The organism is Streptomyces sp. NPDC001157 (genome assembly GCF_053598255.1).
Genome location: NZ_JBSFJW010000009.1, coordinates 1 through 57,671, shown reverse-complemented (window position 1 = coordinate 57,671; position 57,671 = coordinate 1). Strand labels below are relative to the sequence as shown.

The 57,671-nt window shown below is 71.3% G+C and carries 43 protein-coding genes and 3 pseudogenes (1 of these 46 running past the window's edge); 16 read left to right on the top strand and 30 right to left on the bottom strand.

What is annotated here, in order from left to right; genetic code table 11:
* Positions 1-1,286, top strand: partial view of a beta-N-acetylhexosaminidase gene (gene nagZ, locus ACWDAG_RS18565; protein WP_450696659.1) — the 3' portion only. 214 nt of this gene lie to the left of the window's left edge; only the last 1,286 of its 1,500 coding nucleotides appear in the window; its start codon lies off the left edge, out of view; it ends in the stop codon at positions 1,284-1,286.
* A 64-nt stretch (positions 1,287-1,350) separates the two neighbouring features.
* On the opposite strand, the gene ACWDAG_RS18560 is transcribed toward nagZ, so the two are convergent.
* Positions 1,351-2,634, bottom strand: coding sequence for a glycoside hydrolase 5 family protein (locus tag ACWDAG_RS18560; RefSeq protein WP_450696658.1), 1,284 nt, complete (start codon positions 2,632-2,634; stop codon positions 1,351-1,353).
* A gap of 15 nt (positions 2,635-2,649) precedes the next feature.
* On the opposite strand from ACWDAG_RS18560, the gene ACWDAG_RS18555 reads away from it, so the two are divergent.
* Together ACWDAG_RS18555 and ACWDAG_RS18550 are read left to right on the top strand one after the other, a co-directional pair.
* Complete coding sequence (locus ACWDAG_RS18555) at positions 2,650-4,014, top strand: BadF/BadG/BcrA/BcrD ATPase family protein (RefSeq protein ID WP_450696657.1); 1,365 nt, start codon at positions 2,650-2,652, stop codon at positions 4,012-4,014.
* A 412-nt stretch (positions 4,015-4,426) separates the two neighbouring features.
* Positions 4,427-6,700 (top strand): glycoside hydrolase family 3 N-terminal domain-containing protein, encoded by a 2,274-nt coding sequence (locus ACWDAG_RS18550; RefSeq protein ID WP_450696656.1) that lies wholly within the window; start codon positions 4,427-4,429, stop codon positions 6,698-6,700.
* Here the strand turns inward: ACWDAG_RS18550 and ACWDAG_RS18545 are convergent.
* The 6 genes from ACWDAG_RS18545 to ACWDAG_RS18520 all read right to left on the bottom strand — a co-directional run bounded on the left by ACWDAG_RS18545 (position 6,690) and on the right by ACWDAG_RS18520 (position 15,990).
* Positions 6,690-7,568 carry a carbohydrate ABC transporter permease gene (locus tag ACWDAG_RS18545; protein ID WP_450696655.1) on the bottom strand — a complete coding sequence of 293 codons (879 nt, stop codon included), beginning with the start codon at positions 7,566-7,568 and terminating at the stop codon, positions 6,690-6,692. The two genes, ACWDAG_RS18550 and ACWDAG_RS18545, sit on opposite strands and share 11 nt — an antisense overlap.
* On the bottom strand, positions 7,565-8,584 hold the full coding sequence (locus ACWDAG_RS18540) for a carbohydrate ABC transporter permease (protein ID WP_450696654.1): 1,020 nt from the start codon (positions 8,582-8,584) through the stop codon (positions 7,565-7,567). Before ACWDAG_RS18540 ends, ACWDAG_RS18545 begins: the two co-directional genes overlap by 4 nt.
* 2 nt (positions 8,585-8,586) lie before the next feature.
* A complete protein-coding gene (locus ACWDAG_RS18535; protein ID WP_450696653.1) occupies positions 8,587-9,960 on the bottom strand; it encodes an extracellular solute-binding protein in 1,374 nt (457 codons plus the stop codon).
* A 130-nt stretch (positions 9,961-10,090) separates the two neighbouring features.
* Positions 10,091-10,774 carry a peptidyl-prolyl cis-trans isomerase gene (locus ACWDAG_RS18530; protein ID WP_450696652.1) on the bottom strand — a complete coding sequence of 228 codons (684 nt, stop codon included), beginning with the start codon at positions 10,772-10,774 and terminating at the stop codon, positions 10,091-10,093.
* Positions 10,771-14,994, bottom strand: coding sequence for a glycoside hydrolase family 38 N-terminal domain-containing protein (locus ACWDAG_RS18525; RefSeq protein WP_450696651.1), 4,224 nt, complete (start codon positions 14,992-14,994; stop codon positions 10,771-10,773). The genes ACWDAG_RS18530 and ACWDAG_RS18525 overlap by 4 nt, the downstream gene beginning before the upstream one ends.
* A gap of 111 nt (positions 14,995-15,105) precedes the next feature.
* Complete coding sequence (locus ACWDAG_RS18520) at positions 15,106-15,990, bottom strand: MurR/RpiR family transcriptional regulator (protein WP_450696650.1); 885 nt, start codon at positions 15,988-15,990, stop codon at positions 15,106-15,108.
* Positions 15,991-16,173: 183 nt separating this feature from the next.
* Between ACWDAG_RS18520 and ACWDAG_RS18515 the strand changes: the two genes are divergently transcribed.
* A complete protein-coding gene (locus tag ACWDAG_RS18515) occupies positions 16,174-16,938 on the top strand; it encodes a sugar isomerase domain-containing protein (RefSeq protein ID WP_450696649.1) in 765 nt (254 codons plus the stop codon).
* Positions 16,939-17,008: 70 nt separating this feature from the next.
* Here ACWDAG_RS18515 and ACWDAG_RS18510 read toward each other — a convergent pair whose 3' ends face one another.
* Positions 17,009-20,095 (bottom strand): beta-N-acetylglucosaminidase domain-containing protein, encoded by a 3,087-nt coding sequence (locus ACWDAG_RS18510; protein ID WP_450696648.1) that lies wholly within the window; start codon positions 20,093-20,095, stop codon positions 17,009-17,011.
* Positions 20,096-20,489: 394 nt separating this feature from the next.
* Here ACWDAG_RS18510 and ACWDAG_RS18505 point away from each other — a divergent pair, with 394 nt between their 5' ends.
* A complete protein-coding gene (locus tag ACWDAG_RS18505) occupies positions 20,490-23,354 on the top strand; it encodes a SpoIIE family protein phosphatase (protein ID WP_450696647.1) in 2,865 nt (954 codons plus the stop codon).
* A 111-nt stretch (positions 23,355-23,465) separates the two neighbouring features.
* Here the strand turns inward: ACWDAG_RS18505 and ACWDAG_RS18500 are convergent, their stop codons facing one another.
* The 3 genes and pseudogenes from ACWDAG_RS18500 to ACWDAG_RS18490 form a co-directional block, all read right to left on the bottom strand.
* Positions 23,466-23,609 (bottom strand): hypothetical protein, encoded by a 144-nt coding sequence (locus ACWDAG_RS18500; RefSeq protein WP_450696646.1) that lies wholly within the window; start codon positions 23,607-23,609, stop codon positions 23,466-23,468.
* A 74-nt stretch (positions 23,610-23,683) separates the two neighbouring features.
* Positions 23,684-23,845: pseudogene (locus ACWDAG_RS18495) on the bottom strand (glycosyltransferase); the annotation flags it as partial.
* Positions 23,823-24,599 (bottom strand): glycosyltransferase family 2 protein, encoded by a 777-nt coding sequence (locus tag ACWDAG_RS18490; RefSeq protein ID WP_450696645.1) that lies wholly within the window; start codon positions 24,597-24,599, stop codon positions 23,823-23,825. The pseudogene ACWDAG_RS18495 and the gene ACWDAG_RS18490, both read right to left, overlap by 23 nt.
* 112 nt (positions 24,600-24,711) lie before the next feature.
* On the opposite strand from ACWDAG_RS18490, the gene ACWDAG_RS18485 reads away from it, so the two are divergent.
* Both ACWDAG_RS18485 and ACWDAG_RS18480 read left to right on the top strand, forming a co-directional pair.
* The gene (locus ACWDAG_RS18485; RefSeq protein ID WP_450696644.1) at positions 24,712-25,449 is read left to right on the top strand and encodes a response regulator transcription factor; all 738 of its coding nucleotides are present in this window, start codon (positions 24,712-24,714) and stop codon (positions 25,447-25,449) included.
* A 2-nt stretch (positions 25,450-25,451) separates the two neighbouring features.
* Positions 25,452-26,564: a sensor histidine kinase gene (locus ACWDAG_RS18480; protein WP_450696643.1), complete on the top strand. Its 1,113-nt coding sequence runs from the start codon at positions 25,452-25,454 to the stop codon at positions 26,562-26,564.
* Between the two features lie 186 nt (positions 26,565-26,750).
* Here ACWDAG_RS18480 and ACWDAG_RS18475 read toward each other — a convergent pair whose 3' ends face one another.
* The 4 genes from ACWDAG_RS18475 to ACWDAG_RS18460 all read right to left on the bottom strand — a co-directional run bounded on the left by ACWDAG_RS18475 (position 26,751) and on the right by ACWDAG_RS18460 (position 30,463).
* The gene (locus ACWDAG_RS18475; RefSeq protein WP_450696642.1) at positions 26,751-27,056 is read right to left on the bottom strand and encodes a hypothetical protein; all 306 of its coding nucleotides are present in this window, start codon (positions 27,054-27,056) and stop codon (positions 26,751-26,753) included.
* A 200-nt stretch (positions 27,057-27,256) separates the two neighbouring features.
* Positions 27,257-28,258 carry an NAD-dependent epimerase/dehydratase family protein gene (locus ACWDAG_RS18470; RefSeq protein ID WP_450696641.1) on the bottom strand — a complete coding sequence of 334 codons (1,002 nt, stop codon included), beginning with the start codon at positions 28,256-28,258 and terminating at the stop codon, positions 27,257-27,259.
* A gap of 79 nt (positions 28,259-28,337) precedes the next feature.
* A complete protein-coding gene (locus ACWDAG_RS18465) occupies positions 28,338-29,777 on the bottom strand; it encodes a sensor histidine kinase (RefSeq protein ID WP_450696640.1) in 1,440 nt (479 codons plus the stop codon).
* Positions 29,774-30,463 (bottom strand): response regulator transcription factor, encoded by a 690-nt coding sequence (locus ACWDAG_RS18460; protein WP_450696639.1) that lies wholly within the window; start codon positions 30,461-30,463, stop codon positions 29,774-29,776. Before ACWDAG_RS18460 ends, ACWDAG_RS18465 begins: the two co-directional genes overlap by 4 nt.
* Positions 30,464-30,616: 153 nt before the next feature.
* On the opposite strand from ACWDAG_RS18460, the gene ACWDAG_RS18455 reads away from it, so the two are divergent.
* From ACWDAG_RS18455 to ACWDAG_RS18440, 4 genes are all read left to right on the top strand, one after another.
* Entirely contained in the window at positions 30,617-31,954 is a 1,338-nt protein-coding gene (locus ACWDAG_RS18455; protein WP_450696638.1) for a ferredoxin reductase family protein, read from the top strand.
* A gap of 19 nt (positions 31,955-31,973) precedes the next feature.
* A complete protein-coding gene (locus ACWDAG_RS18450; RefSeq protein WP_450696637.1) occupies positions 31,974-32,681 on the top strand; it encodes an FMN-binding protein in 708 nt (235 codons plus the stop codon).
* A gap of 4 nt (positions 32,682-32,685) precedes the next feature.
* Positions 32,686-33,426 (top strand): FAD:protein FMN transferase, encoded by a 741-nt coding sequence (locus ACWDAG_RS18445; protein WP_450696636.1) that lies wholly within the window; start codon positions 32,686-32,688, stop codon positions 33,424-33,426.
* Between the two features lie 188 nt (positions 33,427-33,614).
* Positions 33,615-36,722: an ATP-binding protein gene (locus ACWDAG_RS18440; protein ID WP_450696635.1), complete on the top strand. Its 3,108-nt coding sequence runs from the start codon at positions 33,615-33,617 to the stop codon at positions 36,720-36,722.
* Here the strand turns inward: ACWDAG_RS18440 and ACWDAG_RS18435 are convergent.
* From ACWDAG_RS18435 to ACWDAG_RS18420, 4 genes and pseudogenes are all read right to left on the bottom strand, one after another.
* Positions 36,712-37,941, bottom strand: a complete 1,230-nt coding sequence (locus ACWDAG_RS18435) for a cytochrome P450 (protein WP_450696634.1) — start codon at positions 37,939-37,941, stop codon at positions 36,712-36,714. The genes ACWDAG_RS18440 and ACWDAG_RS18435 overlap by 11 nt on opposite strands.
* Positions 37,942-37,976: 35 nt before the next feature.
* Entirely contained in the window at positions 37,977-38,774 is a 798-nt protein-coding gene (locus ACWDAG_RS18430) for an ABC transporter permease (protein WP_450696633.1), read from the bottom strand.
* Complete coding sequence (locus ACWDAG_RS18425; protein WP_450696632.1) at positions 38,771-39,727, bottom strand: ATP-binding cassette domain-containing protein; 957 nt, start codon at positions 39,725-39,727, stop codon at positions 38,771-38,773. The genes ACWDAG_RS18430 and ACWDAG_RS18425 overlap by 4 nt, the downstream gene beginning before the upstream one ends.
* Positions 39,728-39,823: 96 nt before the next feature.
* Positions 39,824-40,202, bottom strand: a pseudogene (locus ACWDAG_RS18420) (ArnT family glycosyltransferase); the annotation flags it as partial.
* 174 nt (positions 40,203-40,376) lie between these two features.
* Here ACWDAG_RS18420 and ACWDAG_RS18415 point away from each other — a divergent pair.
* Genes ACWDAG_RS18415 through ACWDAG_RS18405 form a run of 3 tightly spaced genes read left to right on the top strand, consistent with a single transcriptional unit; the run spans position 40,377 to position 42,879 of the window.
* The gene (locus ACWDAG_RS18415; protein WP_450696631.1) at positions 40,377-41,504 is read left to right on the top strand and encodes an ABC transporter ATP-binding protein; all 1,128 of its coding nucleotides are present in this window, start codon (positions 40,377-40,379) and stop codon (positions 41,502-41,504) included.
* Positions 41,501-42,211: an ABC transporter permease gene (locus ACWDAG_RS18410; RefSeq protein ID WP_450696630.1), complete on the top strand. Its 711-nt coding sequence runs from the start codon at positions 41,501-41,503 to the stop codon at positions 42,209-42,211. Before ACWDAG_RS18415 ends, ACWDAG_RS18410 begins: the two co-directional genes overlap by 4 nt.
* On the top strand, positions 42,208-42,879 hold the full coding sequence (locus ACWDAG_RS18405; protein ID WP_450696629.1) for an ABC transporter permease: 672 nt from the start codon (positions 42,208-42,210) through the stop codon (positions 42,877-42,879). The genes ACWDAG_RS18410 and ACWDAG_RS18405 overlap by 4 nt, the downstream gene beginning before the upstream one ends.
* Positions 42,880-42,968: 89 nt before the next feature.
* Here the strand turns inward: ACWDAG_RS18405 and ACWDAG_RS18400 are convergent, their stop codons facing one another.
* Genes ACWDAG_RS18400 through ACWDAG_RS18385 form a run of 4 tightly spaced genes read right to left on the bottom strand, consistent with a single transcriptional unit; the run spans position 42,969 to position 47,353 of the window.
* The gene (locus tag ACWDAG_RS18400; protein ID WP_450696628.1) at positions 42,969-43,571 is read right to left on the bottom strand and encodes a GTP-binding protein; all 603 of its coding nucleotides are present in this window, start codon (positions 43,569-43,571) and stop codon (positions 42,969-42,971) included.
* On the bottom strand, positions 43,558-43,974 hold the full coding sequence (locus tag ACWDAG_RS18395) for a DUF742 domain-containing protein (protein WP_450696627.1): 417 nt from the start codon (positions 43,972-43,974) through the stop codon (positions 43,558-43,560). Before ACWDAG_RS18395 ends, ACWDAG_RS18400 begins: the two co-directional genes overlap by 14 nt.
* Positions 43,975-43,991: 17 nt before the next feature.
* A complete protein-coding gene (locus ACWDAG_RS18390; protein ID WP_450696626.1) occupies positions 43,992-44,450 on the bottom strand; it encodes a roadblock/LC7 domain-containing protein in 459 nt (152 codons plus the stop codon).
* A complete protein-coding gene (locus ACWDAG_RS18385; RefSeq protein ID WP_450696625.1) occupies positions 44,447-47,353 on the bottom strand; it encodes an ATP-binding protein in 2,907 nt (968 codons plus the stop codon). The genes ACWDAG_RS18390 and ACWDAG_RS18385 overlap by 4 nt, the downstream gene beginning before the upstream one ends.
* 255 nt (positions 47,354-47,608) lie before the next feature.
* On the opposite strand from ACWDAG_RS18385, the gene ACWDAG_RS18380 reads away from it, so the two are divergent.
* On the top strand, positions 47,609-48,571 hold the full coding sequence (locus tag ACWDAG_RS18380; RefSeq protein ID WP_450696624.1) for an ABC transporter substrate-binding protein: 963 nt from the start codon (positions 47,609-47,611) through the stop codon (positions 48,569-48,571).
* Positions 48,572-48,638: 67 nt separating this feature from the next.
* Here ACWDAG_RS18380 and ACWDAG_RS18375 read toward each other — a convergent pair whose 3' ends face one another.
* The 7 genes and pseudogenes from ACWDAG_RS18375 to ACWDAG_RS18345 form a co-directional block, all read right to left on the bottom strand.
* Positions 48,639-50,045, bottom strand: coding sequence for a glycoside hydrolase family 43 protein (locus ACWDAG_RS18375; RefSeq protein WP_450696623.1), 1,407 nt, complete (start codon positions 50,043-50,045; stop codon positions 48,639-48,641).
* A 108-nt stretch (positions 50,046-50,153) separates the two neighbouring features.
* Positions 50,154-50,756 (bottom strand): GTP-binding protein, encoded by a 603-nt coding sequence (locus ACWDAG_RS18370; RefSeq protein ID WP_450696622.1) that lies wholly within the window; start codon positions 50,754-50,756, stop codon positions 50,154-50,156.
* Entirely contained in the window at positions 50,743-51,102 is a 360-nt protein-coding gene (locus ACWDAG_RS18365) for a DUF742 domain-containing protein (RefSeq protein WP_099931996.1), read from the bottom strand. The genes ACWDAG_RS18370 and ACWDAG_RS18365 overlap by 14 nt, the downstream gene beginning before the upstream one ends.
* Before the next feature lies 1 nt (position 51,103).
* The gene (locus tag ACWDAG_RS18360) at positions 51,104-51,535 is read right to left on the bottom strand and encodes a roadblock/LC7 domain-containing protein (protein WP_232647052.1); all 432 of its coding nucleotides are present in this window, start codon (positions 51,533-51,535) and stop codon (positions 51,104-51,106) included.
* A gap of 15 nt (positions 51,536-51,550) precedes the next feature.
* Entirely contained in the window at positions 51,551-53,893 is a 2,343-nt protein-coding gene (locus ACWDAG_RS18355) for a nitrate- and nitrite sensing domain-containing protein (protein WP_450696621.1), read from the bottom strand.
* Positions 53,894-54,076: 183 nt separating this feature from the next.
* Entirely contained in the window at positions 54,077-55,087 is a 1,011-nt protein-coding gene (locus ACWDAG_RS18350; protein ID WP_450696620.1) for a substrate-binding domain-containing protein, read from the bottom strand.
* Between the two features lie 234 nt (positions 55,088-55,321).
* Positions 55,322-55,591, bottom strand: a pseudogene (locus tag ACWDAG_RS18345) (SAM-dependent methyltransferase); the annotation flags it as partial.
* Positions 55,592-56,046: 455 nt separating this feature from the next.
* On the opposite strand from ACWDAG_RS18345, the gene ACWDAG_RS18340 reads away from it, so the two are divergent.
* Complete coding sequence (locus ACWDAG_RS18340) at positions 56,047-57,498, top strand: MFS transporter (protein WP_450696619.1); 1,452 nt, start codon at positions 56,047-56,049, stop codon at positions 57,496-57,498.
* The last annotated feature ends 173 nt before the right edge of the window (positions 57,499-57,671 follow it).

The window sequence follows — 57,671 nt, the reverse complement described above, 5'->3', positions numbered from 1 at the left end:
TGCGGGCGATCCGCCCCGATCTGCTGGTGGCCATCGACAACGAGGGCGGCGGCATCGGTCACCTGGTCGGCGCGGCCGCCCCCGAGGTCCCCGGCTCCTACGCCCTCGGCGTCGCCGACGACCCGAACCTGACCGCCCGCTGCGCCGACGCCCTCGCCGGCCACCTCGCCACCCTCGGCATCACCGCCTCGTACGCCCCCGTCGCCGACCTCCAGCGCCGGCCGGACAACCCGATCGTGCGGACCCGGTCCTTCGGCGCCGACCCCGAGCTCGCCGCCCGCCATCTGCACGCCTGGATCACCGCCACCGAGGCCCGTGGCATCGCCTCCTGCGCCAAGCACTTCCCCGGGCACGGCGGCACCGAGACCGACAGCCACCACGACCTCGCCGTCGACCCCCGCCCGGCCGACGAACTCCGTGCCGACCTGGAACCGTTCCGCGCGGCGGTCGCCGCGGGCGTGCCCATGCTGATGAGCGCCCACGTCGTCTACCCGGCGCTGGACGCCAACCGCCCCGCCACCCTCAGCCGCCGCATCCTCGGCGACCTGCTCCGCCACGACCTCGGCTTCGACGGGGTGCTGGTCAGCGACGCCCTGGAGATGAAGGCCATCGCCGACCGCTACGGCGAGGCGGCCGGCGCGCGCATAGCCCTCGCCGCGGGCGCCGACCAGATGATCGTCGCGGTGCCGGACCTGGAGGTCACCCTGGCCTGCCGGGACGCCGTGCTCGACGCGGTGGACTCCGGCCGGCTGTCCGAGGAGCGGGTGTGGGAGGCGGCCGGGCGGGTGCGGCGGCTCGTCCAGCGGTATGCGACGCCCGCCGGGGTGGTGGCCGCCTGGGACGCCGGGGCCGGGCTGGAGGCGGCGCGGCGCGCCGTACGCAGCCGGGCGCTGCCGCGTGCGGTACGCGGCGCGCACGTCGTCGACCTCTTCCCGCCGCCGCACCCGGCCCTCAACTGGGGTGGCGAGGACCTGCTGACCGAGCTGCGGCCCGTGGATCCCACGGCGAGCGGTACGGCGGTGAGTGGGGAGCCGGCGGATCCGGCTGCTCTTGTCGAGGGGATCCTGCGGATCTCTGCGGCTTCGCCGTTGGTCGTAGCTACTTGTGATGCTCGGCTGCATCCCTGGCAGGCGCGGTTCCGGGAAGCCCTGTTGGCCTGGCGGCCGGATGCGGTGCGGGTGGATACCGGGCTGCCGGAAGGGGGCGACCTTTGCTCGTTCGGCAGGGGACGGGTGAATCTGCGGGCCGTGGCCGAGGTGCTCGGAGCTCCGCTGGAAGCGTCATGATGAACCTGCGGGCCGGTGGGGGCTGGTCGCGCAGTTCCCCGCGCCCCTAAACGAGGGGGCTGTCTCAGCCCCTTGGTTGTACGGTCTGCCTGATTCCCCGCGTCGTCAAGTACCCCTTGTCGTCCGCCCGTTCCGCCAGCACTACCGCCGGGCGCTCGCCGTGCTTGCGCAGCCGCATCCACGCGTCGAAGTACGCACCGCCCGGACCCGATACGGAACGTGTCGCGGGCGTGCAGTCCAACACCAGGGCGACGGTGCGGGGTTGGGGGGAGACGGGCTTTGTCCGCAGTTCGGCGATCGTCTCCGCGACAGCGGTGGCGATCGGCTTGGGGTGGCCCGCCGCGTCGAACAGGCCCAGGGTGTATTCAAGCTCCGGATAGTCGGCCAGTGAGCGGTCCACGTCGTGGGAGCACCACCAGGTCACGCCCCAAAGGCCTTGGCAGTCGGCTGCGTTGAGGACGGTGGCGCGGGCGAAGTCCGGGGCGTCGGGGGCCGGGATGTGCGGTTCGGGGGCGCCCGTCTCCTGGACCCAGACGGGGCGGGACGGATCGTCGGCGTACGCCTTCGCGAGTTCCGTGCCGTATTCGGCGAGGTGCTGCACCTCGAAGGAGGCGGGCCCGTAGCGGCGGGCGCAGTCGGCGGAGAACACCCACGGGTGGACGGTTGTCACATCGCCCTTGCGGGCCGAGGCCTCGGGCGTGAACGGGTGGTCGTCGCCGTACCAGGCGGCGTCGTACGCGGAGTGCGTGGCCAGTTGCCCGGGGCGCAGGCCCTCGCGGGTGGCCGCCAGCAGCGTGTCGAGGTAGTGGTCGACCTCGGCCGGCGTCACCGGGTTGTGCTCGACCAGGTTGTTGAGCTCGTTGCCGAGCTGGAGGCCGATCAGGTTGGGGCGGTCGGCGAGGGCGTGGGCGAGCGTGCGCAGCAGCTGGGCCTGCGCCTCGACTGCCTCCGGGTCGGTGAAGACGTTGCGGTGGTGCCAGCTGCGGGTCCACTCCGGGTAGAAGTCGAAGCTGGACAGATGGCCCTGCACGCCGTCCACCATGACGTCGAGGCCGGCTTCGGCCGCGATGTCCACCAGCTGCGTCAGTTGGTCGACGGCGGCGGTGCGGATGAGGGTGCGGTTGGGCTGGAGCAGCGGCCAGAGGTGGAAGATCCGGATGTGGTCGATGCCCAGCCCGGCGATCTGGGCCAGGTCCTCCCGGGCGTGCCGCGGGTCGAAGTCGTGCCAGGCGTGGAACCAGCCGCGGCGGGGCGTGTAGTTGACGCCGAAGCGGAGCGTAGGGATGGGATCCTCCTCGGGGCGCCGACCCTCCCGGGGTCGGGGGCTTGTCCTCGCTGAATGTATCAACCACCATGGTCGATGATGAATAACGATTTCAACCAGGAGTCCGGTGGCAACCGGAACTCCGGTGAACCGGAACTGGTGGTCGGCCTCGACGCCGGCGGCACCCGTACCCGCGCGGTCCTCGCCGCCGCGGCGGACGGCCGGGTGCTCGGCGAAGGCGCCGCCGGCCCGGGCAACGCGCTCACCGTCCCGCTGCCCCGCCTCACCGACCACCTCGCCGAGGCGGTCGCCCGGGCGGTGCCGGAGTCCGCGCGGGGGCGTGTCGCGGCGGTGGCCGGCGGCTTCGCGGGCGCCACAGGGGCGACGGAGGGCGACCCCGGCCGCCTCAACGCGCTCACCGCCCTGACCGCCGCCCTCCGTCGGCTCGGCATCGCCACCCGCTCGATCGGCATCAGCAGCGACATCGAGGCGGCCTTCGCCTCCGCCCCCGGCACCCCGGCCGACGGCCTCGCCCTGGTCGCGGGCACGGGCGCGGTCGCCATGCGCATCACCGGCCGCCGCCGCACGGCCACCGTCGACGGCGACGGCTGGCTCCTCGGCGACGACGGCAGCGGCTTCTGGATCGGCCGCGAGGCGGTCAGGGCCGCCCTGCGGATGGCGGACGGGCGGGGCGGGGCGACCGTCCTGGCCGCGGCGGTGGGGCACGCGCTGGGACTGCCGCGGGGGGTGCTGCCGGGGGGAAGGGAGCCCGGGGCGCCGCTCGGCGGGCCCACCCGGGGAGGGTCCCACGGTGGCTCTGGCCCTCCTGCGCCCCATGGCGATCCTGGCGTGAATGCCGGCTGTGGCCGTCGTTCAGGCGTGCCTGACGCCGGCTCCGATGGACGGCACGAGGATCCGTCCGGCATGCCGCGCAGTACCCCCGCGGCGCCGGGCGACGCCTCCGATGTACCGGAAGGGCCCTCCGGCGGTCGGCTCGGCGACCCTGGGCGTACGGCGCGTACCCCCGGAGTGCCGGACGGTGGTTCCGGCGGACGGCAGGGTGACTTCGGTCGTACGCCGCGTCCCGCCGCAGAGCCGGACGGCCGCTCCGCCGTCTGGTCACTCGCCGACCGCGAGGCCTACCGCATGCATCTGCTCCCGGTCGTCATGGCCGAACCCCCGACCCGGCTGGCCCGGCTCGCTCCGCTGGTGGCCGAGGCGGCCCGGGAGAAGGACCCGGTGGCCGAGGCGATCCTCGACGATGCGGCAGGTCAACTGGTCGACACCGTAAGGGCTTTGGACCCACAGCCGGGTGAGCGCCTGGTCGCGACCGGCGGCCTCCTCGGCCCCGGCGGCCCCCTCACCGCCCCTCTCACCACCCGCCTCCAGGCCCTCGGCCTCACCCTCGACTGGGTGGCCGACGGCTGCGCAGGCTCCGTATCCCTCGCCCGCCTCCTCCTGTGACCGACACCGCCGCCCCTGCAACCGGACGGACACCACCCGCGAAGCCCGAGTGGCACCTGGGAGGCCCAGCCCGACCCGTCCTCACGGAGCCCGATCGATGCCTGCCAGGCCCGACGGCCACCCGCGGCGCCCGACCGCGGTTTGCGAGGTCCGGTCGGCGGTGCGGGGGCCGGGCGGCAGCAGTGGAGCCGGTGTGGCACCGAGGAGGTCCACCCCCACGTCTGCGAAGCCAACCTGCCTCCGCGGAACTCACCCGCACCCGCGCCGCCCGACCGAGACCCACGGAACCCATCCGATACCCGCGACACCCGACCGAGACCCACGGAACCCATCCGATACCCGCGACACCCAACCCGCGCGCACCGACCGCCCCCCACGAGACCGACCCCCCAGCAACGAAAGGACCGGCCGCATGCCGAAGCCGGAGCGCGCGGCCGACCGCGCCGAACTCACGCAAGCAGGCCGTCCCCTCTACCGGGACCCCGACGCCCCCGTCGGCGATCGCGTCCATGATCTGCTCGCCCGGATGAGCCTCCGTGAGAAGGTCGGTCAGGTCAACCAGCGTATGTACGGGTGGGATGCCTACCGCCGTACCCCAGGCGGTGGGTTCGAGCTCACCGACGCGCTGTATGCCGAGACCGACCGTTTCGAGGGGCTCGGGGCTCTCTACGGGCTGATGCGGGCCGATGCCTGGTCCGGTGTCGATCACGGCAGTGGGCCCGGCGGACAGGACAGTGCGGCTCTCGCGGAGCTGGTGCAGCGGCATGTTGTCGAGAGCAGTCGGCTCGGCATTCCCGCGCTGTTCGTCGAAGAGGTGCCGCACGGCCATATGGCCCTGGACGGCACGGTCCTCCCCGTCAACCTGGCGGTCGGCGCCACCTGGGACCCCGCGCTGTACGAGCGTGCCGCCGCGCACGCCGCAGCCGAACTCCGTGCCCGCGGCGGCCACTTGGCGCTGGTGTCGGCGCTCGACATCGTCCGCGACCCCCGCTGGGGCCGTACCGAGGAGTGCTTCGGCGAGGACCCGTACCTCGCCGCCCGGATGGCGGAGGCACTGGTGCGGGGCATGCAGGGGGAGCCTGACGAGTTCTTCGCCGACGACAAGGCCCCCGTCGTGCTCAAGCACTTCGCCGGGCAGGGAGCGACTGTCGGCGGCCGCAACTCCGCCGAGTCCGAACTCGGGCTCCGCGAACTCCACGAGATCCACCTGCTCGCCGCCCGCGCGGGCGTCCGGGCCGGGGCCGCCGCCGTCATGGCCGCGTACAACGAGGTCGACGGGATGCCGTGCTCCGGCAACCGCACCCTGCTCACCGGGCTGCTGCGCGAGCGCTGGGGGTTCGACGGGCTGGTCATGGCCGACGGGCTGGCCGTGGACCGGCTGGCCCGTATCACGGGGGACAAGGTCTCCGCGGGCGCCCTCGCACTCAACTCCGGTGTCGATCTGAGTCTGTGGGACGAGGGCTTCACGCATCTGGAGGAGGCCGTGGAGAAGGGGCTCGTGGAGGAGTCCGTCCTCGATGCCGCCGTCGCCCGCGTCCTGCGCCTCAAGTTTCGCCTCGGGCTTTTCGAACGACCCCATGGCGGCGGTGAGTTGCCGTCCGCCGAGCAGGGCCGCGCCCTGAGCACCGCCCTCGCGCGTGCCTCCGTCACCCTCCTTCACAACAACGGCGGCGCGCTCCCCATCCCGGCCACCGTCTCCCGTATCGCCGTCCTGGGACCCCAGTCCGCCACCGCCGCCCACCAGTCGGGCGACTACACGGCCCCGCAGCGCACTGGCAGCAGCGTCCTCGACGGGCTGCGGAAGCTCGCCCCGCCCCGCACCGACATCCGGCACTCCCCCGGCTGCGCGCTCACCGGCGACGATCTCTCCGGCATCCCCGAGGCGGTCGCCGCGGCCGCCGCCTCCGATGTCGCCGTGCTGGTGCTGGGCGGCAGCAGCGCCCGCAGCCCCGAGACCGACTTCGCCGCCAACGGGGCCGCGCTCACGGCCGTTTCGGAGATGACCTGCGGAGAAGGCGTCGACCTCGCGGGGCTGCGGCTGGGCAGGGCCCAGTACGTGCTGCTGGACGCCGTCGTGGCTACGGGCACGCCGACCGTCGTCGTCCTCATCCAGGGCCGACCGCACATCGTGCCGGAGACCGCAGCCGCCCTCCTCACCGCCTGGTATCCGGGCCCGTGGGGCGGTGACGCGATCGCCGAGGTGCTGCTCGGGCACGCGGCCCCCGTCGGCCGGCTCCCCGTCTCGATGCCCCGCTCGGCGGCCCAACTCCCCGTCCACTACAACCACAAGGACACCGAGTACGGCGGCTACGTGGACGAGAGCGCCGAGCCGCTGCACTCCTTCGGGCACGGGCTGTCGTACACGAGCTTCGCGTACGGCGCGCCGCGCACGGACGGCCACACCGTCACCGTCGACGTCACCAACACCGGTGCGCGGGCGGGGCGTACCGTCGTGCAGGTCTATCTGCGGCGGCTGATCACGTCCACCTGGCCGCGCACCCTCGAACTGTTCGCGTTCGAGGGTGTCGACCTGGTGCCCGGCGAGTGCCGTTCGGTCACCTTGCCGCTCGACAGGGACCGACTCGCCGGGACCAGGACCGTGGAGATCCGGGTCGCCGAGTCCGCGCGGGCCGCGCTCACCGCCGTACCCGCCGTGCTGGACCTGATGACAGCTGTCAGAGCTTGACCGCCCCCGCCGAGACGCCCTTGTAGAACCACCGCTGGGTGATCACGAACAGCACCAGCACCGGGATGACGGAGATCACCGAACCGGCCATCACCACCCGCTGGTCGTAGCCGAACGAGGAGCTCTGCAGCCGGGACAGGCCCAGCGTCAGCGTCATATGGCTCTCCGAGCGGAGCACGATCAGCGGCCAGAGGAAGTCGTCCCAGGCGCTGATGAAGGTGTTGATGGTGACCACCATGATCGCGCCCCACGCGGACGGCAGATACAGGTACCTGAACCGCTGCCACTCGTTCGCGCCGTCGAGCATCGCCGAGTCCTCGATCTCCCGCGGTACGGCCAGGAACGCGCCGCGCATCAGCAGAACGTTGATGGCGCCGACGAACCCGGGCAGCCACACCCCCACCAGGTTGTCGACCAGGCCCAGGTCGCGGATGCTCAGGAACAGCGACACCATGATCGACTCGAAGGGGAACATCATGGAGGCGACCAGCACCACCCAGACCGCCTTGCGGCCCTTCCAGCCGGGCTTGGAGAGCATGTAGCCGGCCGTGGTGGAGAAGACGAGCTGGCTGACGATCGAGAGGACGACCACGATCAGGCTGTTGCGGATGTACGTCGCCACCGGCACCTGCGAGAAGACCTCACGGTAGGCCCGCAGGGTCGGGTGGTGCGGCAGCAGCGATGCGTCGGCGCCGAAGACGTCCTCCCCGACGCCCTTCAGCGACGCGAGGAACTGCCAGACCAGCGGGCCGACCGTGATGCCCAGCACGAGGAGCAGCAGCAGGTAGCGGACGACCAGTTCGCGGGGGCGGCCGTACTCCCGCCAGCGCGGCATCAGCCGCCGGGGCTTCTCGACGGCGGTCGTCATGCCTCGTCCTCCTTCGTCAGGCGCTGCGCGAGCAGGGTCAGGCCGAGGGTGAGCACGAACAGGGCGACGCTGACCGCGGAGCCGTAGCCGGCGTTGCCGGTGATCGGGTCCAGGCCGACGTCGCGGATGTAGAAGGGCAGGGTGCGGTCGGCGCCGCCGGGGCCGCCGGTGGAGCTGCCCAGCATGAAGATCTCGGTGAACACCCTCAGGCAGCCGATGCCGGTGAGCGTGCCGACCAGCATCATCGCCTGCCGCACACCCGGCACGGTGATGTGCCAGAAGCGGCGGACCGCGCCGGCGCCGTCCATCTGCGCCGCCTCGTGCAGCTCCTTGGGGACGTTCCCGAGCGCGGCCAGGTAGAAGATCATGTACCAGCCCAGGCCCTTCCACAGCGTCAGGCCCATCGCGGAGAACAGGATGAGCCAGGAGTCGGAGAGGAACGGGACGGCGGACTTGATCAAATGGGCCTTCTGCAGCCAGGTGTTGACCAGCCCGTCGTCGGCCAGCAGCCACTGCCAGCTCAGGCCCACGACCACGCTGGAGGCGAGGACCGGGGTGTAGAAGGCGGAGCGGAAGAACCCGATGCCGGGCAGGTTCTTCTCCACCAGCACGGCCAGCATCAGCGGCAGCAGCACCATCAGCGGGACGACGACGACGGCGTACAGGATGCTGTTGCGGGTCGCCAGCCAGAAGTCCGAGTCGCCCAGCATCCGGGTGTAGTTGTCCAGCCCGACGAAGCTCGCGGCGCCGCCCAGCGGCTTGGCGTTCGTGAACGACAGGAGGACGGTGTTGAGGAACGGGAAGACCCCGAACACCACCGCGCACACGATCGCGGGCGCGGTCCACAGCCAGGGCAGCCACCAACGGCGGTACAGAGCCGCGCCGTTGGCGCCCGGCACGGGGCCGGGCAGCACGGCCCGGCCGATGCGGCGGATACGCGACGGGGCCGTGCCCGGCACGGCGGCAGTACGCCCCGTACCAGGCACGGTCACCGGCTCAGCGGTCTCGGTCGCCACGCTCAGCCCGCCTGCTTCAGCAGCTCGTTTGCTTTCGCCTGGGCGTCCTTGACGGCCTGCGCGGGGCTCTTCTTGCCCTGCATGGCCAGCTGCACCTGTCCCACGATCGCGTTCTGCACGGCCGGGGAGAGGTTGGTCTGGTTGGTGTCGGCCGTCTTGAGCTGGTCGGCGACCAGCTTGCGGGCCTGGGAGAACGGGTCGCTCCCGGTGACGTTCTGGAAGAACGGGTCGTTCAGCGAGGCCGTGGTCGTCGGGAAGATCACCACGTTCGGGTCCTTGCACCAGGCCGTCTGGTTCTCGGCGTTGGTGAGGTACTCGGCGAAGGCGAGCGCCACCGGCGCGTGCTTGCTGGTCGCCGCCACCGAGATGTACTGCGGGGCACCGGCGGAGGCGCGGCCGAGCGCGTCGTAGGGCTGCTGGCCGACAGCCGTCTTGTCGTAGATCGAGGGACTGTTCTGCTTCACGAACCGCACGAAACTCGGGTTCGTCGAGCCGTAGGCGACCTTGCCCTGGCTGTAGGGCGTGGACGGGTCGTTGCTGGAGGACAGCGAGTCCTTCGGCATCGCGCCCTCCTTGTACAGCTTCGCCATCCAGGCCACCCACTGGGTGGTCCTCGGATCATCGGCGAAGACGGCGGACTTGCCGTCCGCGGACAGCGTCTTGATGTTCATCTGGTCGAAGTCCGACGGTATGCGCCAGATCGGGTTGGCCATCGTCGCGTAGAACTTGCCCTTGCCCGCCTTGGCGACCTTCTCGTAGTCGGCGAACAGTCCGAAGAGCGTGGTCGGCGGCTTCGCCGGGTCGATGCCCGCCTTGTTCAGCAGGTTCTTGTTGTACGTCAGCAGGACGCCGCCGGTGTACCAGGGGAGCGTGGTGTGGATCGCCGAGCCGGAGGCGTCCTTGAAGGTGGCTGACTTCCAGAAGGACGGCACGAACGGCTTCGCGACCTGCGGATCCTTCACGCTCAGGTTCAGCAGGTAGCCCGCCTTGGTGAGGGCGGTCGCGGTCGGGGCGTTGACGTTGATGACGTCCGGCAACGTACAGGCCTGGGCGTCGGCGACCGTGCGCTGGGTGAAGGTGTTGTCGCCCGGATCGTCGATCCACTTGACCTCGGCGCCGGGGTGAGCCTTCTCGAAGGACTTGATCACCCCGTTGAAGAAGTCCCCGAAGTCTTTCTTCAGATTGGTCGTCTGGAAGGTGATCTGGCCCTTGACGTCACCCGTCAGCTTTCCGGAGCCGACGTTGCCCTTGTCGACCTTGCAGCCTCCGGCGGTGCCGTCCCCGTCGCCGGAGCCGCCGGACAGGCCGCAGCCGGCCGCCGTCAGCGTCAGGGCGATGATTCCCGCCACGGATGCGGTGAGTCTTCCAGCGCGCATGTCCACCCTCCTGGGACCAGCCGAGCGACTGGTTCAATCAACCAACTTCGACTCCGATTGATGAAAAGGTGGACCAGAATTCATCGGAGGTCAATGGTTTGCCGTGTTGCGTTTCGGTTCCGCCCGCCACTCAGTGGCGGTGCTCGTGGTCCGGGTGCGAGGGGTCGCCGGGGTGCTCGTGCCCCGCGGCGTACACCACGTCGGCCCGCGCCTGGTCGAACCAGGCGAAGAAGGCGCGTCGGCCTGCGGCGCGGCGCAGTTCCCGCGCGATGCCCTCGCGGGCCTGCTCGTACGGCAGGAAGTCCACGGGCGCCGCCCGGCCGAAGGGGTCCACTCCCCGCCGCAGCGCGTCCGGCGTGAGGAAGCGGTCCCGGTTGCGGTCGTAGTAGTCCTGTACGGCTTCCTCGGGGATGTGCTGCTCGGCTTCCAGCTCGGCGAGGAGGGTGCGGGCGGCGGGGGAGTGGGCGAGGGCGGCTGCGACGATGCTGCCCATGTCCGCGACGTCGTTTTCGGCCACGGCCAGCAGTTGCGTCGGCGACGCCTCTGCCACCGGGGGCAGGCCCCGTTCCGCTACGGCCCTGCGGGCCAGTTCGTCGGCGACGACCACCTGCGTGGCCCAACGTCGGCGTTGGCGCTCCACGCGGGCGGGGGCGGACAGTGCCTCGTGATGTGGTTCTTTGTCTGTCGCGCCATCGTGGCTTGTCGCGCAGTTCCCCGCGCCCCTGACGGGGCGCTCTGGCACCGTCTCCAGGAAAGCGTCCACACGGCTTTTGGGGACCGGTTCGCCTTGTACTACTGCTGCATGGTCCGTCATGGCGTTATCTCCAGCTCTATGGCCTTTGTGTAGGCCACCCGACCGTGCCAGGCGGTCTTTGCCAGCAGCCAGTACGAGCCCGGCGGTATCGCGCTGCCGTTCACGTCGACGGTGCAGTTCAGTTGCTCGCCGGGTGCGATCGTGAAGCCCTGGCAGCCAGGGGTGACCCCGGGCCAGGTGCCCCAGGAGGAGACCGCCCAGAGGGTGCCGTTGATGGGGCCGTGGGTGGTGTTGTGAAGCGTCACCGGGACGCGGAGGTGATCGCCGCTCCTTACCGTGATCCGATCAACTCCCAGATCTGTCAGCAGAGTTGGCCCGGACGGCTCGCCCGGTACGTCGACGGCCGCGACGTCCTCGTACGTCTGCCCCTCGTACGACAGCCGTGCCGCCAGCCAGTACCGGCCGGGTGTTGCGTCCGGCGGCGGCGTCACCGTGACCTCGGTGAGGGTGAAGCCGCCGGGGGCCAGCGCGTACGGCAGTGCGGTCGGCTCGGTGGACCAGCCGGGTGGGGCCTCCACGGTCACCGTGCCCGAGACGGGGGCGTCGGTGAGTTCCGAGGAGATCCGGACGGTTGCGTTGATGGGGCCGCCGGAGGCGGTGAGTGTCGTCGGTGAGATGTACACCGCGAGCGGCATGTTGCCGCGGGGCGCGGGGCCGGAGTTGTGGAGCCAGTAGCGGGTGTGGACCGGCTGTGCGGGCTCGTGGGCGGCGACACCGGGGGCGTACGGGCTTCGGGAGCCCTCGGTGGGTGTGGCCAGGACCGTGGTGACCTCGAACCCGGTCAGGCCGAGGGAGAGCGCTCCGTGTTCGTCCGGCGCCAGTTGTTCCCGGGGTGTTTCCAGTACGTCGGTGCGGGCGCCCCGCGTCCAGGGCCGTGGTCCCTCCACTCGCGCCCGTACCGGACGGCCGTTGACCTCGTGCATCCGCACCACGACCCCGCGCTCCGGTTCCGCCGGTGCCACGCTCCCGCGGGCGAGCGGGGAACCGGCCGGCTTGAGGGCGTCGAGCAGCACCTCGCCCGCCGGTTCGAGGCGCAGCAGGCTCAACTCCCTCGGCAGGAAAGCCGCCTCCGATGTCCGCCGCACACGGGCGCTCAGCGGGTGGTTGAACTCATGGCCGATGCGGGGTAATTGCTGCTGACGCCAGTCGCCCTCGCCGCCGACCACCGCGTACTCGAAGGTGTGGGACCAGCGTTGGAGCTGGAACCCCGAGCCGTCGGGCGCCGTGCGGCGGGGCGGGTCGACCCAGATGCCGGACGGCCAGCCCGTGCAGGAGCGCATCAGCGACATGTAGAGGTCGCCGGAGGACGTCACGACACAGCCCGGCGTGCCCCGGTTGAGGACGGCGAAGCCGCGCCCGTCCCAGGCGTCGCCCGGTGGCAGGGCCTCGCCGCCGCCGGCTGCCGTGGCCGTGACGGTCGCGTCGTCCAGGTCGGTGATCAGCGCGTCGACCGCCTTCGCGTCCCCCTCGGCGTCGGCACCCGCCACCACCAGCAGCGGCAGTCGTTCGAGGTCTCGCAGGTCGGCCCCCGGCACCCACTCCTCGCGCAGTGAGGCGCGCGGCGCGACCCAGACGGCGGCCACGCCGCTCTCGGCGAGCTGCCGCTGCAGTTCGCGCCCGGCGGCCGGGTCCCAGCCGAGTGCCTCGGCGACGAGGGAATTGCGGTCCGGGCCGCCGACGGCGATCCGGATGTCGGGCAGGTTGGAGTCGACCTCCAGGTCGCCGTAGCGCGGACCGTCGGCGATCGTCGAGGTCGCCGTGACCCCGGCGCGCACCAGGGCGGCCGCGAGCGGCGTGCCCAGCTCACCGGCCTCGTTCCAGGAGGAGTACACCAGCTCGGCCACCCCGATCGACCGGCGGCCCAGCAATGCGCCCGTGTCGTCGCGCAGTTCGACCCGCGCCGTCGAACCGAGCCCGAACCAGGTGTTGGCAGGGTTGTCCAGCGTCCACGGGAACTGCTCGCTGTCCACGTCCACGAACCCGAACCCGCGCCCGATCACCGCGTCCGCCACCTCGTGCACCGGCAGCCCACCCTGCACGTCGGATGGCCAGCGGACGCGGATCAGCCGGTCGGCGCCGTCGTAGCCGTCGATGGTCGTCGTCACGTCGACGCGCGGAACGCCGGTCCACAGCGTCAGGCGCTGTCTGTACCGGAACAGCCCGAGGTCGGCGCGGACGGTGATCCGTGAACCCGCGGGGGAGTGCTCGACCTCGGCTTGCGCCACCACGTCACGGCTGCGGGCGGCTGTGGTGCCCGTCGGCGTGAGATGCCAGGGGCCCTCGCCGAAGCGCGGGTGCCTGGGGTACTCCTCCTGCACGACGAGCTCGTTGCCGATGTCCCCGGCGCGCAGCAGTTCCCGGCCGCCCTCGGTGAGTGCCCGGAGGCTGCTGACGCCGCCACCGCGCGCCGGGTCGACCGTCACCTCGTAGAACTCGTTGCGGATGGTGGTGCCCTCGCCGGGCGCCCACGCGGGGACGGTGCCCTGGGCGAGGGGGAGGGCCTTGAGTCCCATGCCGGGCAACTCCGGTACCACGATGTGGAGTTGACCGTTCTCGCGCACCGCGGGGAGGCCGACGGGTACGAGTCCCGGGTCGTCGACCGTGAGGACGTCCCGCCGCTGCCAGGTCGCGGAGTTGAAGACGACCAGGTCGGTGCCCTCGCCCGGGGTGACCCGGTCGGCCAGCGCCTGCGTGGCGTCGGCGTGCACGGTCTCGGCCAGGTCGGCCAGCTCGCGCCAGCCGGTCATCAGGTCGATGTAGACCTGGTCGGACTCGGAGCCCGTGATGGCGTCGTGGTGGGCGCCGTAGATCAGCTGCCGCCACGCCTTGTCGAGCGCCGCGTCCGGGTACGGGTGCCCGGCGACCAGCGAGGCGAGCGTCGCCCAGGCCTCCGCGTCGGCGAGCAGCGTCTCGCCGTACCGCTGGGCCTGCTTGGTGTCGATGTAGGAGACGTCCTTGCCGGTGTAGACCGGGTTCATGTCCCGTGTCTGCGGGGACGGCTTGCGGCCCTCCGCGTCGAGCTCGGCGCGCACGGCGGTGAAGAAGTCGCGCGGTGTGCCGCTGATGAAGCGCGGCCAGACGTAACGGGCGTTCCAGTCCCGGTGGATGTCCATCACCCAGCGGCACGGCGGCGCGTAGTCACCGCCGACCGGGAGCAGCACGTTGCGCGTGAGGGCGACCGACCTCAAGCCCCGGAACAGCTTGAGGGCGGCCGCCTCCGCCGCCGGCAGGGTGGGCGCGTTGTCGATCGCCCAGCCGGCGCCGTAGTGGTTGACCATGTAGGCCGTCAGCAGCCCCCGCCCCGACGGCGCGATCCAGCTGAACTCGGCCGGGAACTGCATCCGCCCGGGATCGCGCGGCTCCTCGCCGAAGACGGAGAGAGCGGGCCCCCACTGGTGGAACGGCCCGCGCGCCCACGAACTGGAGCTGATCCCCGCGTCCGCCATCAGCCCCGGGAACTGGGGATCGTGCCCGAACGCGTCCAACTGCCAGGCCGTCTCCGGCGATCCGCCCATGATCCCGCGCTGGAACCCGTCGCCGTACAGCGCGTTGCGTACGGTGGCCTCGGCGCCGGTGAGGTTGGTGTTGGGCTCGTTGTAGGTGCCGCCCATGATCTCGACCCGGCCGGTGCGGATCAGCTCGCGCAGGAAGGCGCGCTCCTCCGGGAAGGCGTCCCAGTACGGCTTGAGGTAGTCGACCTCGGCGAGCACGAAGGTGTACGCCGGGTCGCGGCGGGCCAGGTCGCAGTGGGCGCGGACCAGGCTCATCCCGGACTGGCCGCGTGAGTCGAAGGTCCGGGTGGGCAGTCCGCTGGTGGCCGGGTCGTCTGCGACGTCCCAGGTCTCTGTGTAGGCGGCCTGGGTGTTCCACCACACGGGGTCGTAGTGGAAGTGGCTGACCATGAACATCGTCCAGCCGGGCTCCGCGGCCGTGAAGGGGACCGTGAGCGCACCGGTCTGCGCCGCGTCGCCGGCATCCTCGGCGGTGACCGTGACATGGGTGCCGGCGCCGGGGGCGAGGTCGGTCGTCACGGGTATCTCGGCGCGGACCGTGCCGTCGTCGCCGGTGGTCGCGACCGCCGTGCCCCGGGCACCCGGGCCGACGACGGCGATGCGGACCGTGCGGCCCGGGGCGTGGCTCAGTTCGACAGCCATCACCTGGCGCGGATGCTCGGTCGTCCCGACGAAGAGCTCGGTCGACTCGGCAGAGGTGACGCGCATGGGTCTCCTACGAGAATGCTCGGGGGAGCCCCATCCTGGCATCGCCGGGATGATTCAAACAACCACCTTCACGCATTCTCGGTGGTTCATCCATGCAAAACGGGTCTGGTCTCACCTCGTCCGGCGCGACTTCACCGCGTGCTGCGGGGCGATATGGTCGGTGAGGGCGAGGGAGGCGCTGGCGCGCTGGTAGGAGAGCTGGCCGACCCGGACGTAGAGGCAGTCGACGATCATCAGGACCGAGTGCCGGCCGCCGATGCTGCCGGTGCGGAAGCTGGTCTCCGAGGTGGCCGAGATGAGCCGGATGTCGGCGGCCCGGGCGAGCGGCGAGCGCGGGTCCGTGGTGATGGCGACGGTGGTGGCACCGCGCTCCTTGGCCATCTCGAACGGTTCGAGGGTCTCGCGGGTGGCGCCCGAGTGGGAGATGCCGATGGCCACGTCGGCCGGTGTGAGCAGGGCCGCCGAGGTGGCCGCCCCGTGCACCTCGGTCCAGCCGCGGACGGAGCAGCCGATGCGGAACAGCCGGGTCTCGGTCTCCTGTGCCACCGTGCCGCTGCCGCCGACGCCGTACACATCGATCCGCCGGGCCTTGGCCAGTGCCTGGGCCGCGCGTTCGACCGCGTCGAGGTCGATCCGGTCGATGGTCTGCTGGATCGCACGCAGGTCGGCGCTGCCGACGACCTGCACGACCCGCTCCAGGCTGTCGTCCGGCGAGATGTCCGGCCCGATCTCGGCGGAACCCCAGTCGGAGACCTCGCCGCGGCCGCGCTCCTGTGCCAGCTCGATCAGCAGATGCTGGTAGGAGTCGAGCCCGATGGCGCGGCAGAAGCGGGTCACCGTCGCCTGCGAGGTGCCGGTGCGGCGGCCCAGTTCGGCGGCCGAACAGTGGGTCACGGCGGCCGGATCCTCCAGGATCAGCTCGCCGACCTTGCGGAGGGATCCGGCCAGCCGGGGAAGCTCGGTGCGGATCAGTGTGGTGACGTCCGTCGAGGGCATGAGGAGAAGGTACCAGCCACCCGTCGGGCTGCGGATTGAATACCAGTACCACAAGGGTGAGCGACGTTCGCATGCTGCGTGCGCCGCTGCGTCGCCGCATTGCTCGTTGCATGGCTCATGTGATTTATTGATTCACCTGTGGAATCGGATGGGGTGGTTCAATCCACCAGTGGGGAGGGTCGCGTGTCCGTCGAGTCTGTGAGCGCCGAGGGCTTCGCACGGGAGAGCCTGGCCGTCCTGGCGAACATCACCGAGTCCGCACGCGAAGAGGTGGCGGGCGCCGCCGGACTGATCGCCGACTGCGTCCGCTCGGACGGCGTGATCCAGGCCTTCGGCACCGGGCACTCCCAGGCGACGGTTCTCGAGGTCGCGGGTCGTGCAGGCGGTCTGGTCCCCACCAACCGGCTCCAGATCGCCGACCTCGTCCTGTACGGCGGCGACGCCCCGAGCGTTCTCGACGATCCGCTCCTGGAGCGCGAGCCCGGTGTGGCCGAGCGGCTCTACCACCTCGCGGGGCCGAGCCCCCAGGACCTCTTCGTGATCATCTCCAACTCCGGTGTCAACAACGTGATCGTCGAGATGGCGCTGGCCGCCAAGGAGCGGGGGCATCGGGTTCTGGCCATCACCTCCCTCACCCACACCCGGGCCGTCCCCGCCGGCCACCCGAGCGGGAAGAAGCTCGCCGATCTGGCGGATGTCGTGCTCGACAATCGGGCGCCGCGGGGGGATGCGTTGTTGGAGCTTCCGGGGGGTGGGGCGGTTTGTGCGTTGTCGACGCTCACCGGTGTCCTGCTCGTCCAGATGGCCGTCGCCGAGGCGTCCAGGCTCCTCCTGGAATCGGGTGACCGACCGCCGGTCTACGTGTCGGCGAATGTTCCCGGTGGGTTCGAGGGGAATCTGGAGTTGGAGAAGCGGTACGCCGGGAGGATTCGGCGTACCGCCAGTTGAGGGCTCCGTTTCTAAGGGTTGTTGGTCGACTGCGGGTCGGTGGGGGTTGATCGCGCAGTTCCCCGCGCCCCTAAGAAGCCAACGCGACCGCGAGTGGATAGGCGCCGGTGGTGAAGGGGGCCTCCACCTTTCCCGACGCTGTCTCGATCGGTACCAAGGCGTTTGCGTCAGCTGTCGTGACGTACGCCGTCGTGCCGTTCCAGTTCAGGGCCACGTCGAAGGCTGACCTGCCGACCGTTATCTGTTTGCCGGGGGCGCCCGTGACTGTGTCGACGGGGGTGACCGTGTCGCCGTTGCTCGGGCTCACCCACAGTGTCCGGCCGTCCGGGGAGAGGGCGAGGCCGTAGGCCTGGCCCGTGACCAGCAAGGTCGGCTCGGTGTCGTTCGTCGCGGTGTTGATCGGGGTGATCGTCGAACCGCCGGAGTCGGAGACGTACACCGTCCTGCCGTCGGGCGCGGCCACCACGTTGAAGGGGCTCGGGCCTACCGGGACGGCGGCTTCCGCCTTTCCCGCGCCGAGGTCGACGGGCGAGACCGTGTTGTCGTGGATGTTGGCTACGTACAGGGTCCTGCCGTCGGGTGTGATCGCCATGTTCTCCGGTCCGGAACCCACCGGGACGGGTGTGCCCGCGGTCAGTGAGGTCGTGTCCACGGGCTGGACCGTGCCGTCCGTGTAGTTGGCGACCCAGAGCGTACGGCCGTCAGGAGTGAGGGCGAGACCGGCCGGGACCCGGCCCACGGAGACCGTCGCGGTGACCTTGCCGGCGGTCACGTCGATCACGCTGACGGTGTTCGAGCCCTGGTTGGCGGCGTAGGCGGTACGTCCGTCCGCGCTCACGACCACCTCGCCGGGGTTGGCGCCCACGGCGATGTCGGTGCTCGTGCCGGAGGAGAGATCGATCGAACTCACCGAAGCGCCGCTGAAGTCGGCGGTCAACGCCCTGGACGTTCCCGTCCCGTCGGTGACGCGGACCGGGAGTGCCCGGCTCAGGATTCCGGTGCCGGACACCACGAGCGAGCGGAGTCCCTGGGCCGTCCCGGCGGTGATCGTGACGGTCGCCGACGCGCTCCCTCCGGCCGGGACGGTGGCACTGCCCTCGGTGGGCGAGGCGGTGACGCCGTCGGGCACGGTGAGTTTCCAGGAGACGGTGCGGGAGGTAGCGGAGCGCTTGTCGGAGAGGCTGAGGGTGACCGTCTGGGGCGTGCCTGGCTTGAGGCTCAGCGAACCGGGGGCGAAGGAGGCGTCGACACCGGGGTCGGGGGCGGTGTCCAGCATCGTCGTATAGAGGAACTGGTCCATCACGCCCGGCGAGACCTGCTGGGGGATCGCGTCGAGTTCCTTGCGCTCGGCCCTGAGCCGGTTCCAGTACGTGGTGACGGCGTCGGTGTCGCCCTTCTTGTCGGCCAGCAGCAGGGCCACGGCGGTCCGGCCCGCGCTGCCGTAGCGGCCGAGCTTGTCCAGCCAGGCCGAAGTCTCTTTCAGGAAGGCCGAGTTGGGGAGGTGGGTGCGCAGGTCGGTGGGCGTGGCCGCCATGGCGGTGAAGTACGCCGTCAGTGCGGCGGCCGCCCGGTCGAGGCCGTTGTCGTCGTCGTACGCCTTGCGGAAGGCCGCGATGAGCTTCGTGAGGGTCGGTGACTCGGTCGCGTCCAGCGGGGAGGAGTAGCTGTTCTCGGCGAAGATGCGCAGTGCGTCGGCCGCCGAAGGCCCGGCGAGGTCGCGGACGGAGGCGAGGAAGGCCGCATGGGGGTCGTAGGCGGCCGGGTTCCAGAGGTACGCGGCGGAGGTGAACAGGGCCAGACGGCTGGCCTCGCCCTGGACCATCGGGTTGGCGGTCACGCCGACCGCCTCGCTCGCCACACCGGGTTCGCGGCCGGTGTAGGGGCCGAGGAGGAGACGGCTGGTGACGTAGTCGTTCACCGGGTAGTTGTCCCAGACCAGAATCGGATGACCGTAGACCGTGCGGGCCTGCTTCAGCTGCTCGGTGGTGATGCTCGGCGCGATCACGCCGACGCCGGTCCACTCCACGACGACGGACGGGTTCAGCTTCTCGCGCAGCGCCTTCTTGTAGGGGGAGTCGGCGAGGTCGGAGTACTCGGTGGGGACCATCTCCAGGGGCTGGAGGCCGGTGTGATGGGCGGAGAAGTCCTTCCACGCCTGGTTGAGGAGATACGCCTGGGCCGCACCCGCCGCACCCCCTCCCGTGCCGAACTCCTTCTCGTCCGCAGCGCAGTTCCACTTCGTGTAGCTGATGTCGTCCAACGGGATCGCGAACGACCGCACGCCGATGTCGTACAGCGAGTCGAACTTGCGGACGAGGGCGGCGATGTCGGACGCGGAGGAGTAGCAGACCGACAGGCCGGGGGAGAGGGCGTAGGTGAAGCGGACGTGGTTGGCGTCGGCGCGGTCGACCAGCTCCTTGAGTCCGGCCAGTTCGGCCGCCGGGTACTCGTCGCGCCATCGGGCGCGCAGGTAGGCGTCGTCCTTGGGGGAGTAGACGTAGACGTTCTGCTTCGTACGGCCGTAGAAGTCGAGCTGGTTGAGGCGCTCGGTGTGTGTCCAGGGGGTGCCGTAGAAGCCTTCGACGACTCCGCGCAGGGCGGCGGTGGGCCAGTCGCGGACGGTGACCTGGGGCAACTCGCTTCGTCCGGCGAGCAGTTGGCGCAGGGTCTGGGCCGCGTAGAAGGTGCCCGTGGTGTCGACGCCGGACAGGGCGAGCAGGGGGCGGCCGTTGCTGCGGCCGGAGGCGAGGGTGTAGCCGCCGGAGGGGAGGCCCTTCGGGGACTTGGCGTGCAGCTTTTTCAACGCACCCGTGGTGGCCGGGTTTTCGGAGGGGCCACCGAGAAAGACGGTGAGGCCGGCCGTCGGAGGTTTGTCGTCGGCGCCGACTTCGATGATGTGCTCGGCGCCCGCTGTGCGGAGCGCGGACTCCACGAGGCGGCGGGCGGACCGGTCGGTGGCGGAGCCCACGACCTCCACCACCCTTGCAGGGACGGTGAGTTGACCGGGTCTGGTCTCGATCTCCTTGGGAGTCGGCCATACCTGGGGCCGCGCGGCCGGCGTGGCTGCCGTCGCCGAGGTGATGGTCGGGGCGGTGAGGCCGGCGGCGAGCACGAGTGCGGCGGCCGCAAGGCACCATGGACGTCTGGCTGGGAACATGTGATCTCCTGAGCCAAGAGTGAATCTATCCACCGCGTGATGCTAGAGATGCTGAATGCATCATTCAATGGGGCGCCGGTCCGCTGCTGCGGCGGACCACCAGCTCCACGGGGACGAGCGGCTCGACCGGTACCGGCTCGGTTCAGCAGGAGCCGTAGCGGGCGCGTGCCGATCTCGGCGAAGTCCGTCCGCACGCGCCCGCGATGTGCCAGACGGTCCGGTGGCCCAGACCTGGCAGGTGCTCGGTGGCCTTGCGGGTTCCGGTCCACGGGTCGCCCGTAAGTGCTTGATGTTGTGGTGTGGGTCACAGCAGGTCTAGGGTGAAAGCGCTTGGAGGACCACGCCCGGGCGTACCGATCGGCGGCACGCGACCGGGCCTGCTCCAGGTGAGGAAGTGATCTCGGTGTCCGTCGCCTGGGACGACATCGGCGGACTCGTCGATGCCCATGAACGTTTCCTGGCGGGTGCGCGGGTCGAGTCGGACGTCCGGGGTTCGGTGCTCGAATCCTGGAAGCGCTGCCGCTCCGCGGGGCTGGAACCCGGCCATCTGCTCGTCCCCTACGAGCAGGACCTGACGCTGGACGAACGGTTCCTGCGCGCTGCCGACCCGGTGCTGACGAAACTGAGCGCCTCCCTGGCGGAAATGGGCATGTCGATCGCGCTGTGCGACGCACGGGGCCGCATCGTGCGGCGCCTCGACGGCGACCTGCGGCTGCGCGACCGGCTGGACGAGGTGAACTTCGCCCCCGGCTTCGACGCCTCCGAGCCGGTGGTCGGCACCAACGGCGTCGGCACCGCCCTCGCCGAGCGCGGCCCGATCTATGTCGTCGGCCGTGAGCACTTCGCCGACTGTCTGCAGCCCTTCGCCTGTGCGGGCTCGCCCGTCCGCAATCCGCTGAGCGGCCGGATCGAGGCCGTCCTGGACCTCACCTGCCTGCGCGACGACGGCGACATCACCATGCTGCGGCTGGTCCGGGCGGCCGCCCGGGACATCGAGGGCCGCCTCCTCGAACAGGCCACGGAACGGGAACGCGCACTCCTCGCCGCGTACCGGCGGGCCGCCCTCGACGTGCGCGGAGCGGCACGGCCGCCCGTCCGTCCGGCACCGGGCGACGGCAACGGACACGACGCCGACGGCCTCGGCCGCATCGACCTGGCCGTACTGCGCGAGCGGGCCGAGGAACTCATCGCCTCGCCCGGCCGCACCCTCGACGAGGTTCCGCTGTCCGGCGGCCGTGTCGCCACACTGCTGCGACGTCAGGTCATGGGCGCGGCAGGGGAGACGGGCGTCGCGGTGGAGGCGCGCATCCTGGGCGGGCCGCGGCTGAGCGGGCTGGGGCTGCCGACGTCGCCACCGGTCGCCGGGCCGGTGCCGGTGGCGACCCCGGGGCCGAACGGGACGCCCGTGGCCGCGCGCGAGGCGACAGACCCGACGGTGTCCCGGCCCGCCGTCGTCGTACGAGCCGTCGTGCCTCCGCCCCAGCCCCCGGCGGCGCAGCCCGCCGAAACCGTCGGCGACATCCTCGACGGTGCCGAGAGCCGGCTGCTGCTCGTCGGGGAGCCCGGTGTCGGCCGGCTGGCCGTACTGGCGCGCAGACGGCTGGAGTTGCTGCATGACGCGGGGCTGCGGATCGGCACCACCCTCGACGTCACGTGCACCGCGGAGGAACTGGCCGAGGTGACCGTCCCGCGGTTCGCCGACTTCGTCGCCGTCGACCTGCCCGACGCGGTGCTGCGCGGCGAGGAACCGGTGGCGCTCGGCGGCCGGACGGCGCTGCGCCGGGTCGCCATCCGCGCCGTACGGAAGCAGCCCGCCAATCTGTACGACGTCGGCGACACCGTCGAGTACGTCCCGTCCACGCCGCAGGCCCGCTGCCTGGAGCTGACGCAGTCCGTCATGGAACCCGTCCTCGCGGAGGCGGGCGGCTGGCTCGCGCAGGACCCCGAGCGGCTGGAGAAGGTGCTCGCGGCGGGCGTCCACTCGCTGATCACCGTGCCGCTGCGGGCCCGCGGCACCACGCTCGGCGTGGTCAGCTTCTACCGCTCCGAGCGGCCCGCGCCCTTCGAGGACGACGACCTCTCCCTCGCCCAGGAGCTGGTCCTGCGCGCCGCGACCTGCATCGACAACGCCCGCCGCTACACCCGCGAGCACAACACCGCCCTCGCCCTGCAGCGCAGCCTGCTGCCCAAGGGCCGCCCCGAGCAGAGCGCCGTCGAGGTCGCCTACCGCTATCTCCCCGCGCAGGCCGGCGTCGGCGGCGACTGGTTCGACGTCATCCCGCTGTCGGGCGCGCGGGTGGCGCTGGTCGTCGGGGACGTCGTGGGCCACGGACTGCACGCGGCCGCCACCATGGGCCGCCTGCGCACGGCGGTCCACAACTTCTGCTCCCTGGACCTCCCTCCGGACGACCTCCTCACCCACCTCGACGACCTGGTCGGACGGCTCGACCGCGGCGAGGGCTGGGCGGTGGAGAGCACCCAGGCCGACTCCGGCATCGTCGGAGCGACCTGCCTCTACGCCGTCTACGATCCGGTGTCCCGGCGGTGCACCCTCACCCGCGCCGGGCACCCCCTGCCCGCGGTCGTCGCCCCGGACGGCACGGTCGAGTTCGTCGACCTGCCACCCGGCCAGCCCCTGGGCCTCGGCGGCATGCCCTTCGAGACCGTCGAGCTGGAACTCGCCGAGGGCAGCCAACTCGTGCTCTACACCGACGGGTTGGTCGAGGACCGGCTGCGCGACATGGACTCCGGCCTGGACCGGCTCCGTACCGTCCTGGCCGTTCCCGACCGGTCACCGGAGGACACCTGCGAGGCGGTCCTCGACGCGCTGCTCCCGGACCGGCCGAGTGACGACGTCGCCCTGCTGGTCGCCCGGACCCATGTCCTCGGCCGGGACCGGGTCGCCGAGTGGGTCCTGCCCAGCGATCCGGCGGTCGTCTCCCGTGCCCGCACGGCGGTCACCGGCCAACTGGCCGCCTGGGGTCTGGAGGAGCTTGCCTTCACCACCGAGCTGGTCGCGAGCGAACTCGTCACCAACGCCATCCGTCATGCCACCGGGCCCGTCCAGCTGCGTCTTCTGCGCGATCGCGCGCTGCTCTGCGAGGTGTCTGACGGGAGCAGTACGTCGCCGCGGCTGCGGCGGGCTCGCACGGAGGATGAGGGCGGACGGGGGTTGTTCCTGGTTGCCCAGCTGACGGAGCGGTGGGGGACGCGGTATACGCCGTACGGGAAGGTGATTTGGACCGAGCAGTCGTTGTGATGAATCTGCGGGTCGGTGGGGGCTGGTCGCGCCCACGCGGCGGAGCCGCAAATCGGCCACGCGCCCCTTTCGGGGCGCGGTGCCCCGCCGGGGTTCGCCAGGGCCGCTTGGTCACCAGCCCGTCAGCAGCAGGTGGTTGAAGCCCAGTGTGGTGAACACGGCTGGGACGACGGCCAGTCCGGCGAGGGGGAGGGGGAGGCTGCCGAAGAGGAGGCCCGAGGTGAGGCCCGTCCGGTGCGGGTGGTGGCCCGTCACCGCCAGGGCCAGGAACGCGGTCGCCCAGGCGGCGACCGCCGTGAAGTAGCCGTCGGCGGAGGTCCCCCCACACCGCCGCCGGCGCAGAGCGAGAAGGGGGGCCGCGCGCCGGGCGAGCTCGTGGCTCCCGGAGGATGGCCGGCCACGTGGGGCAGCCAGGGGCCCGGCTCCAGGGTGTCCGCGAGGGACGCCTCCGCCGGCTCGGCGGCCTCCTCAGGTGTGAACGGCGGCGTCAGCCGGGTCTTGACCCGCCCGGGCCTGGGCTCCTTCCGGAACCGGCGGCTCGGCCAGTACCCGGCTCATGTCCCGCACCGCCTGCCAGGTGCCGCGCCAGGTGCCGGTCACCTTGGAGGCGCCCGCGCGCGGGAGGTACGGGACGTCCGCCTCGGCGATCCGCCAGCCGGCGTCGGCGGCGCGGACGACCATCTGCAGGGGGTAGCCGCTGCGGCGGTCCGTGAGGGCCAGGGACAGCAGCTGCTCGCGGCGGGCGGTGCGCAGCGGGCCCAGGTCGTGCAGGCGCAGGCCGGTGCGGCGGCGGAGCAGGCGGGCGAGGGCGAGGTTGCCCGCGCGGGCGTGCAAGGGCCAGGCGCCGCGCGTGTGCGGCCGGCGCCGGCCCAGCACCAGGTCGGCCTCCCCCGCCCGGATCCGCGCCACGAACGGCACCAGGTCGGACGGGTCCAGCGAGGCGTCGCAGTCGCAGAAGCAGACGATGTCCGCCGTGGCCGCCGTCAGACCGGCGTGGCAGGCGGCGCCGAAGCCACGCCGCGTCTCGTGCACGACACTCGCCCCGAGCGCCCGGGCGATCTCCGCCGAGCCGTCGGTGGAGCCGTTGTCCACGACGAGCGCGCGCCAGCCGGGTGGGATGCGCTCCAGCACCCATGGCAGGGCCTCGGCCTCGTCGAGGCAGGGGAGTACGACGTCCACGGACGTCGCGCCCGGTTCTCGTAGATCCCGTGCGTCGGGTTCGACTTTGTCGGTCGGGGGCGTCACGGCACTCACCCTACGAACGGGAATCGGGCAAATCGGGCTCCGGCTCCTTACGAAACACGGACGTCGGGCACCGACAGCGGCGCCTGCGCGTGTGCGGTGCGAGGCTGGCTCCATGGAGCAGCAGCAATACGTACAGGGCGGCGCCCGGGTGCTCGTCGTGGACGACGATCCCACCGTCGCCGAGGTCGTCACGGGGTATCTCGACCGCGCCGGGTATGTCGTGGACCGGGCCGGCGACGGGCCCGGTGCGCTCGCCCGCGCCGCCGCCCACTGGCCGGACCTCGTCGTCCTGGACCTGATGCTGCCCGGCATGGACGGCCTGGAGGTGTGCCGGCGGATGCGGGGGCGCGGACCGGTGCCGGTCATCATGCTCACCGCGCGCGGCGACGAGGACGACCGCATCCTGGGCCTGGAGGTCGGCGCCGACGACTACGTCACCAAGCCGTTCAGTCCCCGCGAGCTGGTCCTGCGCGTCGAGTCAGTGCTGCGCCGCACCCGGCCCTCCCAGCCGTCGGGCCTGCTGCGAGCGGCCGGGCTCTCCGTCGACCCGGCGTCCCGCCGTGCCCTCAAGAACGGCACCGAACTCGCCCTCACCATCCGGGAGTTCGACCTCCTGGCCTTCTTCCTGCGGCACCCCGGCCGGGTCTACAGCCGCGAGGACCTGATGCACGAGGTGTGGGGCTGGGACTTCGGCGACCTGTCGACCGTCACCGTCCATGTGCGGCGGCTGCGCGGCAAGGTCGAGGACGATCCGGGCAGGCCCCGGCTGATCCAGACGGTGTGGGGGGTCGGCTACCGCTTCGACGGCTCCGAAGAGGTCTCCGAGGGCGTCTCCCGAGCGGAGGCGTGACCATGCACGACAACCTTCTCATCGCCCTGTTCGCCTTCCTCGGGGCCGCCGCGGCCGGACTGCTCGGCGCCTGTGTGCTGCTGCTGATCCGGCGCCGCTCGCTCGCCCTGCACCTCGGTGTGGTCGCCGCCGTGGCCGTCACCGCGATGCTCGCGGGCACCCTCGCGGTCGCGCAGGCCATGTTCCTGTCCGGGCACGACCTGAAGGTCGTCACGACCGTCGTCGCGATGGCCGCCGTGGTCTCGCTGGCCACCGCCCTGCTGCTGGGCCGCTGGGTCGCCGCCCGCAGCCGCGCCCTCACCCTGGCCGCCCGCTCCTTCGGCGACGGCGGCGACTTCACCTCGCCCGCCGGTCCCGCCACGGCCGAACTCGCCGCCCTCAGCCGGGAGTTGGAGGCCACCAGCGCCAAACTCGCCGAGTCCCGGGAACGCGAACGCGCCCTGGAGTCCTCCCGTCGCGAACTGGTCGCCTGGATCTCCCACGATCTGCGCACCCCCCTCGCAGGCCTGCGCGCGATGTCGGAGGCCCTGGAGGACGGCGTCGCCGCCGACCCCGGCCGCTACCTCAAGCAGATCCGCACCGAGGTCGAGCGCCTCAACGACATGGTCGGCGACCTCTTCGAACTCTCCCGCATCCACGCGGGCACGCTGGCGCTCAGCCCCAGCCGGATGTCCCTCTACGACCTCGTCGGCGACGCACTCGCGGGCGCCGACCCCCTGGCCCGCGAGCACGGCGTGCGGCTGGTCGGCGGCCGGGTCGAGCCGCTGCCGGTGGAGGTGGACGGCAGGGAGATGAGCCGGGTGCTGGGCAATCTGCTGGTCAACGCCATCCGGCGGACTCCGGCCGACGGCACGGTGGCGATCGCCGCGGAGCGCTCGCCGGACGGCGTGGTGGTGTCCGTCACGGACGCCTGCGGCGGCATCCCGGAGGAGGACCTGCCCCGCGTCTTCGACACCGGATGGCGAGGCACGCATGCCCGGACTCCCCCTGCGGGCGCGGGACTCGGCCTCGCCATCGTGCGGGGCATCGTCGAGGCGCACCAGGGCCGCGCGACCGTCCGCAACATCCCGGGCGGCTGCCGCTTCGAGGTGACCCTGCCGGTGGCGGAGGCCTGAGCGATCACCTCTCGGGGCCGTGGTCGATGTCGGTTGGAGAGGGGGTGTGGCAGGTGGGCCCGCTGCCGGGATGGAGGGCGCGTGGGGGGAGCGGTGTGAGGTTCTTGTCGCGGGGCGGGTCCGGGTTGTCCTGGGGTTTCCCGCTCGTGTGGTTGCGGGCCCTGCCGGCCGCGGAGGCCTGAACGGTCACCTTTCGGGGCGGCACTCGATGTCGGTCGGGGAGATCTCCCGGCAGGTGAGCCCGCTCCCGGGGCCGATGGCATGCGAGAGGAGCGGTGCGACGAGCTTCTCGCAGGTCCCGTCCGCGCCGTCCTCGTCGTCCTCTTTCGCGTGCTTGCAGGCCCTGTCGATGACGGTGGCGCTGTCGACCTTCTTGCCGGGCGGCGGCGTGTCCGCAAAGGCCGTCGGGGCGAGCAGGAACACGCCTACCACCGGTGCGCCGATCAGCGCGGCGATCCGGGTGCGGGTGGGCTTGAGGGTACGCCGGAGCATTCTGCGGTCCTTTCAACTGATTTGTGCCGAACAGCGCCATGATCGACGACAACGACGTCGTCCAGGCGTGGACACGCTCAGTGCGTCCGCGTGAACTCCCGCATCCCGGCAGCTGCCGTTTTGTGGTGGTGCTGCCCGCTGCCGCTTCATGAATGCGGGCAGCACCACCGGTCTGTCGCCGCCGGCGGCCGATCGGTTGCCTACGCCTCCCGCATACCGGCCGACGCGAACTCCCGCATGCCCTCCTCGAAGCCGACCTCGGCCTTCCAGCCCAGCTCCGCCCGCAGCCGCGAGGAGTCCGCCGTGATGTGCCGTACGTCGCCGAGCCGGTACTCCCCGGTGACGACCGGCTCCGGGCCGCCGCACGCCGACGCCAGTGCCTCGGCCATCTCGCCGACGGTGTGCACCTCTCCGCTGCCGGTGTTGTACGCGGTCAGCGCCCCCTCGCGGGAACCCGCCTCCAGCGCCGCCACATTGGCCGCCGCCACGTCCCGCACATGCACGAAGTCGCGCCGCTGACGACCGTCCTCGAAGACCCGCGGGGACTCGCCGCGGGCCAGCGCCGAGCGGAAGAAGGAGGCGACGCCCGCGTAGGGGGTGTCGCGGGGCATCCCCGGCCCGTACACGTTGTGGTAGCGCAGCGACACCACCGAGCCGCCCGTGGCGCGTGCCCACGCCGCCGCCAGATGCTCCTGGGTGAGCTTGGTCGTCGCGTAGACATTGCGCGGGTCGACCGGGGCGTCCTCGCCGACCAGTCCGGGGGACAGGGCCGCACCGCACACCGGGCACGGCGGTTCGAAACGACCGGCGTCCAGGTCGGCAGCCGTGCGCGGGCCCGGCCGTACCACCCCGTGCCGCGCGCAGGCGTAGCGCCCCTCGCCGTACACCACCATCGACCCGGCCAGCACCAGCCGCCGTACGCCCGCCTCGGCCATGGCGCTGAGCAGGACGGCGGTGCCGAGGTCGTTGTGGGAGACGTAGTCGGGCGCGTCCGCGAAGCCGGTGCCCAGGCCGACCATCGCCGCCTGGTGGCACACGGCGTCGACGCCGTTGAGGGCGTGGCGGACGGCCGTGGGGCTGCGCACGTCCGAGGCGGGGGCGGCCCGGACGTCGTACACGACGGGCTCGTGCCCGTGGGCCTCCAGTGCCCGCACGACATGGGATCCGATGAACCCGGCACCGCCGGTGACCAGTACTCGCATACGGCCACGCTAGGGCCGTGACCGGTCCGGACGCGTGGGCCGCGCCCGGGACGTCACGAGTCCGTAAGACCCCCCGGAGTCACTCGGCGCGCACCGGCAGCGAGACCGTGAACACCGTCGACCCCGGTTCACTGCGCAGCTCGATCGTGCCGCCGTGCGCGCGGACCAGGGAACGGGCGACCGACAGCCCGAGCCCGCTGCCGCCCCGGTCCCGGCTGCGGGCCTTGTCGACGCGGTAGAAGCGGTCGAAGACGCGTTCCTGGTCGGCGGCCGGAATCCCGGGGCCGGCGTCCTCGACCCGTACGACGGCCCGGTCCCCGGCCACCTCGACCGCCACCGACACCGGTGTACCGGCCGGTGTGTGCACGGCCGCGTTGGTCAGCAGGTTGTCGAGGACCTGGCGGATGCGGTGCGGGTCCACGCGCAGCTTCAGGGAGGCCGGGCCGGGCGTCACCGTCAGCGGGCGGTCCGGATGGCTCACCCGGAAGGCCGCGGCCGCCTCCTCGGCCAGCTCCACCAGATCCGCGTCCTGCAGCCGCAGCGGGGCGTCGACCTCCGCCGCGTCCAGGCGGGCGAGCAGCAGCAGGTCGTCCAGGAGCACACCCATCCTGGCCGCCTCGGCGCGCAGCCGGGCCAGGTGCTTTTCGCGCTCCTCGGGGGCGTTGGCGGCGGCGTACTGGAAGAGGTCCGCGTAGCCCCGTACGGACATCAGGGGGGTACGGAGTTCGTGCGAGGCGTCCGCGACGAAGCGGCGCAGGCGCTGCTCGGCCTCGGCGCGCACGGCGAGGGAGTCGTCGATGTGCTCCAGCATAGTGTTGAACGCGGTGCGCAGCTCTTCCACCTCCGGGCCGCCGCCGCGCTTGTCGGCGCGCAGCGGCAGCCGCGCCGCCGACTCCGTCAGGTTGTGCGAGGTGATGCCGTGGGCGGTGTGCGCCATGTCGCTGAGCGGGGTCAGACCCCGGCGCAGCAGGCGCCGGCCGAACACCACCAGCGCCAGCAGGGCGAGCCCGAAGGCGATGACCTGGACCGTGATCAGCCGCCGTACCGTGTCGTCGATGTCGGCCATCGGCGCGCCGCTGATCAGGACCACACCGGGCTTGACCTCGCAGGCGCGCAGCCGGTAGGCGCCGTCGCCCGTGAGGTCCGCGGTGCGCACCACCTCTGTGTCCGAGGCCGACTGGGCCCTGGCCAGGGAGGTGAGGGGGGCGATGTCCCGGGGCAGGTCGCCGGGCTCCTCCGGCTTGCGGAGCACCGCCTTGCCGCCCGAGACGTCGTACACGGCGTAGTACCAGCCCCAGTACTTCTTGCCCTGGAGAGTGCCGGTCTCCGCGACGTTCTTGGACTGGGCGACCTGGGCGAGCCCGAGCTGGTCGTCGAGCTGGTTCGACAGATAGTCCCGCATATAGGTCGTCAGGGCCGTGCCGACGACGGCGAACACCACCAGCGCCAGCACTCCGAGCCCGAGCGCCAGCCGGGTGCCGAGCCGCAGCCTCCGGTACGAGGGCAGCCGGCGGATCACTCGGCGGCCTGCCGTATGACGTACCCGAAGCCCCGCACCGTCTGGATCAGCGGTTCGCCCGTGTCGTCGAGCTTGCGGCGCAGGCGGCTGACGACCAGCTCGACGACGTTCGAGCGGCCCCCGAATCCGTACTCCCAGACATGGTCGAGGATCTGCGCCTTGGTCATCACGGTCGGGGACTTGCGCATCAGGAAGCGCAGCACCTCGTACTCGGTGGGGGTCAGGGTGAGCAGCTTGTCGCCGCGGCGCACCTCACGGGTGTCCTCGTCCATCGTCAGGTCCGCCACCCGCAGCACCGAGCGCTGGAAGCCGGGGCCGGAGCTGCGCCGCAGCACCGTGCGCAGCCGGGCCATCAGTTCCTCCACCGCGAACGGCTTGACCAGGTAGTCGTCGCCGCCCCGGGTCAGGCCCGCGACCCGGTCGGCGACGCCGTCGCGCGCGGTGAGGAACACCACGGGCACCATCGTGCCGGTGGCGCGCAGCCGGTCCAGGACGCCGAAGCCGTCCACGTCGGGCAGCATCAGATCGAGCACCACGATGTCCGGACGGAACTCGGCGGCCCGCCGCAGCGCCTCCTCACCGGAGTTCGCGGTGACCGCGTCCCAGCCCTCGTAACGGGCCACGGTCGCGACGAGATCGGCGATGGGCGGGTCGTCGTCCACGACCAGGAGGCGTACTTTTTCCACCCGCTCATACTGCGGTACATGGCCGGTGAAGCCATATCGCAGGGACCACAACAGCCACATCGATAAGTACTTGCAAGTTGTACGACAGGTTATCGACAGCTCCCACCAGCCAAGCTCGGTCTCCCCAGGATCCGACGAAGGAGCTGCCGCCCCGTGACGACCGTCCAAGCACTCCCTGCGCCCCCCACGGCGATACGCCCCAGGGTGGTGGCCCGTACGAGCCTGTACGCCGTGCTCGCCGCGAACGCCGCCGTGGTCGCCTACTTCTTCGCCCAGGCGGGCTTCGCCTCCAACGCCCTGATCGTCATCGGCCGCCTCCTCGGCCTCTACGGTGCCCTCGTCATGGCCTTCCAGCTGGTGCTGGTCGCCCGGCTGCCGTGGCTCGACCGCCGCATCGGCATGGACCGGCTCACCTCCTGGCACCGCTGGACCGGCTTCGCCCTCCTGTGGACGCTGCTCGGGCACGCCGTCTTCATCACCTTCGGCTACGCCCAGGGCGCGGGCGTCGGCCCGATCACCGAGATCGTGGACCTCGCCAGGACGACGGAGGGCGTGCTGCGCGCGATCGTCGCGTTCGGCATCATCCTCGTGGTCGGCGCCGTCTCGGCCCGCTACGCCCGACGCCGCCTCGCCTACGAGACCTGGCACTTCATCCACCTCTACACCTACGTCGCCGTGGTGCTCGCCTTCACGCACCAGGTCGCGGTCGGTACGACGTTCACCTCGTCGTCCGCCGCCAAGGCGTACTGGTACGGCGTGTGGGCAGTCGCCCTCGGCGCGCTCGTCCTGGGCCGGCTCGTGCTGCCGCTGTGGCGCAACACCCGCCACCAGTTCCGTGTCTCGGCGGTCGTCCCCGAGTCCGACAACGTCGTCTCCGTCCACATCACCGGCAAGGACCTGGACCGGCTGCCCGCGCAGGCAGGCCAGTTCTTCCTGTGGCGCTTCCTGACCCGCGACCGCTGGTGGCAGGCGAACCCGTTCTCCCTCTCCGCCGCCCCCGACGGCCGCACGCTGCGCCTGACCGCCAAGGCGGCCGGCGAGGGCAGCGCCGCCCTGCGGCACGTGAAGGTCGGCACGCGCGTGTTCGCCGAGGGCCCCTACGGCGCCTTCACCACGCTGCACCGTGTGCGGTCCGAGTCCCTGCTCATCGCGGGCGGCGTCGGCGTCACCCCCATCCGGGCCATCCTGGAGGACATCGAGGGCCACGCGGTCGTCATCTACCGCGTCGCCGGCGAACGCGACGCCGTCCTCTACGACGAGTTGCGCGAGCTGGCCGTGGCGAAGGGCGCCGAACTGCACCTGGTCACCGGACCGGCCGTCCCCGACAAGCTGGCGCCGGGCGAACTGGAGCGCCTGGTGCCGGACATCGCCGACCGGGACGTCTTCCTGTGCGGGCCGCCGCCGATGATGAACGCGGTGCTGCGCAGCCTGGGCGAACTGAACGTGCCCAAGCAGCAGATCCACTTCGAACGCTTCAGCCTGGCCGGATGAGGAAGACGGGAAAGACATCGTGAAGCGAGCCATACCTGTCGTCGTCCTGAGCATCGCGGGCCTGGTCCCCGTCTGGCGCTACGTGCCGTCGGCTCCCGTGACCACGCCCTCCGCCTCCGCGTCCGCGGGTTCCTCCTCCGGAACCGGCGTCAAGGGGCCGACGGTCAAGACGGACAAGGGCCCCGTGCAGGTCCAGGTCACCTTCGACGGCGACAGGATCGCCGCCGTGAAGATGCTGCAGCAGCCGAACCATCCGCAGACGACGGCCGCGGTGCCGAAGCTGGTCGCGGAGACGCTGAAGGCGCAGAGCGCGGACGTCGACACCGTGTCAGGTGCGACGATCACCAGCAACGCCTACAAGAAGTCCCTCCAGGCCGCGATCGATTCGCACCAGGCGAACTCGAAGTCGTCCGCGTCTTCCTCGTCTTCCTCGTCTTCTTCGGACTCCGCCTCCTCCGACGACTCGGGGCGGACCGTGTCGGGCCCGACGGTGAACACCTCCAAGGGTCCCGTGCAGGTCCAGGTGACCTTCGGCGACGACGACGAGATCGCCGCCGTGAAGATGCTGCAGCAGCCGAACCATCCGCAGACGACGGCCGCGGTGCCGAAGCTGGTCGCGGAGACGCTGAAGGCGCAGAGCGCGGACATCGACACGGTGTCAGGTGCGACGATCACCAGCGAGGCCTACAAGAAGTCCCTCCAGGCCGCGATCGACGCGGAGGAGTGATCTGATGCATCGCGTCGAACACGTCATGAGCTTCCCCGTCTCGCTCCGGGTCGACGACGAGCACGTTCCCGAGGCGGCCGCGGACGCGGCCTTCGCGTGGCTGCGTGAGGTCGACTCCCGGTTCAGCCCGTTCAGGCCCGACAGCGAGGTGTCCTGCTACGGCCGGGGCGAGCTGGGAGACCATGAGCTCAGCGACGACCTCGTCGAGGTCCTCGAACTGTGCGAGCACTACCGGATCGCCACGGGCGGAGCCTTCGACGTCCGCCTGCCCGGCCGCCGCCTCGACCCCTGCGCGGTGGTCAAGGGCTGGTCGGTGCAGCGGGCGGCGGAGCTGCTGAAGGCGGCCGGCGCGCAGAGGTTCGTCCTGAACGCCGGCGGTGACGTGGTCGCCTCCGGCGGGCCCTGGCGGGTCGGCGTACGGCACCCCGAACAGGCCGACAAGCTGTGTACCGTCCTGGAGCTCACCGACGGGGCGGTCGCGACCTCCGCGCGCTACGAGCGCGGCGACCACATCATCGACGGCCGTACGGGGCTCCCGGCAACCGGGCTGCAGAGCCTGACCGTCGTGGCCGCCACCCTGACCGAGGCCGACTCGGTGGCGACGGCCGCGTTTGCGATGGGCCTGCAGGGCATCGAGTGGGCCGCCTCACTGCCGGGCTGCGAGGTGTTCGCCGTGGACGCCGCGGGACAGGTGCTGCGGACGGAGAGGTTTCCGGTCGCGGGGGTGCCCTCGGCGGCCGCGTGATGCGACAGCCGCCCTCTGACCGACACTGTCTGCATGCGCTGGTGGGTGGGCGGGTGCGTGTGGTCTTTCGCTCCCGCCGCCCCTTCCCGTCCCGACCCTGGGGGCTGCCGCCCCCAGACCCCCGCTTCGGCCTGGACGGCCTCGTCCTCAAACGCCGGACGGGCTGAAAGACTGACTAACCTGGCGCGGTGACCATCGAGTTGACGCTGCTGTCGTCCGTCTCCCACCGGGGGCAGGAGATCACCGCGCCCCGGCTCCGGGGGCTGCTCGCGCTGCTCGCGGGGGAGTTGCGGGCGGGGTGCGGTGCCGGGCGGCTGGTGGACGGGCTGTGGCCGGAGGAGCAGCCCGAGAACCCGGTCAAGGCGTTGCAGATCCTGGTGTCGAGAGCCCGCCGTCAGCTCGGCGGCGAAGTCATCGCCAGTACCCCGACCGGTTACCGGCTCGCCCTGCGCGAGGACCAGGTCGACAGCTCCGCCGTCCTGCTGTTCGCCGCCGCCTGTGCCGAGAAGGCCCGGGCCGGTGATCACGCGGGTGCCCTCGCCGAGGCGGAGGAGGGGCTCGGGCTCTGGGACCGCGCCCCGGTCGACGAAGCGGGCAGCTTCGGTGACCCCGTCGCCGAGCTGCGCGCCGAGCGGGCCGTGACCCACCGCGCGCTCGTCCGCTGCCGCGCGCTCAGCCTCGCCCGCACCGGCCGCCGGGACGAAGCCCTCGGCCCCCTCGCCGAACTGGCCGCCGACCGACCCCACGACGAGGAACTGCTCCTCGAACTGATGCGCTGCCGGACAGCTGCCGAGGGACCTGCCGCCGCCCTGGCCACGTACGACGCCCACCGCCGCCGTCTGCGCGACGAACTCGGCACCGACCCCGGGCCCTCCCTCCAGGAACTCCACCAGGAACTGCTGCGCGGCGAGGCACCCGTCGTACGGCGCGGGGTTCCGCACGAGCCCAACCCCCTCCTCGGCCGGGACGCCGATGTCGCCGCCGTCACCCGGCTGCTGCACAGCGCCCGCGTCACCTCGGTCGTCGGACCCGGAGGTCTCGGCAAGACCCGCCTCGCGAGCGCCGTCGCCCGGGACGCCGAGCAGCGCCTCGTGCACCTGGTGCCGCTCGCCGGGGTCCGCCGGGACGCCGAGGTCGCCGCCGAGGTCGCCTCCGCACTGGACGCCTCCGGCACCGACCCGGTCGCCGGCATCGTGGGCATCCTCGGCTCCGGACCCGCGCTGCTCGTCCTGGACAACTGTGAGCACGTGGTGCGCGGCGTCGCCGACCTGGTCCGGGCCGTCGTGTCGAGGACCCGGGACCTGCGGATCCTCACCACCAGCCGGGCGCCCCTCGGTCTGTCCTCCGAGACCGTCTATCCGCTGCCCGAGCTGGACCCCCTCACCACCGTCGAGCTGTTCGAGCAGCGCGCCCGAGCCGCCCGTCCGGACCTCGACCTGAACGCCGACACCGTGGCCGCGCTGTGCAGCCGTCTCGACGGGCTTCCCCTGGCCGTCGAACTCGCCGCGGCCCGGGTGCGGGTGATGTCCGTCGCGGAGATCGCCCGGCGTCTGGAGGACCGCTTCGCGCTGCTGCGCGGCGGCTCCCGGGACGCCCCGCAGCGGCACCGCACCCTGCACGCCGTCGTCGACTGGAGCTGGAACCTCCTCGCCGAGCCGGCCCGGTCCGCCCTGGCCGCACTCTCCGTCTTCCCCGCCGGGTTCACGGCCCAGGCGGCCGAGCAACTCGTCGACGACGCCTGGGAGATCCTGGAAGACCTTGTCGACCACTCCCTGCTGAAGGTCGCCGACACCACCTACGGCTCCCGCTTCCGCATGCTGGAGACGGTCCGCGAGTTCGCCGCCGTGCACCGGGAGCCGGCCGTCACGGAGCGGTTCCTCGGCTGGGCAAGGGACTTCGGGGCCGTCCACCACGACGCCCCGTTCGGCACCGACCCCTCCGCGTCCTGGCAGCTGATCCGCGCCGAGCAGGACAACCTCGTCCACGCGCTGCGGCTCGCGCTCGACCGCGAGGACCTCGACACCGTCGCCGCGGTCACCGCCGTACTCGCCGGCCTGTGGACCACGGAGGCCAACTACCCCCGGCTGATCGCCCTCACCGAGGACTGCGCCCGGCCGCTGTCCCACTACCGGCCCGGCCCCGCTCACGTCGAGCCGACCCGCACCGCCGCCGCCCTGCTGACCGCCAACCTGTTCCTGGGCGTCGGGCCGGGTGCCGTGCGCACCCTGGTCACCCTGCGCCGCCTGCCGCCCGCCGAACCGGACACCCTGGTGCGGGCCGTGGCGGCGGTGCTGTGCGCCTTCCCGCAGGTGCTGACGGACCGGGACGCGCTGGCCGGACTGTGCGCCGCCGAGCGGCCGTTGCTCGCGGGTGTCGCCCACTGCGTGGCGAGCTACGTGGGGGAGAGCGAGCAACGGCCGGACCTCGCCCTCGCCGCAGCCCGCCGCATGGTCGAACTGCTCGGCGACCGGGACATCCCGCTGCTGCGGATCTGGCCCGCCTCCCGGCTCGCCGAACTCTGCCTGCGGACCGAGCGCGGCGCCGAGGCCCTGGTGCACCTGCGGGCGGCGCTGGACGCCCTGGAGGGCCTCGGCGAGTGGAACGACGCGATCGGCATGCGGTGGGGCCTGATGCTCGCCCATCTGCAGACGGGCGACCTCGACGCCGCCGAGCACTGGCTGGAGGAGGCGCTGCGGCACCAGCCGGAGGGCGCCGGCTCCGACGCCTTCACGCCCGACCTGGGCGCCCGCGCCGAGATGGCCCTCGCCCGCGGCGACACCGAGACCGGGCTCGGCCTGTGGCGCAGGGCCCTGGAGCGACTGGAGAACGACCGCGCGGCCCCGGCCTTCGGCGACGAACTCCTCATGGAGGGCTGGGTGCTGGAGCTCCAGTCGGTCGCCGTCGTCGCCCACGCCCGGCACGGTCGCACCGACCTGGTGGCCCCCCTCGCCGCGGCGCTGCCCGGCCGCCTCACCACCCTGCTGACCCGGCCCGGACCGGCCCCGCACCATGTCAGCGCCGAGTACCCGGTCTGCGGCGCGCTGCTGCTCGCCCTGGCCACGGTCGCCCTCGCGGACGGCGAGAGCGAGCGCGGGGCGCGGCTGACCGCCCTCGCCGAACGCTTCCGCGCCCTGCGCAACTTCCAGCCGACCATGTCCTCGGCGCGCGCCCGCGAGGCCGCCCGGAACGCCGACAAGGCGGCGTACGAGGACGCGGTGTCCACATACGCCGCCCTGGAAGGGGACGGGCTGCGCGGGGCCGCACTCGGCCTGGTGCGGGCCGGGGTCACAGCCTGACCGGCAGGCTCAGCAGATGGAAGCCGTCCCCGGGCCAGTGCCCGAACCGCACGTCGGCGCGGTCCACGGCGAGCTCCGGAGCCGCCGGCCGCCGTACCAGCAGCTCCTCGAACACGACGCCCGTCACCAGCCGGCCGAGTGCCGCGCCGATGCAGTAGTGCGGGCCGTGCCCGAAGGCCAGGTGGCCGTCCCCGCGTCCGAACTCCCTTGTCACGTCGAGCCGTTCGGGGGCGTCGTAGGCGGCAGGGTCGTGGTCCGCGGCGAACAGCGCGACCGTCACCGCCTCGCCCTTCCTCAGCCGGGTGCCCGCGAACACGAAGTCCTCGGTGGCGTACAGCGTGGCCCCCATGCGCACCAGCGTGACGTACCGCAGGAGTTCGGGGACCGCCCGGGCCGGCAGCTCGGGCTCGGCGCGCAGCCGCTCCAGCTGGTCCGGGTGGTCGAGGAGGGCGAGGACGGCGTGGGCGAGGAACAGGGCGGGCGGGGTGATCCCGGTGTTGATCAGCAGGAAGAAGACGGTGACGATCTCGTCGTCGGTCATCCCGCCGTCCGCCAGCAGCGCCGACACCAGGTCGTCCGCGGGCTCCGCGCGCCGCCGCGCCACCAGGTCCTTGGTGTACTCCACGACCCCGCCGAGCCCTTCGAGGACGCGACTGCCGTCGCCGTACGCGAAGTCCCGGATCCAGCCGCAGACCTTGTCCTGGTCGGCCGCGTCCACGCCGACGAGCGCGCAGATGACCGCCGTGCTCAGCGGATACGCGAACTCGCCGAGCAGATCGGCCTGTTCGCGCCCGGCGAGGGTCTCGATCAGCTCCTGCGCGGTCTTCTCCACGAAGGGGCGCAGGGCGGCGACCCGGCGGGCGGTGAAGGCACGGGTGAGCGGGTTGCGGCGTCTGGTGTGTTCGTCGCCGTCGAAGAGCGCCAGGTGGCCCGAGAGGTACTGCGCGTACTCGGGCGGGAGGCCGTCGGCACCCTGGGCCAGCAACTCGGCCTGCGGGTCCGGCATTTCGGAGTCCGCGATCGTCGAGCGGTCCCGGACCAGACGCGGATCGGTGAGCGCGGCCTTCACGTCCGCGTGCCGGGTGACCAGCCGTACGGCGGTGTCCAGGCCGGGGAGGACGACATGGCCCAGGCCGGGGCGGGTGCGCAGGACGGCGTAGGCGCCGACGGGGTTCTCGACGAGTTCGGGGGTGAGGTGAACGGGGGTCTCGGTGGTCATCTCGGGTTCCTTTCCCGGTGGTCGGTGAGGTCTGTTCAGCTGGGGTCGCGGTCGAAGAGGCGGAGCGACCAGACGAATCCGAGGACGGCGATCCCCGTGCTCCACGCCACCGCCATCCAGCCGTTGTGCCCGATCTCCGTGCCGGTCAGCAGTCCGCGCACGGTCTCGATGACCGTGGTGAACGGCTGGTACTCGGCGAACCAGCGGATCCAGGACGGCATCGAGTCGACCGGCACGAAGGTGCTGCTGACGAAGGGCAGCAGGAACGAGATCGGCAGCGGGGCGTTGCTGGCCCCCTCCGGGGTCTTGCTGAGCAGCCCGAGGGCGACCGACAGCCAGGTCAGGCCGAGGACGAAGAGCAGGAGCAGCCCGCCGGCCGCCAGCCACTCCAGGGGGCTCGCGTCGGGACGGAAGCCGATGGCGAGGCCGACGGCGGTCACCAGCACCAGGTTGATCACTGTCTGGATGACACTGCCGACCACATGGCCCACCAGGATCGACGCCCGGGAGATCGCCATCGTGCGGAAGCGGGCGACGATGCCCTCGGTCATGTCCGTGCACACGGCGACCGCCGTCGGCACGCTTCCGGTGCCCGCGGTCATCAGCAGGATGCCGGGGACGAGGTAGGCGAGATAGGCGGTACGGCCGCCGCCCTGGCCGATTCCGGCGCCGAGCGCCGAACCGAAGACGTACACGAACAGGAGCAGCAGGAAGACGGGGATGAGCGCGACCTGGAGCGTCATCGAGGGGTAGCGGCGGGCGTGCAGCAGATGGCGCCGCAGCATGGTGAGCGAGTCGCGGACGTGCGGGGCGGGCGGGGCGGCGGCGGTCATCGGGCCTGCACCTTCTCGTGCTCGGGGCGGTCGGTGACCGCGAAGAAGACGTCGTCGAGGTCGGGGGTGTGCACGGTCAGGGAGTCGACGTCGACGCAGGCGCCGTCCAGGACGTCGAGCAGGCCGCGCAGGGCGTGCACGCTGCCGTCACCGGGGACCTGGAGGGTCAGCGCCTCGTCGTCGCGCAGTCCGAGGCCCAACACCTCGGCGGCGCGGGCGAGTTGAGCCGGGTCGAGGAACCGGAGCCGGACATGTCCGCCGGGCACCAGACGCTTGAGCTCGTCCGCCGTGCCCTCGGCGACGATCCGGCCGTCGCTCAGCACCGCGATGCGGTCGGCGAGCTGGTCGGCCTCCTCCAGGTACTGCGTGGTGAGGAAGACGGTGACCCCGCCGTCGACGAGTTCACGGATGATCTGCCACATGGTGTGCCGGGAGCGCGGGTCGAGACCGGTGGTCGGCTCGTCGAGGAAGATCACCTCGGGGGAGCCGACGAGCGTCATCGCGATGTCGAGGCGACGGCGCATACCGCCCGAGTAGGCGGCGGCGGGCTTCTTCGCGGCCTCCGACAGGTCGAAGCGCTCCAGGAGTTCGGCGGTGACCCGCCTGCCCTCGGGGCGGGGGAGGTGGTGCAGATCCGCCATGAGCGCCATGTTCTCCTCGCCGGTGATCAGGTTGTCGACGGCGGAGAACTGGCCGGTGACGCCGATCGCGGCCCGTACGGACTGCGGTGCGGCGGCGACAGAGTGCCCGGCGACCCGGGCCTCGCCGCCGTCGGCGCGGATCAGGGTGGAGAGGATCTGGACGGTGGTCGTCTTGCCGGCTCCGTTCGGGCCGAGCAGCGCGAAGACCGTGCCGCGCGGGACGTGCAGATCGATGCCGTCGAGGACGACCTTGTCGCCGTATGCCTTGCTCAGGCCGGTGGCCTCGATGGCCGGTGGTGTCGTCGGGTTCATGCCGCAGAGCGTGCGGGACGCCGGATTCAGAGCGGCTTCACCGCGGTTTCAGCGGGCCGGAGGGCCTGAAACCCGGGCCTGGGAAAGGGCGGGCCGCCGGCCGGTGCGCACGGCCTTCAGCAGCGCGGCGGCGCCCAGCAGCATCAGGAAGACCAGGATCGGGTCCGGGTTGGTGTCGCGGTTTGACGGCGACCGCGATCGGAGTGAGCGTGAGCGCGGCGATCGTGCCGGCCACGACTCCGAAGTCCCGCTTGACCAGCCGGTACAACAGAGCCACCGAGCCCGTCCCGACGGCCACCATCGGCAGCATCAACTGCCAGGTGCCGTAGCCGAGGACCCGGGCCGACAGGCCCCTCACCCACAGCGCGAACGGCGGCTTGTCGACGGTGATGGAGCCGCCGGAGTCCAGGGCACCGAAGAAGAACGCCTTCCAGCTCCTGGTGCCGCGTTGGACGGCAGCGTCGTAGAAGGTGTCGTCGTCTCGTCCATGGGCATGACCATCCGGGCCGTGCCTGTGGGATCACTGAGCGTGTTCCGAGCAACCGATGCCAAGCCTGGTCCGGATCTGGCCAAACTTCCGAAGGAAACCCGAAACACAGGAGGTCTAGACTCTGCCTGCAACTGCCCAGACCGAAGGGTGTACGGCGTCTTGATACGCATAGATTCAGTCACCAAGCGCTACCCCGACGGTACGGTCGCGGTCGACAACCTCTCGCTTGAGATACCCGACCGCTCGATCACCGTCTTCGTCGGACCGTCGGGCTGCGGCAAGACGACGACCCTGCGCATGATCAACCGGATGATCGAGCCCAGCGAGGGCACGATCACCCTCGACGGCAAGGACATCACGCAGCAGCCGGTCAACACGCTGCGGCGGTCCATGGGTTACGTCATCCAGAACGCCGGCCTCTTCCAGCACCGCACGATCGTCGACAACATCGCCACCGTGCCCCGGCTGCTCGGCTGGAGCAAGGACAAGGCGCGGGCGCGGGCGCGGGAGCTGATGGAGCGGGTCGGACTGGACGGCGCGCTCGCCAAGCGGTACCCGTACCAGCTGTCCGGAGGCCAGCAGCAGCGCGTCGGCGTGGCCCGGGCGCTGGCCGCGGATCCGCCGGTACTCCTGATGGACGAGCCGTTCTCGGCCGTCGACCCCGTGGTGAGAAAGGGCCTGCAGGACGAACTCCTTCGTATTCAGGAGGAGTTGGGCAAGACCATCGTCTTCGTCACCCACGACATCGACGAGGCTGTCAAGATCGGCACGATGGTCGCCGTGATGCGCACCGGCGGTCACCTCGCCCAGTTCGCACCGCCCGCCGAGCTGCTGTCCGACCCCGCGGACGCGTTCGTCGAGGACTTCCTCGGCGCCGACCGCGGCATCCGGCGGCTGTCGTTCTTCTCCTCCACCGGACTCGACCTGCTGACCACCCCCGTCGTGGCCGTCGACGCCACCGCCGAGCAGATCGCCGAGCGCAGCGCCACCGGTGCGCCGTACCTGCTGGTCACCGATGTGGACGGCAAGCCGCTCGGCTGGAGCGAGCCGGGTGCCCTGACCGCGGGGGACGTCGACGCCGCCCGACTCCTGGCCTACGGGCGCCCCTTCGAGCACGGCAAGGACTCGCTGCGCGCCGCGCTCGACTGCGCCGTGCTCTCGCCCACCGGGTGGGCCGTGGCGGTGGGCGCCGACGGCCGGGTCGCAGGCGTCGTCTCGCAGCAGACCATCGGGGAGGCCATCCGCGCCGCCCACGCGGAAGGCCGTACGGAGAAGGTCGTCGGATGAGCGGCGGCTTCTTCGACATCCCGAGCGACCTGCAGAACACGTACTGGGGTCTGGTCGGCCTGCATCTGCGCGAGGCGCTGATCCCGGTGGTGGCCGGGCTGGTGGTGGCGCTGCCCATCGCCCAACTCTGCGTCCGGCTGCGCTGGCTGTACCCGCCCGTGCTGTGGGTGACGACGATCCTCTACGCGATCCCGTCGCTCGCCTTCTTCGTCGTCCTCATCGACTACACCGGCCAGACCGAGACGACGGTGATGATCCCACTGGGCGTCTACAGCCTGGTGGTGTTCGTCCCGGCGATCGTGGACGGTGTCAGGTCCGTGCCGCAGGAGACCCTGGACGCGGCCACCGCGATGGGCCTGGGGCCGGTACGTCGCTACTTCCAGGTCCAGTTGCCGATCGCGGCGCCCGCGATCATCGCCGGGCTCCGGGTCGCGACCGTCTCCAGCATCTCCCTGGTCAGTGTCGGCATGCTGATCGGCAACCAGGGCGGGCTGGGCAATCTGCTCAACGACGGCATGATCTACCACCAGCCGCGCCTGGTCTGGCTGTCCGTCGTCGGCACGGCCGTCCTCGCCATCCTCGCGGACGCCCTGCTGGTCCTCCTACGCGTGCTCGTCACGCCCTGGATGCCGCGCGGCACCCGCAAACCCCGCCCCGTCGACGAACCCGAACCGATGCAGGTCGCACTGGAGGACACCGCCCGATGAACGTCCTCCACTTCATCAACGCCTTCTTCAGCGACAGCGCCCACTGGCACGGCTACGACGGCATCCCCACCCGGCTGCGCGAGCACATCCAGTACTCGCTGACCGCGCTCGCCATCGCCGCCGCGATCGGCCTGCCGGTGGGCCTGCTCACCGGCCACACCGGACGCGGCGGCAACACCGTGGCGTTCGTCGCCACCGCCGGCCGGGCCCTGCCCAGCTTCGGCCTGCTGGTGCTGATGTTCGTGCTCCTCGGGCTCGGCCTGACGCCGGTGATGATCCCGCTGGTCGTCCTCGCCGTGCCGCCGATCCTCGTCACCACCTACGAGGCGGTGCGCTCCGTCGACCCGTCCCCGGTGGACGCGGCCCGCGGCATGGGCATGGCCGAGCCACGCATCCTCTTCCAGGTCGAACTCCCGGTCGCCCTCCCCCTGATCCTCAGCGGCCTCCGCTCGGCGGCCATCCAGATCGTCTCGACGGCCACCATCGCCGCGTACGTCTCGCTCGGCGGCCTCGGCCGGTACATCGTGGACGGCCTCTACCAGCGCAACTACGAGAAGGTGGTGGGCGGCGCGAGCCTGGTCGCCGTACTGGCACTGCTGACGCTGGGGCTCTTCGGGCTGGTGGCACGGTTCACAGTGTCACCGGGGGTACGCAGAAGCGCCCCCTAAGGGGCGCGGGGCTGCATCGATCAGCGGCTCCGCCGCGGGGCGCGATCAGCCCCCACCGGCCCGCGGACGAACAAGGACCGGTGAGGGCGTCACCCCTCCGTGCGCGCCAGCGCAAGCTCAAGCACAACCAACAAAGCGTCCCGCACAGACCCCCGCTCCCGCGCATCGAACACAATCACAGGGACGCGCTCGGCAACGTCGAGAGCCCACCGCACCTCGTCCAGCCCATGCTCCACCTTCCCGTCGAAGGCGTTGACGGCGACGGCGAACGGGATCTGGCGGTGCTCGAAGTAGTCGACGGCGGCGTAGCAGTCGTCGAGGCGGCGGGTGTCCACGATGACGAGGCCGCCGACCGCGCCCTCCACGATGTCGTCCCACATGAACCCGAACCGCTCCTGGCCGGGCGTGCCGAACAGATACAGCTTCAGCGTCGGGTCGATGGTGATGCACCCGAAGTCCATCGCCACCGTGGTCGTGGTCTTCGCCGGGGTGTGGCTGAGGTCGTCCACGCCCGCCGCGACCTCCGTGATGGCGGCCTCGGTGGTCAGCGGCTCGATCTCGGAGATCGCACCCACGGCGGTGGTCTTGCCCACGCCGAAACCGCCCGCGATCACCATCTTGACCGGCAGCGGCGGTCGTACGGCGGCCCCCTGGTCGGCCGGGGCGAGGGCGGCCGGTTCAGTCGGTGTCACGCAGTACCCCTCGGGAGTTCGGGATGGCACGCAGGCCATCGATCACCCTGCGCAGGACGGATGCGTCGTGGGTGACGTCGACGTCGGGCACGTACACCGCCAGATGCCCTGCGGCGCGCAGGTCCTCGGCGAGGATCCGCACGACGTTGAGATGCAGCCGCAGCCGGGCCGCCAGTTCCGCGACGGACTGCGGCAGCCGGCAGGCGGCGACGATGTCGTGCTGCTCGAAGGAGAGCCCGTCGAGGACGGCGAGGCCCTCGGCGGTGGCCACCACCTGGGTCTCGACCGGCATCGGCCGGTCGGACGCCGTCGGCGCCACCCGGCCGGCGGTGACCAGGAACGGCCGTACGGCGGGGGCCGGACCGACCGGGTCCGGGCCCGGAGGTGGGGAGCCGTCCGCCATGGGGTCGCCGGTCCCGGTCAGAGGGCCGTCGGCGAGCCGACGCTGTTCTTGAGCGCGAGCACCAGCTGCGGGCTGAGCGCGCTGCCGGCCCGATTGGCGAACAGGGTCATCTCGTAGGCGATGTTGCCCAGCTTGGCCTCCTTGTCGGTGACGACGCCGAGCACGGCGCCGCTGCCGATCGCGGAGACCAGGACATGGCCGCCCTCCAGGTCGATGATGACCTTGTTGAGACCGCCCAGACCGTAGTTGCCGGAAGCGCCGGCGGCCAGGCTGGTGATGCCGGAGACGATCGCGGCCAGCCGCTCGGAGTCCGCGTGCTCGCGCAGCTCGGACACGGCGATGAGCAGCCCGTCGGACGAGACCGCGATGGCGTCGACGACGCCGGCGGTCTCCGTCGCGAAACGGTTGAGCAGCCAGGTGAAGTCGGCTGCGGCGGCCTGCAGTTCGGCGGGCGTGGCGCCAGTCGGCGTACTCACTGCTCGGCTCCTTCCGGGAGGTGCTTCTGGTCGTGCGGGTCGGTGGTCGCGGGTAGGCTGCCGGCGGCGCTGTCGCGGTGCGCGCGCTCCACGGCCGCCTCGAACTCGTCCAGCGCGTCCCGCACGGCGTCCGCATCGGCCGGCCGCAGGGCCTGCCGCGCCGCCTGCTGGGCAGCGGCGTCGACGGTCGTACGGAGAGTGGCACCTCGGACACGGCGGCGCAGGGGCCGCGAGGAGCCGTCGCCCAGGGGCGCCCGGCCGGTCCCGGCCGGGGTGGACTGCGCTGTCGGGCCCGGGGTGACCTGGGAAGACGATACCGCCGTGCCAAGTCCCGCAGTACGGCCGGGTGTTGCGTCCTCGGACCGGGAGTGGCTCACGTCGCTGAACGCCTCGGTACGGGTGTGCGCGGCCGAACCGCGCTCGGACGGGGCAGGTACCGCGGCCACACCGGATGCGGTCGGCACCTCGCCCGCTGCCGTTCCTGGCACGGGAGCGGGCGGTGCGGCGTTCGGTGCCGCCTCCCTGAGGGGTGTGCTGGGCACCTCGTGAGCTGACGTGTCCGAGGTGGGTGCGCTCGGTGCGGCGTTCGGCGCCGCCCTCACGGGGGTCGCGGTTGAAGCCGTGTCCGCTGCCGTGTCCGCGGTCGGTGCGGTGGGCACCACGTCCGTTGCCGTGCTCGGCGCAGGTGTGGTCGCGCTCGGGGTCTCGACAGGGTCCGCCTCCCGGCGGGGCACCCGGCGCGGGAGCGGCCCGGGGTGGTCGGGGTGCGTGGCGTCGGCCGGCGCTGCGGCTGCTTCGGTGACGGCGGCGGACCGGCGCGGGCCGGACACGTCACCGGACGCGGCGCCGGGCACCGGCAGTTCGGCGGCCGCCCGCCCCGCTGTCGCTTCGCCCCGGTCCACCGTGGTACCGACCGGGCTCATCGTCAGCAGCAGTGACGACGGGACCGTCACCTCCGCCGTCAGGCCGCCGCCCGGTGTGCGGGACAGCAGGACGCTGACGTCCCAGCGGCGCGCCAGGGTGCCGACCACGAACAGGCCGAGCACCTTCGTCGGCACCACGTCGAGGCGCTCGCGGCGGATCAGCCGGGCGTTCTCCTCGGCGAGCCGCTCGGCGCTCATGCCGAGGCCGTGGTCGGAGATGACGATGGAGGCACCGCCCGAGAGGGCTGCTTCCTCGCCGGAGGTGTCCCGTACGTACACCTCGACCGGGCTGCCCGCGGGCGAGAACGACACGGCGTTCTCCAGGAGTTCGGCCACCATCAGCGTCAGGTCGCCGATGATGTCGGGCTCCACCATGACCTCGGTGCGCGCATGCAGCCGTACCTGCTGGAAGCCCTCGATCTGCCCGAGCGCGGCCCGTACGACGTTGGTGAGGGCGGTGGGACCGGAGTCGAGGACCGTCTCGCGGATACCGGCCAGCAGCATCAGGCTGTCCGCGTTGCGACGCAGACGCACGGCGATGTGGTCGATGGAGTAGAGGCGTTCGAGGAGGGCCGGGTCGGTCTCGCCGCGCTCCACCGCGTCGATCAGCGCCAGTTGACGGGTCGTCAGGTTGCTGACCCGGCGGCCGACGTTGCCGAACATCTCGGCGATGTTGCGGCGGCTGAGCACCTGCCGCTCCAGCAGTGCGATCGAGGTGGTCTGCACGCGGTTGAACACCTCGGCCAGCTCGCCGATCTCGTCGCGTGCGGTGACCGGCATCTCGCGCAGCTTCGGCGGGCTGTCGTCCTCGGCGTCGTCGTCGGCCACCCGGGCCAGTTCCCGGCCCGCCACCTCGGCGACCTCCTGCGCGGCTTCGGTGAGGGCCTGCACCGGCCGGACCACCGAGCGGCGCACCAGCACCGAGAAGGCGAGCCACAGGACGAAGCCGAGCAGGGCCCCGGCCAGCAGCAGCCCCGCGCGCCACCAGGCCTTGGTGGATGCGTGGTCCGCGCCGTCGGCGATCTGGCCGATGAGGGACGAGGTGATCTTCAGCCGGGCCGCGGCCTGCTCCGGGTAGGCGGGATAGTCGCTCAGGGCGTCCTGGAACGCGGCCTTGATCTCCGCCGGTGTGGTGGCCTGCAGGGTGCTGGGAGCGACCTGCAGCTCGGCGTACGCCTGGGCGATGGCCCGCTGCGCGGCGGTGTGCTCGATGCCGGAGAGCTCGTCGGCCTGCTGCTCGGTGGCGAACCGGGAGAAGCGTTCGGCCTGGTTGGTGTAGAGCTGGTACGCGCCGACCGCGGTCGTGAACTCGATCTGTGCGTTGGTGTCACCGGTCGTCGCGGAGAACACGCCGGTCTCGAAGGAGCCGTGCGCCGCGTCGGCGCGCAGCAGCGAGTCCAGCAGGTTGCCGGTGAAGGTGGTCGCCAGCTCCGCGTTGCGGTCGAGGCCCAGACCGGCGATCACGGTCCTGGCGGCGTTGTCGTAGGCGGGGTCGATGTTGCTCGCGGGCAGATAGCTCTGCTCGACCGTCCCGCGCAGACTGGTGAGGCCCTCGACCTCCTTCAGCGCCTGCTCCTCGCTGTCCGGCAGTCCGTCGCCGAACGACGTGCGCACCCGCGCGATCTGCGTGTCGACCGCGTCCTGCGCCTTGCGGTAGGCGATGAGCGTGGACTGGACGCCGTGGCGTCCCGCCTCGTAGCGGACGGAGAGCAGGATCGCCAGCTGGTGTTCGCTCTCCAGGTCGTTGACCAGCGATGCCACCTGCTCGCTGTTGCGCACGAGGTCCGCCGCGGACGCCGCGTCCCGCGCCTGGCCCACCTGGCCGGCGATGAGATAGGAGAGCAGGGCGGCCACGACCGTCAGGGGTACACCGACCAGGAGGTTGAGCTTGCGCCGGAACGACCATCGGTCGGCGAAGCCCCGTATGCCGGCCACCGGGCCTCCTTCATCTTCATGCGGGGTCTCGACGCTCGCGATCATGCGGACTGACCGATTCTGATCGCCAACTGCGTGGAGACTATCGTCTCATTGAACGATCAAGCACGTTGCCCTTAGTCAAGAATCGATTACAAAGAGCCCCCGGATCGATCCCAGCCTGTTTACACAGAATTCACAACTGATCACGCATTGACGCCAATTGGTGACCCGGCTGCTCTTGACTGAGTAAGAACAGGCTGGATTGGATCAGTTCCAGAGCTTGCTTCTCATCAATCCCCAAGGTCCGGAACGGGAATCGTGACTTCCAACAGCCCACGCAGCAGGTCCATCAGGAGCTACCCCGCGGCGGCCGTCGCGCTTGCCGCGACCACGGCCCTGCTGGCGGGATGTGGCTCCTCCGACGGCAACAAGTCCTCCGATCCGCTCCAGGGCGGCGGGAAGTCCGACGGCAAGACCGTCGTCGTCGGCTCGAACAACTTCGCCGAGAGCATCCTGCTCGCCGACATCTACGGCGAGGCCCTGAAGGCCAAGGGTGTCAAGGTCACCTACAAGCCGAACATCGGCAGCCGTGAGACGACGTACGGGCTGCTGAAGAACGGCTCCATCACCGTGCTGCCGGAGTACAACGGCGCGCTGCTGGCCTACCTCGACCCGAAGGCCGCACCGAAGACCGTCGAGGCGACCACGGCCGCGATCGAGGCCAAGCTGGACTCCAAGCTGACGCTCCTCGACCCCGCCTCCGCGCAGGACAAGGACTCGGTCACGCTCAACAAGGCCACGGCCGACAAGTACAAGCTGACGGCCCAGTCCAGCATCGCGGACCTCAAGGGCATCGCGAAGGACCTGACCATCGGCGCTTCGCCCGAGTTCCAGACCCGCCAGCAGGGCCTGGTCGGCCTGAAGTCGGTGTACGGCCTGGAGTTCGAGTCCTTCAAGGCGCTGGACGCGGGTGGCCCGCTGACCCAGGCGGCGCTGAAGAAGAACACGGTGCAGGCCGCCGACCTCTTCACCACCGACCCGACCATCGTCAAGGAGAAGCACGTCGTCCTGCAGGACCCGAAGAACCTCTTCGGCTTCGAGAACGTGCAGCCGCTGGTTTACAAGAGCGGCCTCTCCTCGGCGGGCTCCGCCGCGCTCAACGCGGTCTCGGCCAAGCTCGACACCAAGGCTCTGCTGGACCTGGACTCCCAGGTCCAGCTCGACAACAAGGACCCGCTGGACGTCGCCAAGGCCTGGCTGAAGTCGGTCGGCCTGGGCTGACCCCCCGGACGAACACGACGCGGGCGTCCCCACTGAGGGGGCGCCCGCGTCGTGTGCGCGGGACCGCTCAGTAGCCGACGTAGAAGGTCGCGTCCTGCTTGTCGGTGGTGGTCGCGACCGGATCGATGCGCAGGACGTAGTCGTAGTGGCGGATGTACCGGGTCGGGTTGTTGTACGAGCGGAAGGACGCCCAGGAGGAGTCGGCCAGGCCGGCCGTCCTGTAGAAGGTCGCGTCCGCGGCGAATGTCGACGTGCCGTCGTTCACGTCCAGCTGGAGCGCGTAGTTGTAGTGCCGCAGATAGCGGGTCGGGTAGTTGACCGACTGGAACGAGACGCCCGAGGAGTCCGCAAGGCCGGGCACCAGCTTCCACTGGGAGTCGGTGTACGGGTCGAAGGCGTACGGGTCGATCCGGCCGACGTAGTCGGCGTGCCGGACGTAACGGGCCGGGTAGTTGTAGGACTTCAGCCGGTTCCAGGCCGGGGTGCCCCACTTGGCGAGCAGGTTGTTGTACTCGGTCGAGGTGATCGGCTGGATGCCGCAGTGCTTGGAGTTGAGCGGCTGGGTGTAGAGCTTCTGGTCGAGGGCCGTCCAGGTGCCGGCCGCCAGGCTGCTGGTCTGCCAGGCGTAGAAGACGCCGTTCGGCGACCAGGTGTCACCCCAGAGGTACCAAGTACCGCTGGAGCCAAGGGACTTGACGAGGGTCGGGGCCTCGGTGCCGTTGTGTGAGACGGCGGTGCTGAACTCGGTGAAGCTGCCCGGGTCCAGTGAGGTGGAGTGGGCGCCGACGAGCGTGTTGTTCTTCTTGAAGTAGAGGTAGTTGACGCCGTTCACGCCGATCGCGAGGTCGCCGTCGATGACGTCGTAGCCGGGGTCGAAGAAGACCTGCGGGCTGCCCGCGGTCACGAAGTCGCCGGTGTAGTTCACCATGATGACGTTGTGGCCGCTGGAGTTCACGGCCGAGTAGATCACGCCGTACGTACCGCGGCTCGCGTCCCAGTAGGCCTCGGGCGCCCAGCTGTGGGTGTTCATGTCGTGCAGCTTCATCCGCCGGTAGCCGGTGAAGGTGCGCAGATCGGTGGAGTCCCAGACGTGGATGTACTGGCTGACGTACGTCCAGTCGGTGCCCTTGAGGTCGGTGGCGAGTACGACGAACGTGCCGTCCTGCTTACGCAGGATGAAGGGGTCGCGCAGGCCCGTGGAGCCCGCGGTCGGGGTGGCCACGGGGGCGTTCTGGTTGAGCGGGGTCCACTGCAGGCCGTCGGGGCTGACGGCCAGGTGCAGGCCGTAGTCGGCGGCCAGCATGTCCGGCGACTCGGTGAAGTAGCACATGACGTACGCCGAGTTGGTGGCGGCCGCGGCGGACCCGGAACCGAGGGCCAGAGCGCCGGTGGCGGCGAGCGGGACGGTCGCCGCCATACCGAGGAAGGAGCGGCGGGAGGGGTGGGGGTGCTCGGGGTGCGGCGTCGCGTTCATGCGTCCTCCTGGTCGATATCTCGAACCCAGTTCGGTAAATCGATCAGAAGTTAAGGATGTGGTGCGTGTGCGTCAATGAGACGGTCGGGTTTGGCTGGTTTTCGCCGTTCACTTCTCCGTTTGCCGTGAACCACCTGTGTGGACCGCCGCCGCGATCAACTGGTCGATGAGGGCGATCAGTACGTCCCGGGACGACTCCCGCTCGCGTGCGTCGCACAGCAGTACCTGGACATGGTCCGGGAGGGCGAGCGCCTCGCGGATCTCGTCGGGCGGGTAGGGATGGTCGCCGTAGAAGCCGTTGACGCCCACCACGAAGGGGATGTTCCGGCGTTCGAAGAAGTCGATCGCGGCGAAGCTGGTCTCCGGACGGCGGACGTCGATGAGGACGACCGCGCCCAGGGCGCCCAGGGCGAGGTCGTTCCACATGAACCAGAAGCGCTGCTGGCCGGGCGTGCCGAAGAGGTAGAGGACGAGGTCGCTGCCGATGCTGATGCGGCCGAAGTCCAGGGCCACGGTGGTGGCCCGCTTCTCCTCGATGCCGTCCAGGTCGTCCACGCCCAGGCCGGCCGCGGTCAGGGGTTCCTCGGTGCGCAGCGGGGCGATCTCACTGACCGAACCGACCATGGTGGTCTTGCCGACGCCGAAGCCGCCGGCGATCAGTATCTTCACCGTGTCGGGCGCCGCCCGGGTGACGAGATCAGAGCCGGCCAAGGCCGTCCCTCACTTTCTGCAGCAGGTCCAGGTCTTCCGGTTTGCAGGAGACGGGGTGCGGGGGGCGGGCGGTGATACGGCCGCTCTCCAGCAGATCGCAGAGCATGATCACGACCACGCTCACCGGCAGGTCCAGCAGTGCGGCGAGTTCCGCGACGGCGACCGGCTCGGCGCAGCGGCGCAGAATGCGCTGGTGCTCGGGCTGCGGTCGGGTGGCCCAGGTCGGCGGCGGGTCCACCGCGGTCACCGTCGTGATGAGCGTGAAGTCGGCACGGCTGGGCCGGGTCCGTCCTCCGGTGAGCGCGAACAGCCGTACCAGACGACCGTCCGTGTCGCCTCCGCTCACCTCACGCGCCGGACTCGACGGTCGGGCCGAGACCCGCCCTCGGGGCCGCGCTGAGGTGCTCGCCGATCTTCTTCACCAGCATGTTCATCTGGTACGCCACCACGCCGACGTCCGCGCCCTGGCTGGTGAGGACGACGAGATGGGCGCCCGGGCCGGCCGAGGTCAGTATCAGATAGCTGTGCGCCATCTCGATCAGCGCCTGCCGCACCGGACCACCACGGAAGTCCATGCTGACGCCCTTGCTCAGGCTCATCAGACCGGACGCGGTCGCCGCAAGGCGCTCGGCGTCGTCGCGCAGGAACCCGGTGGACTTGCTGACGACCAGCCCGTCCTCGGAGAGCACGACGGCGTGGTTCACCTCGGCGACCCGCTCCACGAGTCCGGTCAGCAGCTGGTCGAGCTGGGTATGGGTGGCTGGGATGGGGCGTGTCATGGCGGTGTTCCTTCGTCAGCTGTCGGCGGGCGGGACGGTGGTGCCTTCTGCGGTCAGGTGCGCACCCGGTTCCCGAGTGACGGGTGCGTCCTCCTGGCCCTGGTCGTACTGCGTCTGGGTGTCGTCGTCACGCGCCTGGAGCGTGCCGCGCTGGAAACCGGCCAGCGAGGCGGCGGCCCGCTCGGCGGTGAACTCCTCGGCGTGACCGTTCTGTTCGCCGCCCGCGGGCTCCTCTCGCAGCTCGGCGGCCAGGCTGGTCTGGGGGACGCGGCGCGGCAGCGGTGCGAGGCTGTCGCGCCGGGCGGAGGGCTCGGGCGCGGGGGCGGGGCGCACCGCAAGGGAGGGGTGGGGCTCCCGCACCGGCTGAGCGGGCTCCTCCGCAGCGGTCGGCTCCGCCACGGCAGGGGCGTCCTTTGAGGAGGCCGGGACCGGCTCACGTACGACGATCTCGTGCGGGAGCAGCACGATCGCCGTCGTTCCGCCGTACGGCGACGGACGCAGCGTGACCGCGATGCCGTGCCGGGTGGCGAGGCGGGCGATCACGAACATGCCGAGCCGGAGGTCGTCGGCCAGCGCCACCACGTCGAACTGCGGCTCAACCGCCAACTGCGCGTTGAAGGAGGCGTAGTCCTCCTCCGACAGACCGAGGCCGCGGTCCTCGACCTCGATCGCCAGGCCCTTGGCGACCAGCGCGGCCCGCACCCCGACCGGGGCCGGCGCGGGCGAGTACGCGGTCGCGTTGTCGATGAGTTCGGCCAGCAGGTGGATCACGTCGGCCACCGCGGGCGGCGCGATGCACACGTCCTCGTCGGTGTGCACCTCGACGCGCTGGTACTCGGCGACCTCGCCGACGGCGCTGCGCAGGATGTCGATCAGCGCGACCGGCTCCCGCCAGCTGCGCCGCGGCTGCTCGCCGCTGATGATGACCAGGTTCTCCTCGTAGCGGCGCAGCTGGCTGGCCGTGGAGTCCAGCTCGTACAGGCCCTTGAGGACGTCCGGGTCGGAGTGGCTGCGCTCCAGCGCGTCCAGCTTGGTGAGCTGCAGATTGACCAGGTTCTGGCTCTGCCGGGCGATGCCGAGGATGACCTTCTGGAAGCCGCGCCGGGTGTCGGCGAGTTCGATCGCGGTGTGCACCGCCGTGCGCTGCGCCTTGTTGAACGCCCGTGCCACCTGGCCGAGTTCGTCCTGCCCGTAGTCGAGCGGCGGGGTCGCCAGCTCCGCGTCGACCTTCTCGCCCCGGTCGAGGCGGGCCACGACGTCCGGCAGCCGTTCCTCGGCCAGGCTCAGGGTGGCCTCCCTGAGGCCGCGCAGCCGCCGCGACAGGGACCGGGTGATCCGCCAGGACATGCCCACGCACAGCAGCAGCGCGATCAGGCCGCCCGCGCTCAGCGAGGCGGCGGTGAGCAGCAGACTGTCGGATTTCTCGGCGCTCCGGTCGAGCAGCCCGGACGTCTGGTGCTCGATCAGCCTCGTGTACTCGTCACCGACCTTGCTGAACGCGGCCGCCCACTGCTTCTGCGCGGCGGGCAGCGGGACCTTCCCGCCGACGGCGGACGACCGGGCCGCGAGCACCTGGTCCTCGATGTTCTGAATGGTCTGCCATTCGGGGCTCTGCAGGATCCGCTCGGTCTCGGTCTTGGTGCTGCCCGTCAGCGAGGGGACGATCTGGTCCTGGACGAGCCACCGCCGGGTGTTCACGAGCTGTGCGAACGTGGTCCAGGTCTTCTCGGGCAGGTGCCCGCTCGGCCAGGCCATGGTGAGCTGGGTGTCCTCCTGGGAGGTCAGCTCCGCCGCGTGCTCCAGCGCGACGAGCGGGCCGGCCTGCGAGGTGAGGTCGCCGTCGTCGACCTGGGAGAGAGCCTGGAAGGCGTGTATCTGGTCGTCGATGATCGAGCTGTACTGGTCCAGCGCCTGCGCGGCCGTGATGTCGGTCGGGCTGTCGACCTGGCCCCGGTAGTACTCCAGGCTGCCCACCGAGCCGACGACCGAGTACAGCCGGTCCGAGATGCGCGCGGGCGCCTTCTTGATCGCCTCGGCCTGCCCGACCAGCCTTGCGACCGCCCTGTCCGTCTCCTTGCGCTGGGCGACCAGCGCCGTGCGGGAGCCGCGCGGGTCGCCGGCCACCCAGGCCGCCGACAGGCTGCGCTCCCGCTGCAGCGTGAGCGTTGCTTCCGTGCCCATGGCCCCGGTCGACCGGCTCAGTTCGGTCTGCCCCCGCAGCCGCAGCCCCTCGTCGAACATCTGCGTGGTCGTCAGGGCCCACATCGCCGCGAGGGTGACGCCGGGCACCAGGGCCAGCAGGATCAGGGAGAGACGTATGGAGCCGAGACGGCGCCGGGCACCTGTCCGTGGAGACATCGTCGTCCTAGGCGGTCAGCGGAGCGGAGGGGGACGGAGGGGGACGGAGGGGGAAACACGGGGGTGGCCGTGAGCGGGGAGAGAAGGGGTGGACAGGATGCTATCCGTACAAGTGACCGCACGTGCCACAGGTCCTCGAATCTTTCGCGACATTGCTGTACGAAGTGTCGCTCGGCGTCCGGCTCAGCGTGTGCCCCGCGCCGCGTACCTGGCGACCGAGGCCACGTTCGCCTTGGTCACGAAGGCGGGACCGGTGAGCACGGGTGACACTCCGCCGCCGCTGGTGTTGCCGTTGGTCCTGTACAGCCACAGCGCGTCCACGGCGAGATAGCCCTGCAGATACGGCTGTTGATCCACCGCGAACTGCACGTCACCGCTCTGGACCGCCTTCACCAGGTCCTGGTTGAGGTCGAAGGTGGCGACGCGGGCCCTGCTGCCCGACTGCGCCACCGCCTTCACCGCGGTGAGCGCGAACTGGGCGCCGTTGGCGATCACTTCGTCGATCGTCGGGTCCTGCCGCAGCCTGGCGGTGATCGCGGCGGCGGTCGCGTTCGCGTCGGTGCCCTCTACGTAGAGCATCTCGGTCCTGCCCTCGAAGGTCTTCTTCACGCCGGCACAGCGGGCCTCCAGGGCGACGTTGCCGCGCTCGTGGATCACGCACAGGGCGTGCTTGGCCCTGAGGGCGTCCAGCTTGTCGCCGACGGCCCGCCCGGCGAGGCTCTCGTCCTGCCCGAAGAACTCCAGCACCCCCTCGGACTGCCAGGAGTCGATGCCGGAGTTGAGGCCGACCACGGGTGTGTCCGCGGCCCTGGCCGCCGCTATCGGGCCCTTCATGGCCTGCGGCTTGGCGAGCGTCACCGCGATGCCGTCGACCTTCTGGCGGATCGCGTCCCGCACCAGTTCGGCCTGCCCCGCCGCGTCGGAGTCATTGGCGTAGGTCAGGTCGATGTCGTCCTTCGCCGCCGCGTCCTCGGCGCCTTTCTTCACCAGGTTCCAGAAGGTGTCGCCCGGCGAGGCGTGCGTGACCATGGCGACCTTGAGACGGGCGGTGCCCGCCCTGCCGACACCGTCCTTGGCGGAGCCGGACGTGGCGCCGGCCGCGGAGCAGCCGGCCGCGAACAGGCACACGGCCGCGGCCAGGGCGGCGACGCGCGCGGATCTGTGGGGAGCGGAGGGTGGGGGAGGAGTGTTCATGAGGGTACGGCACCTCGCTGTGCGGCCGAGCAAGCGGAACGGCGAGAGGAGTCCCCGAACAGCGTCCGACACGTCGTACACCGTCCGGATGACTCTCACTGGCCGGAGCCAATCGCGTGTGACCGCCGGTAGTCAAGTGATCAGCAACATGGAGTGAGTTGTTGCTCCCGCATCGTGATGATGCGTGACGTCCGGCAGGGGGCTTCCACGGCCTGCGGGCCGAGACGGGGCTGGTCACGGCTTCCGGGCCACCGCCCCGTACATGGCGATGTCCTCGTCGCGGATCGGTTCGCCGTCCGTCCCGTCCGGATGCCATCTGTGGACCTGGACGATGCCCGGCGCGACGAGTTCGAGGCCCTCGAAGAACTCCTCGGCCTCCGTGAGGGTGCGCAGCCGCATCGGCATGCCGCGGGCCGCGTACTCGCGGGCGACCCGGCCGACCTCCTCCGGCGCGACCTCGGCCGTACCGATGGACATCGCCAGAAAGCTGCCCGAGGGGAGCGGCGCGGCGTGCGCGGTTCTCGTGTCGATGCGGCCGATCGGCCGGGCGCTGTCCTCGGGCACGGCGGCCCCTCCCGTGACATCGTCGATCTCCACGAAACCCCGACAGTCAGCCTTGTCAACTCGCGGGCCGCGCAAACCACTTGGGGCACAGCAGTCACAGGTTCGCCCTCCGCCGGCGCTGCGAGCGGTGTCTCGACGACGCCGACGTGCTCGGGCCCGGGCAGACCGGCGGGCTTGGCGAGCAGGCGCACTTCTCTCACGCGCTACGGCATACGAGCCCCGTCCCGCGGTGTGGGAAATCGACAGGGCGCAGGGCGCTGATGGAAGAAATCCACCATCTTCCTGCTCTGGCTGGAGCCTCCTGTTCACCCCGCCCCACGCTGAGCCGTGGTCGGCCCGAGGCTCCGTCGACCGGGGCCGGGCCGGCGTGTCTGCAACGGTGGAGAGGAACCCCCATGACTGCTGAGCGTGTGCTCACGCCGACTCCCACGGCGTACCGATGGCGGTGGCCGGCGCTCACCGCCCTGCTGCTCGGTGAGGCGATGAATCTGCTGGACGCGACCATCGTGCAGGTCGCCGCGCCGGCGATCCATGCGGATCTCGGCGGGTCGGTGTCCGACATCCAGTGGTTCACGACCGCATACACCCTGCCGTTCGCCGTGCTGCTGATCACCGGCGGTCGGCTGGGCGACATCGCCGGACGCAAGCGGCTGTTCGTGATCGGTGTCATCGGATTCATGATCGCGTCCGCCGCCTGTGCCGTGGCGCCCTCCGTCGGTCTGCTCATCGCCTTCCGGGTGGTGCAGGGGGCCGCGGCGGCCGTGATCATCCCCCAGACCATCGGTCTGATCAAGACGATGTTCGCCGGGCCCGAGATGTCCAAGGCCCTTGGCAGCATCGGCCCGGTGATGGGCCTGGCAGCCGTCTGCGGTCCGGTGCTCGGCGGGGTGCTCACCCATGCGAACCTGTTCGGCTCCTCGTGGCGCGCGGCCTTCCTCGTGAATGTTCCCGTGTCACTGGTCGTGCTGGCGATCTCGCCCAGGCTGATGGAGAACCGCGCCCCCAGGCGGCCCACCCTCGACCTGACCGGCACCCTGCTGGCCATGGCCGGCATCGGGCTCGTGGTCTACCCGCTGATCGGCGCCGATCTGTCGGCCATGTCGGGGTGGAGCCGGGCGGCCGTCGCGGCCGGGCTGTGCCTGATGGTGGTGTTCGCGCTGCACCAGCGGTCGGTGGCGGCCGCCGGGCGCAGCCCGCTGGTGGAGCCGAGTCTGTTCGCCCACCGCGGCTTCCCCGCTGCCCTGGTGACTTCGACCGCGTTCTTCGCCGTCACCAATGGCCTGATGATGGTCATCGTGCTCCAGCTGCAACTGGGCCTGGGCACGGATGTGTTGAAGGCGGGCCTGACCCTCGCGCCGTGGTCGGTGGGGCTGGCGGTCGCCTCCTGGGTGGCCGGCGCGCACCTCGTCAAGCGCTACGGGCACCGCATGATGTCCCTGGGGCTCGCCGTGCTGCTGGTCGGCGCGCTCGCCGCCATCGCCGTGTACCACGCGGCGGACGCGGACAAGTACCCCACGCCGCTGCTCTTCGCGCTCGCTGGCGTCGGGCTCGGCGCGGGCCTGTTCAGCCCCGCCTTCTTCACCATCGCCCTCAAGCCGCTGCAGCCCCAGGAGATCGGCTCGGCCGCCGGTCTGCTCAACGCCGTCCAGCAACTGGGCGCCACGCTCGGTGTGGCGGTCCTCGGCAGCGTCTACCTGGGCAGCGCCCGCTCCGGCGACGCGTCCTCGGCGCTGCACGCCGTCCAGCTGGCGTTCTGGGGCGCCGTCGCCCTGGTGGTGGTGAGCTTCGCGACGAGCCGCATGATGATCGACAGGAACGCGCCGGCGGAGGCCGGGACGGGACATTAGCGGAGCCCTTTCACCCGGGGGGGGGGGCGGGTCGGCGGATCAGCGCAGGGACGAGGGGGGGGGGGGGGGGCGCGCGGGGGGGGGGGGGGGGGGGGGGGTTGTGGGGTGGGGTTTTTATGAGGAGATGGGAAATTTAAAGATGGAAAATAAGGTTTGATAATAATAAAAAACTG

Excerpts from the sequence above, each read along its gene's own strand:
- ACWDAG_RS18555 (WP_450696657.1), top strand. The coding sequence starts at position 2,650 with ATGAATAACGATTTCAACCAGGAGTCCGGTGGCAACCGGAACTCCGGT.
- ACWDAG_RS18550 (WP_450696656.1), top strand. The coding sequence starts at position 4,427 with ATGCCGAAGCCGGAGCGCGCGGCCGACCGCGCCGAACTCACGCAAGCA.
- ACWDAG_RS18545 (WP_450696655.1), bottom strand. The coding sequence starts at position 7,568 with ATGACGACCGCCGTCGAGAAGCCCCGGCGGCTGATGCCGCGCTGGCGG.
- ACWDAG_RS18535 (WP_450696653.1), bottom strand. The coding sequence starts at position 9,960 with ATGCGCGCTGGAAGACTCACCGCATCCGTGGCGGGAATCATCGCCCTG.
- ACWDAG_RS18530 (WP_450696652.1), bottom strand. The coding sequence starts at position 10,774 with ATGACGGACCATGCAGCAGTAGTACAAGGCGAACCGGTCCCCAAAAGC.
- ACWDAG_RS18525 (WP_450696651.1), bottom strand. The coding sequence starts at position 14,994 with ATGCGCGTCACCTCTGCCGAGTCGACCGAGCTCTTCGTCGGGACGACC.
- ACWDAG_RS18520 (WP_450696650.1), bottom strand. The coding sequence starts at position 15,990 with ATGCCCTCGACGGACGTCACCACACTGATCCGCACCGAGCTTCCCCGG.
- ACWDAG_RS18510 (WP_450696648.1), bottom strand. The coding sequence starts at position 20,095 with ATGTTCCCAGCCAGACGTCCATGGTGCCTTGCGGCCGCCGCACTCGTG.
- ACWDAG_RS18485 (WP_450696644.1), top strand. The coding sequence starts at position 24,712 with ATGGAGCAGCAGCAATACGTACAGGGCGGCGCCCGGGTGCTCGTCGTG.
- ACWDAG_RS18480 (WP_450696643.1), top strand. The coding sequence starts at position 25,452 with ATGCACGACAACCTTCTCATCGCCCTGTTCGCCTTCCTCGGGGCCGCC.
- ACWDAG_RS18475 (WP_450696642.1), bottom strand. The coding sequence starts at position 27,056 with ATGCTCCGGCGTACCCTCAAGCCCACCCGCACCCGGATCGCCGCGCTG.
- ACWDAG_RS18470 (WP_450696641.1), bottom strand. The coding sequence starts at position 28,258 with ATGCGAGTACTGGTCACCGGCGGTGCCGGGTTCATCGGATCCCATGTC.
- ACWDAG_RS18445 (WP_450696636.1), top strand. The coding sequence starts at position 32,686 with ATGCATCGCGTCGAACACGTCATGAGCTTCCCCGTCTCGCTCCGGGTC.
- ACWDAG_RS18435 (WP_450696634.1), bottom strand. The coding sequence starts at position 37,941 with ATGACCACCGAGACCCCCGTTCACCTCACCCCCGAACTCGTCGAGAAC.
- ACWDAG_RS18430 (WP_450696633.1), bottom strand. The coding sequence starts at position 38,774 with ATGACCGCCGCCGCCCCGCCCGCCCCGCACGTCCGCGACTCGCTCACC.
- ACWDAG_RS18425 (WP_450696632.1), bottom strand. The coding sequence starts at position 39,727 with ATGAACCCGACGACACCACCGGCCATCGAGGCCACCGGCCTGAGCAAG.
- ACWDAG_RS18410 (WP_450696630.1), top strand. The coding sequence starts at position 41,501 with ATGAGCGGCGGCTTCTTCGACATCCCGAGCGACCTGCAGAACACGTAC.
- ACWDAG_RS18405 (WP_450696629.1), top strand. The coding sequence starts at position 42,208 with ATGAACGTCCTCCACTTCATCAACGCCTTCTTCAGCGACAGCGCCCAC.
- ACWDAG_RS18395 (WP_450696627.1), bottom strand. The coding sequence starts at position 43,974 with ATGGCGGACGGCTCCCCACCTCCGGGCCCGGACCCGGTCGGTCCGGCC.
- ACWDAG_RS18385 (WP_450696625.1), bottom strand. The coding sequence starts at position 47,353 with ATGATCGCGAGCGTCGAGACCCCGCATGAAGATGAAGGAGGCCCGGTG.
- ACWDAG_RS18375 (WP_450696623.1), bottom strand. The coding sequence starts at position 50,045 with ATGAACGCGACGCCGCACCCCGAGCACCCCCACCCCTCCCGCCGCTCC.
- ACWDAG_RS18360 (WP_232647052.1), bottom strand. The coding sequence starts at position 51,535 with ATGACACGCCCCATCCCAGCCACCCATACCCAGCTCGACCAGCTGCTG.
- ACWDAG_RS18355 (WP_450696621.1), bottom strand. The coding sequence starts at position 53,893 with ATGTCTCCACGGACAGGTGCCCGGCGCCGTCTCGGCTCCATACGTCTC.
- ACWDAG_RS18350 (WP_450696620.1), bottom strand. The coding sequence starts at position 55,087 with ATGAACACTCCTCCCCCACCCTCCGCTCCCCACAGATCCGCGCGCGTC.
- ACWDAG_RS18340 (WP_450696619.1), top strand. The coding sequence starts at position 56,047 with ATGACTGCTGAGCGTGTGCTCACGCCGACTCCCACGGCGTACCGATGG.